The sequence below is a fragment of the Mycolicibacterium chengduense genome (assembly GCF_033741155.1).
Classification (GTDB): domain Bacteria; phylum Actinomycetota; class Actinomycetes; order Mycobacteriales; family Mycobacteriaceae; genus Mycobacterium.
This window is the reverse complement of record NZ_JAWQNH010000003.1, coordinates 230,056-287,224: the sequence shown is the minus strand read 5'-3', so window position 1 is coordinate 287,224 and position 57,169 is coordinate 230,056. Positions and strand designations below refer to the sequence as shown.

Annotated in this window: 54 protein-coding genes and 1 pseudogene (2 of these 55 running past the window's edge); 22 read left to right on the top strand and 33 right to left on the bottom strand. The window is 68.9% G+C overall.

The features are described from left to right. On the bottom strand, positions 1–2,019 hold the 5' portion of the coding sequence (locus tag SBI67_RS11745) for a bifunctional nitrate reductase/sulfite reductase flavoprotein subunit alpha (protein WP_318980735.1). It extends 1,992 nt beyond the left edge of the window; 2,019 of the gene's 4,011 nt are visible here — the first part of the coding sequence; its start codon is at positions 2,017–2,019; its stop codon lies off the left edge, out of view. Between the two features lie 109 nt (positions 2,020–2,128). Then, entirely contained in the window at positions 2,129–3,559 is a 1,431-nt protein-coding gene (locus tag SBI67_RS11740) for a nitrate/nitrite transporter (RefSeq protein ID WP_318980734.1), read from the bottom strand. A gap of 193 nt (positions 3,560–3,752) precedes the next feature. On the opposite strand from SBI67_RS11740, the gene SBI67_RS11735 reads away from it, so the two are divergent. The 4 genes from SBI67_RS11735 to SBI67_RS11720 all read left to right on the top strand — a co-directional run bounded on the left by SBI67_RS11735 (position 3,753) and on the right by SBI67_RS11720 (position 8,439). Then, complete coding sequence (locus tag SBI67_RS11735) at positions 3,753–4,109, top strand: molybdopterin oxidoreductase (RefSeq protein WP_266047863.1); 357 nt, start codon at positions 3,753–3,755, stop codon at positions 4,107–4,109. Next, on the top strand, positions 4,106–6,574 hold the full coding sequence (nirB, locus tag SBI67_RS11730) for a nitrite reductase large subunit NirB (protein WP_318980733.1): 2,469 nt from the start codon (positions 4,106–4,108) through the stop codon (positions 6,572–6,574). The genes SBI67_RS11735 and nirB overlap by 4 nt, the downstream gene beginning before the upstream one ends. A 28-nt stretch (positions 6,575–6,602) precedes the next feature. Next, positions 6,603–6,899: a Rieske (2Fe-2S) protein gene (locus tag SBI67_RS11725; protein WP_318980732.1), complete on the top strand. Its 297-nt coding sequence runs from the start codon at positions 6,603–6,605 to the stop codon at positions 6,897–6,899. A 94-nt stretch (positions 6,900–6,993) separates the two neighbouring features. Continuing rightward, positions 6,994–8,439 (top strand): DUF222 domain-containing protein, encoded by a 1,446-nt coding sequence (locus SBI67_RS11720; RefSeq protein WP_318980731.1) that lies wholly within the window; start codon positions 6,994–6,996, stop codon positions 8,437–8,439. Positions 8,440–8,496: 57 nt separating this feature from the next. Here the strand turns inward: SBI67_RS11720 and lgt are convergent, their stop codons facing one another. From lgt to SBI67_RS11690, 6 genes and pseudogenes are all read right to left on the bottom strand, one after another. Beyond that, a complete protein-coding gene (lgt, locus tag SBI67_RS11715; RefSeq protein WP_318980730.1) occupies positions 8,497–10,287 on the bottom strand; it encodes a prolipoprotein diacylglyceryl transferase in 1,791 nt (596 codons plus the stop codon). Continuing rightward, entirely contained in the window at positions 10,284–11,072 is a 789-nt protein-coding gene (gene trpA / locus SBI67_RS11710) for a tryptophan synthase subunit alpha (RefSeq protein WP_318980729.1), read from the bottom strand. The genes lgt and trpA overlap by 4 nt, the downstream gene beginning before the upstream one ends. After that, entirely contained in the window at positions 11,069–12,328 is a 1,260-nt protein-coding gene (gene trpB / locus SBI67_RS11705; protein WP_318980728.1) for a tryptophan synthase subunit beta, read from the bottom strand. The genes trpA and trpB overlap by 4 nt, the downstream gene beginning before the upstream one ends. Continuing rightward, positions 12,329–13,147: an indole-3-glycerol phosphate synthase TrpC gene (gene trpC, locus SBI67_RS11700; RefSeq protein WP_318980727.1), complete on the bottom strand. Its 819-nt coding sequence runs from the start codon at positions 13,145–13,147 to the stop codon at positions 12,329–12,331. It abuts the gene before it with no gap. Between the two features lie 80 nt (positions 13,148–13,227). Then, positions 13,228–13,827: a TIGR02234 family membrane protein gene (locus SBI67_RS11695; protein WP_318980726.1), complete on the bottom strand. Its 600-nt coding sequence runs from the start codon at positions 13,825–13,827 to the stop codon at positions 13,228–13,230. 107 nt (positions 13,828–13,934) lie between these two features. Next, positions 13,935–15,485: pseudogene (locus tag SBI67_RS11690) on the bottom strand (anthranilate synthase component I); the annotation flags it as partial. 80 nt (positions 15,486–15,565) lie between these two features. On the opposite strand from SBI67_RS11690, the gene SBI67_RS11685 reads away from it, so the two are divergent. After that, entirely contained in the window at positions 15,566–16,030 is a 465-nt protein-coding gene (locus SBI67_RS11685; RefSeq protein WP_318980725.1) for a peroxiredoxin, read from the top strand. Here the strand turns inward: SBI67_RS11685 and SBI67_RS11680 are convergent. Further along, positions 16,017–17,654, bottom strand: coding sequence for a 2-isopropylmalate synthase (locus SBI67_RS11680; RefSeq protein WP_413232482.1), 1,638 nt, complete (start codon positions 17,652–17,654; stop codon positions 16,017–16,019). The two genes, SBI67_RS11685 and SBI67_RS11680, sit on opposite strands and share 14 nt — an antisense overlap. Before the next feature lie 190 nt (positions 17,655–17,844). Between SBI67_RS11680 and SBI67_RS11675 the strand changes: the two genes are divergently transcribed. Next, positions 17,845–18,534, top strand: coding sequence for a FadR/GntR family transcriptional regulator (locus SBI67_RS11675; protein ID WP_318980723.1), 690 nt, complete (start codon positions 17,845–17,847; stop codon positions 18,532–18,534). Beyond that, the gene (locus SBI67_RS11670) at positions 18,531–19,328 is read left to right on the top strand and encodes an ABC transporter ATP-binding protein (RefSeq protein ID WP_318980722.1); all 798 of its coding nucleotides are present in this window, start codon (positions 18,531–18,533) and stop codon (positions 19,326–19,328) included. The genes SBI67_RS11675 and SBI67_RS11670 overlap by 4 nt, the downstream gene beginning before the upstream one ends. 3 nt (positions 19,329–19,331) lie before the next feature. Here the strand turns inward: SBI67_RS11670 and SBI67_RS11665 are convergent, their stop codons facing one another. The 3 genes from SBI67_RS11665 to SBI67_RS11655 all read right to left on the bottom strand — a co-directional run bounded on the left by SBI67_RS11665 (position 19,332) and on the right by SBI67_RS11655 (position 22,299). Further along, the gene (locus SBI67_RS11665; protein ID WP_318980721.1) at positions 19,332–19,556 is read right to left on the bottom strand and encodes a hypothetical protein; all 225 of its coding nucleotides are present in this window, start codon (positions 19,554–19,556) and stop codon (positions 19,332–19,334) included. A gap of 132 nt (positions 19,557–19,688) precedes the next feature. Then, entirely contained in the window at positions 19,689–20,687 is a 999-nt protein-coding gene (locus tag SBI67_RS11660) for a hypothetical protein (protein WP_318980720.1), read from the bottom strand. Continuing rightward, entirely contained in the window at positions 20,677–22,299 is a 1,623-nt protein-coding gene (locus tag SBI67_RS11655; RefSeq protein WP_318980719.1) for an N-6 DNA methylase, read from the bottom strand. Before SBI67_RS11655 ends, SBI67_RS11660 begins: the two co-directional genes overlap by 11 nt. Positions 22,300–22,386: 87 nt before the next feature. Here SBI67_RS11655 and SBI67_RS11650 point away from each other — a divergent pair, with 87 nt between their 5' ends. Then, complete coding sequence (locus tag SBI67_RS11650; RefSeq protein ID WP_024454018.1) at positions 22,387–22,629, top strand: hypothetical protein; 243 nt, start codon at positions 22,387–22,389, stop codon at positions 22,627–22,629. 1 nt (position 22,630) lies between these two features. On the opposite strand, the gene hisI is transcribed toward SBI67_RS11650, so the two are convergent. Genes hisI through hisD form a run of 8 tightly spaced genes read right to left on the bottom strand, consistent with a single transcriptional unit; the run spans position 22,631 to position 28,982 of the window. After that, complete coding sequence (gene hisI / locus SBI67_RS11645) at positions 22,631–22,978, bottom strand: phosphoribosyl-AMP cyclohydrolase (RefSeq protein WP_266047877.1); 348 nt, start codon at positions 22,976–22,978, stop codon at positions 22,631–22,633. A gap of 28 nt (positions 22,979–23,006) precedes the next feature. Continuing rightward, positions 23,007–23,786, bottom strand: a complete 780-nt coding sequence (gene hisF / locus SBI67_RS11640; protein WP_318980718.1) for an imidazole glycerol phosphate synthase subunit HisF — start codon at positions 23,784–23,786, stop codon at positions 23,007–23,009. Beyond that, on the bottom strand, positions 23,783–24,595 hold the full coding sequence (locus tag SBI67_RS11635) for an inositol monophosphatase family protein (RefSeq protein ID WP_318980717.1): 813 nt from the start codon (positions 24,593–24,595) through the stop codon (positions 23,783–23,785). Before SBI67_RS11635 ends, hisF begins: the two co-directional genes overlap by 4 nt. A 5-nt stretch (positions 24,596–24,600) precedes the next feature. Then, positions 24,601–25,335: a bifunctional 1-(5-phosphoribosyl)-5-((5-phosphoribosylamino)methylideneamino)imidazole-4-carboxamide isomerase/phosphoribosylanthranilate isomerase PriA gene (priA, locus tag SBI67_RS11630; protein ID WP_318980716.1), complete on the bottom strand. Its 735-nt coding sequence runs from the start codon at positions 25,333–25,335 to the stop codon at positions 24,601–24,603. Then, entirely contained in the window at positions 25,332–25,952 is a 621-nt protein-coding gene (hisH, locus tag SBI67_RS11625) for an imidazole glycerol phosphate synthase subunit HisH (protein ID WP_318980715.1), read from the bottom strand. The genes priA and hisH overlap by 4 nt, the downstream gene beginning before the upstream one ends. Continuing rightward, positions 25,949–26,569, bottom strand: a complete 621-nt coding sequence (gene hisB, locus SBI67_RS11620) for an imidazoleglycerol-phosphate dehydratase HisB (protein WP_318980714.1) — start codon at positions 26,567–26,569, stop codon at positions 25,949–25,951. The genes hisH and hisB overlap by 4 nt, the downstream gene beginning before the upstream one ends. Further along, positions 26,566–27,684 carry a histidinol-phosphate transaminase gene (locus SBI67_RS11615; protein ID WP_318980713.1) on the bottom strand — a complete coding sequence of 373 codons (1,119 nt, stop codon included), beginning with the start codon at positions 27,682–27,684 and terminating at the stop codon, positions 26,566–26,568. Before SBI67_RS11615 ends, hisB begins: the two co-directional genes overlap by 4 nt. Further along, on the bottom strand, positions 27,684–28,982 hold the full coding sequence (gene hisD, locus SBI67_RS11610; protein WP_318981312.1) for a histidinol dehydrogenase: 1,299 nt from the start codon (positions 28,980–28,982) through the stop codon (positions 27,684–27,686). The genes SBI67_RS11615 and hisD overlap by 1 nt, the downstream gene beginning before the upstream one ends. 75 nt (positions 28,983–29,057) lie before the next feature. Between hisD and SBI67_RS11605 the strand changes: the two genes are divergently transcribed. Genes SBI67_RS11605 through SBI67_RS11595 form a run of 3 tightly spaced genes read left to right on the top strand, consistent with a single transcriptional unit; the run spans position 29,058 to position 30,767 of the window. Further along, on the top strand, positions 29,058–29,480 hold the full coding sequence (locus SBI67_RS11605) for a nitroreductase family deazaflavin-dependent oxidoreductase (RefSeq protein WP_318980712.1): 423 nt from the start codon (positions 29,058–29,060) through the stop codon (positions 29,478–29,480). 33 nt (positions 29,481–29,513) lie between these two features. Further along, a complete protein-coding gene (locus SBI67_RS11600) occupies positions 29,514–30,155 on the top strand; it encodes a LysE family transporter (RefSeq protein ID WP_318980711.1) in 642 nt (213 codons plus the stop codon). Positions 30,156–30,197: 42 nt separating this feature from the next. Continuing rightward, positions 30,198–30,767 (top strand): TetR/AcrR family transcriptional regulator, encoded by a 570-nt coding sequence (locus SBI67_RS11595; RefSeq protein WP_318980710.1) that lies wholly within the window; start codon positions 30,198–30,200, stop codon positions 30,765–30,767. On the opposite strand, the gene nadC is transcribed toward SBI67_RS11595, so the two are convergent. From nadC to nadA, 3 genes are read right to left on the bottom strand one after another with little or no spacing between them, the layout of a single operon-like run. Next, positions 30,764–31,621: a carboxylating nicotinate-nucleotide diphosphorylase gene (nadC, locus tag SBI67_RS11590; protein ID WP_318980709.1), complete on the bottom strand. Its 858-nt coding sequence runs from the start codon at positions 31,619–31,621 to the stop codon at positions 30,764–30,766. The genes SBI67_RS11595 and nadC overlap by 4 nt on opposite strands. Next, a complete protein-coding gene (locus tag SBI67_RS11585; protein ID WP_318980708.1) occupies positions 31,618–33,213 on the bottom strand; it encodes an L-aspartate oxidase in 1,596 nt (531 codons plus the stop codon). The genes nadC and SBI67_RS11585 overlap by 4 nt, the downstream gene beginning before the upstream one ends. After that, positions 33,210–34,271 carry a quinolinate synthase NadA gene (gene nadA / locus SBI67_RS11580; protein ID WP_318980707.1) on the bottom strand — a complete coding sequence of 354 codons (1,062 nt, stop codon included), beginning with the start codon at positions 34,269–34,271 and terminating at the stop codon, positions 33,210–33,212. Before nadA ends, SBI67_RS11585 begins: the two co-directional genes overlap by 4 nt. Positions 34,272–34,341: 70 nt before the next feature. Between nadA and SBI67_RS11575 the strand changes: the two genes are divergently transcribed. The 3 genes from SBI67_RS11575 (at position 34,342) to SBI67_RS11565 (ending at position 38,329) form a co-directional block, all read left to right on the top strand. Beyond that, positions 34,342–35,034 carry an NUDIX hydrolase gene (locus SBI67_RS11575; RefSeq protein WP_318980706.1) on the top strand — a complete coding sequence of 231 codons (693 nt, stop codon included), beginning with the start codon at positions 34,342–34,344 and terminating at the stop codon, positions 35,032–35,034. 43 nt (positions 35,035–35,077) lie between these two features. Further along, positions 35,078–36,430 carry a lipase family protein gene (locus tag SBI67_RS11570; protein WP_318980705.1) on the top strand — a complete coding sequence of 451 codons (1,353 nt, stop codon included), beginning with the start codon at positions 35,078–35,080 and terminating at the stop codon, positions 36,428–36,430. Positions 36,431–36,571: 141 nt separating this feature from the next. Continuing rightward, entirely contained in the window at positions 36,572–38,329 is a 1,758-nt protein-coding gene (locus SBI67_RS11565) for a hypothetical protein (RefSeq protein WP_318980704.1), read from the top strand. 19 nt (positions 38,330–38,348) lie between these two features. On the opposite strand, the gene SBI67_RS11560 is transcribed toward SBI67_RS11565, so the two are convergent. From SBI67_RS11560 to bioB, 5 genes are all read right to left on the bottom strand, one after another. Continuing rightward, a complete protein-coding gene (locus tag SBI67_RS11560) occupies positions 38,349–39,260 on the bottom strand; it encodes an ATP-grasp fold amidoligase family protein (protein WP_318980703.1) in 912 nt (303 codons plus the stop codon). 4 nt (positions 39,261–39,264) lie between these two features. Continuing rightward, a complete protein-coding gene (locus SBI67_RS11555) occupies positions 39,265–40,203 on the bottom strand; it encodes a methionyl-tRNA formyltransferase (protein ID WP_318980702.1) in 939 nt (312 codons plus the stop codon). A gap of 97 nt (positions 40,204–40,300) precedes the next feature. Next, the gene (locus tag SBI67_RS11550) at positions 40,301–40,903 is read right to left on the bottom strand and encodes a DUF2567 domain-containing protein (RefSeq protein ID WP_413232460.1); all 603 of its coding nucleotides are present in this window, start codon (positions 40,901–40,903) and stop codon (positions 40,301–40,303) included. Between the two features lie 44 nt (positions 40,904–40,947). Beyond that, complete coding sequence (gene bsaP, locus SBI67_RS11545; RefSeq protein WP_318980700.1) at positions 40,948–41,184, bottom strand: biotin synthase auxiliary protein BsaP; 237 nt, start codon at positions 41,182–41,184, stop codon at positions 40,948–40,950. A 12-nt stretch (positions 41,185–41,196) separates the two neighbouring features. Beyond that, entirely contained in the window at positions 41,197–42,192 is a 996-nt protein-coding gene (gene bioB, locus SBI67_RS11540) for a biotin synthase BioB (RefSeq protein WP_318980699.1), read from the bottom strand. Positions 42,193–42,261: 69 nt separating this feature from the next. Here bioB and SBI67_RS11535 point away from each other — a divergent pair, with 69 nt between their 5' ends. The 3 genes from SBI67_RS11535 (at position 42,262) to SBI67_RS11525 (ending at position 43,744) form a co-directional block, all read left to right on the top strand. Then, on the top strand, positions 42,262–42,888 hold the full coding sequence (locus SBI67_RS11535) for a TetR/AcrR family transcriptional regulator C-terminal domain-containing protein (RefSeq protein ID WP_318980698.1): 627 nt from the start codon (positions 42,262–42,264) through the stop codon (positions 42,886–42,888). A gap of 87 nt (positions 42,889–42,975) precedes the next feature. Continuing rightward, positions 42,976–43,440, top strand: coding sequence for a hypothetical protein (locus SBI67_RS11530; RefSeq protein ID WP_318980697.1), 465 nt, complete (start codon positions 42,976–42,978; stop codon positions 43,438–43,440). Next, positions 43,433–43,744, top strand: coding sequence for a transcriptional regulator (locus SBI67_RS11525; RefSeq protein ID WP_318980696.1), 312 nt, complete (start codon positions 43,433–43,435; stop codon positions 43,742–43,744). The genes SBI67_RS11530 and SBI67_RS11525 overlap by 8 nt, the downstream gene beginning before the upstream one ends. Here SBI67_RS11525 and SBI67_RS11520 read toward each other — a convergent pair. The 4 genes from SBI67_RS11520 to SBI67_RS11505 are packed head-to-tail and all read right to left on the bottom strand — an operon-like array spanning position 43,737 to position 47,411. Beyond that, positions 43,737–44,255 carry a 2'-5' RNA ligase family protein gene (locus SBI67_RS11520; protein ID WP_318980695.1) on the bottom strand — a complete coding sequence of 173 codons (519 nt, stop codon included), beginning with the start codon at positions 44,253–44,255 and terminating at the stop codon, positions 43,737–43,739. The two genes, SBI67_RS11525 and SBI67_RS11520, sit on opposite strands and share 8 nt — an antisense overlap. Positions 44,256–44,257: 2 nt before the next feature. Then, entirely contained in the window at positions 44,258–44,929 is a 672-nt protein-coding gene (gene bioD, locus SBI67_RS11515; protein ID WP_318980694.1) for a dethiobiotin synthase, read from the bottom strand. A gap of 7 nt (positions 44,930–44,936) precedes the next feature. Beyond that, positions 44,937–46,082, bottom strand: coding sequence for an 8-amino-7-oxononanoate synthase (locus SBI67_RS11510; RefSeq protein ID WP_318980693.1), 1,146 nt, complete (start codon positions 46,080–46,082; stop codon positions 44,937–44,939). A gap of 36 nt (positions 46,083–46,118) precedes the next feature. Continuing rightward, the gene (locus tag SBI67_RS11505) at positions 46,119–47,411 is read right to left on the bottom strand and encodes an adenosylmethionine--8-amino-7-oxononanoate transaminase (protein ID WP_318980692.1); all 1,293 of its coding nucleotides are present in this window, start codon (positions 47,409–47,411) and stop codon (positions 46,119–46,121) included. Positions 47,412–47,503: 92 nt separating this feature from the next. On the opposite strand from SBI67_RS11505, the gene SBI67_RS11500 reads away from it, so the two are divergent. From SBI67_RS11500 to treZ, 4 genes are read left to right on the top strand one after another with little or no spacing between them, the layout of a single operon-like run. Then, the gene (locus SBI67_RS11500) at positions 47,504–49,642 is read left to right on the top strand and encodes an acetyltransferase SucT (RefSeq protein WP_413232459.1); all 2,139 of its coding nucleotides are present in this window, start codon (positions 47,504–47,506) and stop codon (positions 49,640–49,642) included. A gap of 1 nt (position 49,643) precedes the next feature. Beyond that, positions 49,644–51,773 (top strand): glycogen debranching protein GlgX, encoded by a 2,130-nt coding sequence (glgX, locus tag SBI67_RS11495; RefSeq protein WP_318980691.1) that lies wholly within the window; start codon positions 49,644–49,646, stop codon positions 51,771–51,773. 44 nt (positions 51,774–51,817) lie between these two features. Beyond that, positions 51,818–54,049 carry a malto-oligosyltrehalose synthase gene (treY, locus tag SBI67_RS11490; RefSeq protein ID WP_413232481.1) on the top strand — a complete coding sequence of 744 codons (2,232 nt, stop codon included), beginning with the start codon at positions 51,818–51,820 and terminating at the stop codon, positions 54,047–54,049. Further along, entirely contained in the window at positions 54,046–55,770 is a 1,725-nt protein-coding gene (treZ, locus tag SBI67_RS11485; protein WP_318980689.1) for a malto-oligosyltrehalose trehalohydrolase, read from the top strand. The genes treY and treZ overlap by 4 nt, the downstream gene beginning before the upstream one ends. Here the strand turns inward: treZ and ilvA are convergent. Continuing rightward, positions 55,767–57,059 (bottom strand): threonine ammonia-lyase IlvA, encoded by a 1,293-nt coding sequence (gene ilvA / locus SBI67_RS11480; protein ID WP_318980688.1) that lies wholly within the window; start codon positions 57,057–57,059, stop codon positions 55,767–55,769. The genes treZ and ilvA overlap by 4 nt on opposite strands. A gap of 100 nt (positions 57,060–57,159) precedes the next feature. Here ilvA and SBI67_RS11475 point away from each other — a divergent pair, with 100 nt between their 5' ends. Further along, positions 57,160–57,169: the 5' portion of a hypothetical protein gene (locus tag SBI67_RS11475; RefSeq protein ID WP_318980687.1), read on the top strand. 182 nt of this gene lie beyond the right edge of the window; 10 of the gene's 192 nt are visible here — the first part of the coding sequence; its start codon is at positions 57,160–57,162; the stop codon falls past the right edge of the window.

The following is a 57,169-nucleotide window of genomic DNA, read 5'->3' as shown; positions in this document are numbered from 1 at the left end:
CCGGTCGGTGATGACCGGCGGCAGCACGGCCCGACCGCGTCGCGAGGTCAGCTCCACCTCGCAACGCTCGGTGATGCCGTGCGCGGCGGCGTCCTCGGGGTGGATCTCGACGAACGGTGCGCCGTTGAGTTTGTTCAGCTTGGCCACCCGCCCGGTCTTGGTCATGGTGTGCCACTGGTGCTGCAACCTTCCGGTGTTGAGCACCATCGGATAGTCCGCATCGGGCAGTTCTCGCGCATCCATGTGCGGCCGCGCGAGGAAAACCGCCTTGCGCGACGGCGTGGCGAAGGCCAGTCGGGGCCGGTGCCCGTCCTCGTCGACGAACAGTGTCTGGGACACCCCGTCATTGAGGTACCGGATGGGGTGACGGTCACCCGCGTCCTCCGGTGGGCAGGGCCACTGCAGCGGTGTCTCGCGCAACCGGTCGTAGCTGGCGCCGCGCAAGTCATACCCGGTACGCGGATTGGCGAACCGGCGGATCTCGTCGAAGATGTCCGAGCTGGACTTGTAGTTGAAATCGTCGCCGAAGCCCAGGTGCTCGGCCACCCCGCAGATCAGTTCCCAGTCCGGGCGCGCGTCCCCCAGCGGCGGGATCGACTGTTGTAGCAGGGTCAGGTTGCGCTCGGAGTTGATCATCACCGCATCGGACTCGGCCCACAACGTGGCAGGCAGCACGATATCGGCATATCGGTTGGTCGCCGTGTCGTGGTAGGCATCCTGGGCGATGACGAGTTCGCAGGCCTGTAGGCCGGCGATCACCGTCGTGCGGTTGGGCACCGATGCAACGGGATTCGTGCAGATGATCCAGCAGGCCTTGATCTCTCCGGCGGCCGCCTGTTCGAACATCGCGACCGTCCCGGGTCCCACGTCGGTGCGGATGGTGCCGCGGTCCAGCCCCCACTCGTCCTCACAGAACGCGCGGTCGTCGGCCGAGAGCACCGACCGCTGACCGGGCAATCCCGGTCCCATATAACCCATTTCGCGGCCACCCATGGCATTGGGCTGGCCGGTCAGCGACATCGGACCGCTGCCGAGCCGGCAGATGGCACCGGTCGCCAGGTGCAGATTGCAGATGGCGTTGGTGTTCCAGGTGCCGTGGGTGCTCTGGTTCAGGCCCATGGTCCAGCACGTCATCCAGTCGCCGGCCTCGGCGATCATCGTTGCCGCGGTGCGGATATCGCCCTCGGCGATGCCGGTGATGGCGCTGACCCGCTCGGGGGTGTAGTCGGCGAGGAAGGCCGGCATGGCCTCCCACCCCTGCGTGTGCTCGGCGATGAATTCCCGGTCGATATCCCCGTTCTCGACCAACAGGTGCAGCAAGCCGTTGAGCAGGGCCAGATCCGTGCCCGGTTTGATCGGCAGGTACAGGTCGGCCTTGTCCGCGGTGGCCGTGCGCCGGGGGTCGACGACGATGAGTTTGGCCCCGGCCTTGATGCGGTCGGCCATGCGCAGGAACAGGATCGGGTGGCAGTCGGCCATGTTGGCACCGATCACGAAGAACAGGTCGGCGCGGTCGAAATCGGTGTACGAACCGGGCGGCCCATCCGCGCCCAGCGACTGCTTGTAGCCGGTGCCCGCGCTGGCCATGCACAACCGCGAGTTCGACTCGATGTGCACGGTGCGCAGATACCCCTTGGCGAGTTTGGTCGCCAGGTACTGGGCCTCGATCGACATCTGGCCGGACACGTACAACGCGACCGCGTCGGGACCGTGTTCCTCGACAATGGCGCGCAGCCGGCGTCCCGCTTCGGCGACGGCCTCGTCGACCGGGGTGCTGACCGGCTCGGCGCCCCGTTCCGAACGGACCAGCGCGGTGGCCAGCCTGCCGTCGGTGGCGGCCATCAACTCGGCGTGCGTGGCCCCCTTGGTGCACAACCGGCCGTAATTGGTCGGGTGCAGCTTGTCGCCGCTGACCTGTGCGATGACCGGCAACCCACTGATCGGGTCGGCCTTGGTGGTGACCTCGATGCCGCAGCCGACCCCGCAATACGAGCACGCGGTCCGCGTTTTCACCGACATGGTGACATCGTGTTCTGCCACTGTTCCGGTTCCTTTGAGGCGACGTTAGCGCGAGGAAAACTCGACCTCACGGCGCGGTTGACGCGCGGTGAGGCCGAGTTCTTCCTGGTCAAGCCGTGGCGACGGGCTCCGGAAGGTCGTCGCTGACCTTTTCGGTGGCCGGTGCGATGCGCAGGAAGACAAACCACGTGACGACCGCGCAGACGACGTAGAACCCGAGGAACACCCAGAAGGCGTTGGTCGCCGACTTCGCGTCGCTCACGTACGAGGCCCGCAGCACGATGTTGATGAACACGCCGCCCAGGGCGCCGACGGCACCGGCGAAGCCGATCAGCGCGCCCGACATCCGGCGCGACCAGGACGCCTTCTCCTCGCGGCTCCACTCGTCGTGGTCGGCTGCCTTGGCCTCGAAGATGGACGGGATCATCTTGTAGGTCGAACCGTTGCCCAGGCCGGACAGGATGAACAGCAGGATGAAGCCGACGACGTAGGCGGTCATCTGGCCACCAGTGGGCGCACCCTTCATTGCGTCGTCGAGCATGCCTGCGGTCACCAGGATGCCGGCCGCGAACATCATCGCGACGAAGACGTAGAGCGTGATCTTGCCGCCCCCGATGCGGTCGGCGAGCTTACCGCCGAACGGCCGCGAGATGGAACCCAGCAGCGGGCCCAGGAACGAGATCTGCGCGGCGTGCAGCGAGGCCTGGGCCGCGGTGGAACCGCCGGCGAGGAAGTTGATCTGAAGCACCTGACCGAACGCGAAGCTGAAACCGATGAACGACCCGAAGGTACCGATGTACAGGAAGCTCATCACCCAGGAGTGCTTGAACCTCATGGCCTCGATCATCGCGCCCATGTTGGACTTCTGGTTGCGCAGATTGTCCATGAACAGGGCTGCGCCGACGGCAGCCAGTCCGATCAGCACAAGATAGATGGCACAGACGATTTCGGGTGCGGTGTTGCTGACGGTGGCGATCACCAGCAGGCCGAGCAGCTGGATGACGGGAACGCCGATGTTACCGCCGCCGGCGTTCAATCCCAGCGCCCAGCCCTTGAGCCGCTGCGGATAGAAGGCGTTGATGTTGGTCATCGACGAGGCGAAGTTTCCGCCTCCCAATCCGGCGAAGGCGGCGATCACCAGGAACTGGGTGTAGGTGGTGCCCGGGCTCTTCATCGCCCACCACGTGAGCAGCGTCGGGATGAGCAGCAAGAGCGCGCTGACCACCGTCCAGTTGCGACCGCCGAACCGCGCCGGGGCCACCGTGTAGGGAATGCGCATGAAGGCGCCGACCAGCGTCGGGACGGCCACCAGATAGAACTTGCCTGCCGCGTCGATGTGGTACACGTTCTGGGGCATGAACAGCACCATCACCGACCAGATGGACCACACCGAGAAGCCGACGTGTTCGGCGAAGACCGACCAGATCAGGTTGCGGTTCGCAATGTTCTTTCCGGGGGTTCTGCCGCCGGTGCCCTCCCAGGCCTCGACGTCCTCGGCGTCCCAGTGCTCGATGTCACGGTCGCGGGTCAGAATGGTCACGGAGGTCCCTCCCAGGTGTGGATCGGTTGTCCAGAAAATTAGGCCCGCGCGATTCCGCACCGATTGCACCACCGTGTCGGGTTTGTCAACACCTACTCACACGGCCGGCAGTACCCGTCGTGCGCAACGGTATTCATCGGCGTTGCACCGGGGAAACGATTAGGAAACATTTGGGCCCTAGCTTCGCTGAAGCATGAGCGATGGCAGTGCACCACGTTTCTTGCAGGGCGCCTTCGCATTCGAGGGAGTCGGTCTGGACAAACCGGTTCTGTTGCACCCGTCGTTGCGGTACGTGGTGCCGCCGGGCTCCGTCACCCAGCCGGTGTACTTCCGAGGCGGGAACTCGACCGACGAGTTGGTCACGGTCGTGCTGTTCCGGGACGGCCAGCCGATGCGCTTCTTCCCCATCGGCGCCAAGGGAGCCACCCATGTGGCGCTCCGGGTGGTCGAGGATCTGCTCGCTGACACCGTGTTGGAACTCCACGTCGCGGCGCCGGCCGGCGTGTCCGGCACCGTCGTCGTCGATTTCGGTGTGGTGGAGATCCCGTGAAGCGCCGTCTGGTCGTCGTCGGTAATGGGATGGCCGGGGTCCGGGCGATCGAGGAGATCCTGGCCCGCGGCGGCGGCGAGTCGTTCGACATCACCGTGTTCGGTGACGAGCCCTACGGCAACTACAACAGGATTCTGCTGTCGAATGTGCTTGCCGGCAGCGATGACTCGGCCGAGATCTATCTCAACGCGCTGGACTGGTACGCCGACAACGCCATCGACCTGCGGGCCGGGGTACGGATCGTGCGGTTGGACACGTATGCCCGGCTGGTGCACGCCGACGACGGCACCACCATGCGCTATGACGCCTTGATCCTGGCCACCGGAAGCCGGTCGTTCTTTCCCCCGATGACGGGCCTGTGGGCCGATGACAAGACACTGACCGACGGCGTGTTCGGCTTTCGCACCCTCGACGATTGCATGGGGATGATCTCGGAGGCGGCCAACCGGACCAAAGCCGTGGTGATCGGTGGCGGGCTGCTCGGGCTGGAAGCCGCACGGGGACTGCAGAATCGCGGACTCACTGTCGACGTGGTGCATGCCGGGCCCACCCTGATGAACGCGCAGCTCGACGACGCGGCGGGCGCCATCCTGCGCCGGTCCGTCGAGGGCATCGGCATCACCGTGCACACCGACAAGCGCACGACCGAGGTGCTGCTCGGCGAGGACGGCAAGCTGGCCGGGATCGTGTTCTCCGACGGCAGCACCGTGCACTGCGACATGGTGGTCATCGCCGCGGGCATCCGGCCCAATGTCGGCCTGGCGCAACGGGCCGGGCTCACGGTGGAACGGGCCATCGTCGTCGACGACCATATGCGCTCTGTCGACGACGATCGCGTCTATGTCGTCGGCGAATGTGCGCAGCACCGCGGTCAGGTGTACGGGCTGGTGGCGCCGTTGTGGGAACAGGCCACTGTGCTGGCCGACCATCTCACCGGCACCGATACGACCGCGGCCTATCGGGGTTCGCGCACCGCGACCAAACTCAAGGTGGCCGGTGTCGACGTGGCGTCGATGGGTATCAAGACCCCCGAGCTGCCCGATGACGAGTTCGTGCAGTACTCCGAACCGCGGCACGGCGTCTACAAGACCATCGTCATCCGCGACGGCAAACTGGTGGGCGCCACGCTGGTCGGCGATGTGTCCAAGGTGTCGTTCCTGACGCAGGCCTTCGACAGTGGGTTGCCGCTGCCCGACGAGCGCGTCTCGCTGATGTTCGATATCGGCACACCCGCAGTGGCCGTTGGTGTTTCAGAGCTGTCCGATGATGCGCAGGTGTGCAACTGCAATGGGGTGTCCAAGGGTGCCTTGGTGGCCTGTGTGCGCTCAGGTGAGACCACGGTGTCGGGCGTGATGGCCAAGACCAAGGCGGGCAAGGGCTGCGGTTCGTGCAAGGAGCTCGTCGGGCAGGTCGTCGAGTGGGCGGCCGGCGGTGCCGTCACCGAGGATCCGTCGGCCTCCTGGTACGTGCCGGGAGTGCCGTATGACAAGCCATCCTTGATGGCCTTGATCCGGGACCTGCAGCTGCATTCGGTGTCATCGGTCTTCGCCGCCCTGGCCCCGGACGGGCGCGTCGACGCGGGGTCCAAGATGGCGCTGGCCTCGCTGTTGGAGATGATGTGGGCCGACGAGTTCGTCGACGAGCGGGACGCCCGGTTCATCAACGACCGGGTACACGCCAACATCCAACGGGATGGCACCTTCTCGGTGGTGCCGCAGATGAAGGGCGGGGTGACCAGCTCCGAACAGTTGCGCAAGATCGCCGATGTGGCCGACAAGTATGCGATCCCGATGATCAAGTGCACCGGAGGTCAGCGCATCGACCTGTTGGGCGTCCGCAAGGAGGATCTGCCCGCGGTGTGGGCCGATCTGGGCATGCCGTCGGGTTATGCCTATGGCAAGAGTTTCCGCACCGTGAAAACCTGTGTGGGAAGCGACTTCTGCCGTTATGGCCTCGGCGACTCGACCGCCCTGGGCATCGCGTTGGAGGAGCGCTATCAGGGGCTGGCCAGTCCGGCGAAGATGAAGCTGGCAGTGACCGGGTGTCCCCGCAACTGTGCCGAGGCGCTGTGCAAGGACCTCGGTGTGGTAGCGGTCGACGGCGGCCGCTGGGAGATCTACGTCGGCGGTGCGGCCGGCGCCCATATCCGCAAGGGCGATCTGCTTGCGGTGGTCGACGATCCGGCCACGGTGGTGACGCTGACCGGGCGCTTCCTGCAGTATTACCGGGAGGACGCCAACTGGCTCGAGCGCACCTACGCCTGGGTCCCGCGGGTGGGGATCGAGCACATCCGCGCGGTGGTGGTCGACGATGTGCATGGCTGGGCCGAGGGGCTGGATGCGCGGATGCAGAGATCCATTGACGCGTACCGGGATCCGTGGCTGGACGGGCAGAAGCCGGTGAGCGAGGGCCAGTTCCGTTCGGCGCTGCCGTTGCTGCCGCTCCCCCAGGTTCCGGTGCGATGAGCGCCTGCGCGAAGAGCCGAGGGCTGCGATGAGTTACTTGGGGCCGGTCTCCCAGGTGCCCGTCGGCGAGGGCCGCACGTTCGCCGTCGACGACGCCCAGATCGCGGTGTTCCGGCTGCGCGACGGATCGCTGCGCGCGGTGGACGCGGTGTGCCCCCACAAGGGCGGACCACTGGCCGACGGTCTGGTGGACGACCGGGTGGTGGTGTGTCCGTTGCACGGTTCGACCTTCGACCTGTGCACGGGTGCCGAGGCCGGCGGCGGCGATCCGGTACGCAGTTATGAGGTCGCCGAGGTGGACGGGCAGATCCGGATCACTCTTTGAGCGTCAGCACAAGACCGAAAACTGTTGTTGTGGATAGTTTTTGACGCTGTGGATAACTCCCGACGCCGTCACCCCCACTCGATAGAATTCGAACATGCTTGCGAAGTCGGTGGCTGATCGGGAAGTGGTGCTGGCCGCTTTCGATGCCGTCGACGCTGCCACCGAACAGCTCGCCGGCATGGACTTCACGTCCTTCTCGGTTGCCGAGCTACTGGAGCTCCAATCGCGCCGGGAACGGCAGGCCCGGATCGCCGCGTCTGCCGACCACCGCATCCTGGCTGCACTGCAGAACCAGGCCACCGCGCAGGAGATGGGCGGCAAATCCTGGCCGGACATCCTGGCCTTACGCCTGGGCATCAGCCAGGCCCAGGCCAGGGCCAGAGTGAAGGATGCCGAGCACCTCGGACCGCGCCATGTGATCGGTGGTGACGTCCTGGAGCCACTACTGCCGGCGTGTGCCGAGGCGCTGGCAGCCGGGGCGATCACACTCGAGCACGCGGGCCACATCCGCGACGTGCTGCGCAAATCAGAGCGCCACACCACCGCCACCGACCGCGCGGAGTGGGAACGCACCCTGGTGGGCGTCGCGGCCGCGAACCCGCCCGAGACGGTCAAGGACGTCGGCGCCCAGATGCTGTACCTACTCGACCAGGACGGGTCCGGTCCGGACCTGGCCGCTCATCAACCGGGTCTGCGGCTGGGACCTCAGGACGCCGACGGGCTGCATCGCCTGTCCGGCCATGTCGACGCCGAGGCCGCCGCGTACTTCAAAGCCATCGAATCCGTCTGGGCGGCAACCGGTATCAACAACCCCGCCGATACCGAACCCCTCCCCAATCCCAGCCCCAACCCGCTCGACCCCGACGCGCCGCCGGAGGTGGACGCCGAACAACGTCAGGCCGAAGCCGCCGAACACGATACCCGCACCCCGGCCCGTCGCAGCCACGATGCGTTCAAAACCATCTGCCGGGAAATTCTGATGTCCAGGCGGCTCGGCCAACACAACGGGTTGCCGGTCACCGTGGTCGTCTCGACGACGTTGGCCGAACTGGAGGATGGCGCCGGAGTCGCCCGCAGCAGCAGCGGAGTCAGGATTCCCATCCCCGACCTCATCCGGTTGGCCGCCCACGCCCACCATTATCTGCTGGTGTTCAAGCACCACACCGCCGAGCCGCTCTATCTCGGCCGCACGAAACGCCTGGCCTCGAAGGCTCAACGTCTGGTCGCGATCGCCAGGGACCGCGGGTGCACGCGCCCCGGCTGCTTCGCCCCCGCCGACCGCTGCCAGGCGAACCACGCCGGGCTCGACTGGTCCGCCGGTGGTGAAACCAACGCCGACACGATCGTGCTCGGCTGTGGCCCCGACAACCGACTGGCCTACCAATCCGGATGGACCACCACCATCGACCCCACCACCGGCCGCGCCCAATGGCACCCGCCGGCACTGCTGGACACCGGCCAAGACCGCACCAACCACCACTTCCACCCCGAAGAACTGCTCCGCAGATCGGATGGGAACGTCGGAGGCGACGACCCGTAATCGGTTGTTAGCCTTGGCTGTGCAGGTGACGTGGCTCCATGTGGTGCCACGGATGCCTCAGCCGTTGTTGCGGCGCCACCAGCGGGGGGTGCGGCGTGGCGGTTCGACGGCCGCAGGTTGTGGCGCGGCGGGCTCCGGCTTGTCGTCGACGGGTTGTTCGGCCGGGGAATCACCTTCCGAGGCTTCGGCTTCGGCCGCTGGGGCTTCGGTCGCTGGGGCTTCGGTCGCTGGGGCACTGTCCTCGACGGCCGGTTCGACTTCGTCGGCGGTGTCGTCCTCGCCGTCGTCGTCGGTGTCGTCCTCGCCGTCGTCGTCGGTGTCCTGGTCGTCGGCGGTCTCGTGCTCAGCTGCCAGGGACTCCGCGGCCGCCTCCAGCTCGTGGCCGATGTCGAACAGCTCGGCTTCCTCGTCGGCAGGCTCCTCGGGCTGGTCCTGCGCCTCGGGCTCGACGTGCTCTACCTCGAGCTCTTCGCCAGCGTCGGCATCGTCCGCCTCCGCGGGCTCGGCTTCGGCCTCGGGTTCTGGCTCAGCCGGAGTCTGCGCCTCTTCGACGGTTTCCTCGGACGCGGACTCCACCTCGTCCACAGCCTCGTCCGCGACCTCAACCTCGGCCTCGCGTTCGGCAGCCAACGACTCCGCGGCCGCCTCGAGCTCGTGGCCGACGTCGAACAGCTCGTCATCCTCCTCAGCCTTTTCGGCCGGCTCGTCAACCGGCGCTTCGGCCACCTCGAGGGTGTCGGCATCGACGGGCTCTTCGGCCACCGCGAGGGTGTCGGCATCGACGGGCTCTTCGGCCTCGTCCGCGGCCTCGGCCTCCTCCGCCACCTCTTCGGCTACATCGTCGGTATCGCCCACCGCGGCAGCATCTTCATCCTCGGCCTCGCCGGCGACGGTCGCGGCGGCCACCACCCCGGTGGTCGCACCGACGGTCGCGAGCTCCTTGGCCAGGATGTCGTCTACCGGGGACTCCTCATCCGCATCCTGCTTGCCGCGCAACGTCTCCGGGGCTTCCCTGCCCTTCGGGGCGACCATGATGTACACCACCGCCGCGACGAAGACGAACGTCGAGGTGAAGGTGTTCACCCGGATGCCATCGACGGGCATGGACGCCGGGTCGCTGCGCATCAATTCGACCCAGAACCGGCCCACGCAATATCCGGCCACGTACAGCGCGAACAATCGCCCGTGCCCCATGTTGAACCGCTTGTCGATCCACAACAGCAGCGCGAAGATCAACAGGTTCCACAACAACTCGTACAGGAACGTCGGGTGCACCACCGCGACGAGCTGCCCGTCGGACACGCCGTTGAGCGTGTTCAGGGCACCGCTGGCGTCGCGCCGCTCGTAGATCTCCAAGCCCCACGGCACCGTGGTCTCTCGGCCGTACAACTCCTGGTTGAAGTAGTTGCCCAACCGCCCGATCGCCTGAGCCAGGATGATCCCCGGCGCAATGGCATCACCGAACGCGGGCAACGGAATATCGCGCATCCGGCAGGCGATCCACGCGCCGACGGCGCCGAGCGCCACCGCGCCCCAAATGCCCAGGCCGCCATCCCAGATCCGGAACGCCGCACCCAAGCCGGCGCCGCCGTCACCGAAGTACGTCTTCCAGTCGGTCATCACGTGGTACAGCCGGCCGCCGACGAGCCCGAACGGCACCGCCAGCAAGGCAATGTCGTAGATGACACCCGGCTCACCGCCGCGGGCCACCCACCGGCGGTCGCCGATGATCAACGCCGCGACGATGCCGGAGATGATGCACAGTGCATACGCCCGAATCGGCACCGGGCCGATATGCCACACGCCCTGCGCCGGACTCGGGATATAAGCCAGGATCGTCTCGGTCATGCAGGAATCCCCTGCCGCACACCCTCGGACAGCTCCGCGGTCAGTGCCCGCAGCGCGGGGACACCGGCATCGAGCGCGGACACCAGCGCCGATCCCACGATCACACCGTCGGCATAGGCACCGATCTCGGCGGCCTGCTCCCGCGAGCGCACACCGAGGCCGACCCCGACCGGAATGTCGGAGACTTCCCTGATCCGCTGCACCAATTCCGGAGCAGCATTGGACACCGCGTCACGGGCACCGGTCACACCCATCGTCGACGCGGCGTAGACGAACCCACGCGACGCCTGCACCGTCGCGGCCAGCCGCTCCGGGGTGGACGACGGCGCCACCAGGAAGATGCGGTCCAGATCGTGCTGCTCGGAGGCCGCCAGCCAGTCCCCCGCCTCGTCCGGGATCAGGTCCGGGGTGATCAATCCCGCCCCACCGGCCGCCGCCAGGTCGCGCGCGAAAGCGTCCACGCCCCAACGCATCACCGGATTCCAATACGTCATCACCACGGCACGCCCACCGGCGTTGCTGATCGCCTCGACGGCCCGCAGCGCGTCACGCACCCGTACGCCACCGGCCAGCGCGACCTCGGTCGCTCTGGCGATGGTCGGCCCGTCCATTCCCGGATCCGAGTACGCGACACCCACTTCGACGATGTCACAACCGGATTCGACAAGCGCCACCATCGCTTCGATGGACGTGTCCACATCGGGATAGCCGGTCGGGAGGTAGCCGATCAGTGCGGAACGCCCCTCTGCGTGACACGTGTCGAACAAGGGACCCAATCGGCTCACGCGTCACCGTCCATCAGACCGAACCATTTCGCCGCGGTTTCGACGTCCTTGTCCCCGCGACCGGACAGGTTGACCACGATCACCGACGACGGGCCGAGCTCCACACCGAGTTTCAGCGCACCGGCCACCGCGTGGGCGGACTCGATGGCCGGGATGATCCCCTCGGTCCGACTGAGCAGCGCGAAAGCGTCCATCGCCTCGGTGTCGGTGATCGGCCGGTACTCGGCTCGGCCCACGTCCTTGAGCAGGGCATGCTCGGGACCGACCCCTGGATAGTCCAAACCAGCTGAGATCGAATGGGATTCGATGGTCTGCCCGTCCTCGTCCTGCAACAGGTAGGAGAACGAGCCCTGGAAGGCTCCCGGTGACCCACCGGTGAAGGTCGCGGCATGCCGGCCCGTCTCCACCCCGTCACCGGCGGCTTCGAAACCGATCAGACGCACGCCGGGATCGTCGATGAAGGCGTGGAACACCCCGATCGCGTTGGATCCGCCGCCCACACACGCGGTCACCGCATCGGGCAGCCGGCCGGCCTGTTCCAGGATCTGCGCCCGGGTCTCCATTCCGATGATGCGCTGGAAATCGCGAACCATGAGCGGAAACGGGTGCGGCCCGGCTGCGGTACCGAAGCAGTAGTAGGTGTCGTCGGCATTGGTCACCCAATCCCGGAACGCCTCGTTGATCGCATCCTTGAGGGTCTTCGAGCCGGATTCCACCGAGATCACCTGCGCCCCCAGCAGCCGTATCCGGGCCACGTTGAGCGCCTGGCGCGCGGTGTCCACCGCGCCCATGTAGATGACGCAGTCCAGACCCAGCAGCGCACAGGCGGTGGCGGTCGCCACCCCGTGCTGACCGGCGCCGGTCTCGGCGATGACGCGGGTCTTGCCCATCTGCTTGGCCAGCAACGCCTGCCCGAGCACGTTGTTGATCTTGTGCGAACCGGTGTGGTTGAGGTCCTCGCGTTTGAGGAACAGCCGCGCACCGCCGGCGTGCTCGGCAAGGCGGGCCGCCTCGTACAGCGGCGACGGGCGGCCGGTGTAGTGCCGCTGCAGCCGGTCGAGTTCGTCGAGGAAGGCCTGATCGCGCCGCACCTTGTCATAGGCGGCGGTCACCTCTTCGACGACGGCCATCAAGGCCTCGGGGATCAGACGGCCACCGTAGGCGCCGAAATGGCCCTTCGCGTCGGGGTCATGGCTGGTGGGTTCGGCCACCGCCGCGCTCATGCGGGGCAGTTCCTGGTCTGCGATATTCGTCATCTACCGGGCAGGCTTGGGGCAGGACGGATGGGTACCGGCGGTCACCAGGTCGGCCACAGCGCTGCGCGGGTCACCACTGGTGACCAGGCCCTCGCCGACCAGCACGGCATCGGCACCGGCGCCGGCATAGGCCAGCAGGTCCGCGGTGCCGCGCACACCGGATTCGGCGACCCGGATGATGCTGCTGGGCAGCCCGGGGGCGATCCGCGCGAAGCAGTCACGGTCGACCTCGAGCGTCTTGAGGTCGCGGGCGTTGACGCCGATCAGCGTGGCGCCGGCCTGCAGGGCACGGTCGGCCTCTTCCTCGGTGTGCACCTCGACCAACGCCGTCATCCCCAGCGACTCGGTGCGGTCCAGCATGGACACCAACGCGTCCTGCTCCAGGGCCGCCACGATGAGCAGCAGCATGTCGGCGCCGTGCGCGCGCGCCTCGTGGATCTGATACGGCCCGACGATGAAATCCTTGCGCAACACCGGAATCGACACCGCAGCGCGGACCGCGTCGAGGTCGTCGAGCGAGCCGTGGAACCGACGCTGCTCGGTCAGCACACTGATGACCCGCGCACCGCCGTCCTGGTAGGCCCTGGCCAGTTCGGCCGGGTCCGCGATGGACGCCAGTTCACCCCGCGACGGGCTGGCCCGCTTAACCTCCGCGATGACGCCGATGCCCGGCTCCCGCAATGCCGCCATCACGTCCAGCGGCGGCGGCGCGTCCTTGGCCCGCTGTTTGATGTCGGCGAACGGAACCGCGGCTTCACGGGCGGCAACGTCGGCGCGAACTCCTTCGATGATGGAGTCGAGCACGGTCCCCGAACTCATGAGCCCTCGTCCTTCTCCGTCGGCCGGGACGCTCCCGGATTGGTATGCCTAGAGGTTAGTCGCCTGCACCACACCGTCGGTCACCGACCCTTCGTGTCAGAACCCGCATCCGGATCCGTTGGGTCCGACCCCTCGTCGAGCGCATCCCAGATCATCCGCTCCGACATCCCGTCCGCTGCGCTTTCTCTGTTCACTGCGTCCCGGCGGGCGGCCGGTGCGACGTACTTCGTGCCGCGCGCGGTGGCGGCGGACCGGATCAACAGCACCGCGGCCGCCAGCGTCAGCACCGCCGCGGCCACGGTGATCCCGGCCCCCACGTACTGACGCGACGAACCCACCAGCGCGGCGACCGGGACCTGCGCCAGGTCGGCGCCGCGTACCGCGATATCGCGGACCACCCACAAGCTGATGCCCAGGTAGGCCAGTGCAGCACTGCAGACCGCCACCAGCACCGCCAGCAGGCGCAGCGCCCAGCCGCGTACGGCCAGCGCCGCCACCGCCGCGGCCAGCAGCACCAGCGCCAGCGGCACCAGCGCCGTCGACCACTGGGCACCCGTTAGGGTCGAGGTCTTCGGCTGCCCGAGGCCGTCGAACGACTGCACCTGCACCCAGGTCAGCCGCGAGGCACCCCACAGTGCCAGCGCGGCCAGCGCCAGCAGGGCCTGCGCGATCCGGATCACGGGGTTTGCTCCGGCGGGCAGGAGCGAAGCGACCCGGGGATCTGCTCCGGCGGGCAGGAGCAAAGCGACCCGGGGATCTGCTCCGGCGGGCAGGAGCGAAGCGACCCGGGGATCTGCAGCGTCTCGGCGGCGGCCACAGCGGCCAGCACCGCTTTGGCCTTGTTGGCGGACTCGTTGTATTCGTAGGGCCCGTTCGAGTCGGCCACCACGCCGCCGCCGGCCTGAACGTAGGCGGTGCCGTCGCGCATCAGCGCGGTGCGGATGGCGATGGCGAAGTCGGCGTTGCCGGCGAAGTCCAGGTAGCCGAGCACCCCGCCGTACAGCCCGCGCCGGGTCAGTTCGACCTCCTCGATCAGCTCCATGGCCCGCACCTTCGGTGCCCCGGACAGCGTGCCGGCCGGGAAGCAGGCGGTCACCGCGTCCAGGGCGGTGCGGCCCTCGGCCAGCTGCCCGGTCACGGTCGAGACCAAGTGCATGACGTGGCTGTAGCGCTCGATATGGCTGTAGTCCTCGACCCGCACGGTGCCGGGCTCGCACACCCGGCCCAGGTCGTTGCGGCCCAGATCGACGAGCATGAGGTGCTCGGCGCGTTCCTTGTCGTCGGCCAGCAGCTCCTTCTCCAGCAGGACGTCCTCCTCCTCGGTGGCGCCGCGCCACCGAGTGCCTGCGATCGGATGGGTGGTGGCCTTGCCGTCCTGCACCGTGACCAGGGCCTCGGGGCTGGACCCGACGATCGAGAAGTCCAGGCCGCCTTCGGCGTCCGGCGCGTTGAACAGATACATGTAGGGGCTGGGATTGGTCACCCGCAGCATCCGGTACACGTCGATCGGGTCGGCGGTGGTGGTCATCTCGAACCGTTGCGAGGGCACCACCTGGAAGGCCTCGCCGGCTTCGATGTCCCCGACGAGCTTGTCGACGATGGCGGTGTACTCGGCGACGGTGCGCTGCGCCCGGTGCTGCGGTGCGGGGCGGGCGAAGGTGGCGACCGACGAGTGCAGCGGCTCCCCCAGCGCAGCCGTCATGACGTCGAGGCGAGCCACTGCGTCGTCGTAGGCCCAGTCGACCCGTTCGTCGGTGCCGTTCCAGTTCACCGCGTTGGCGATCAGCGTGATGGTGCCCTCGTGGTGGTCCACCGCGGCGATGTCGGTGGCCAGCAGCAGCAGCATGTCCGGCAGGTGCAGATCGTCGACGGTGAGCTCGGGCAGTCGCTCCAGCCGGCGCACCAGGTCGTAGGCGAAGAAGCCGATCAGCCCCGAGGACAGCGGCGGCAGGCCCGGCACCGGCGCGGTGGCCAGCAGGTCCAGCGTGGCGCGCAGCGCACGCAGCGGGTCACCGCCGGACGGGGCGCCCTGTGGGGTGCTGCCCAGCCACACCGCCTCGCCGTCACGCACCGTCAGCGCCGAGGGCGCACCGGCCCCGATGAAAGACCAGCGCGACCACGACCGCCCGTTCTCCGCCGACTCCAGCAGGAAGGTGCCAGGGCGGTTCGCGGCCAGCTTCCGGTACGCCGACAGCGGGGTCTCGCTGTCGGCGAGCACCTTGCGGGTCACCGGGACCACCCGGTGCTCGGCCGCCAGCGCCCGGAAATCCTCGCGTGAGGTGGTTGATGCCAGTGATCCGGCGGGCTGGAGCGGAGCGACCGGGGAATGTTCTTGCACGGGGCAATCCTCCCAGACGGACCACAGTGACCTCGGCGTGCATATCTGCCTAGCGGCCCATCCAAGTAGCGTGATGAGTCATGACTGCCTTGAACACGGGTGACACCGTCGCGGAGTTCGAACTGCCCGACCAGACGGGCACCGTGCGCAGCTTGTCCGGTTTGTTGGCCGACGGACCGGTGGTGCTGTTCTTCTACCCGGCGGCGATGACGCCGGGCTGCACCAAGGAAGCCTGCCACTTCCGCGATCTGGCCGCCGAATTCGCCGCCGTCGGCGCGACCCGGGTGGGCATCAGCGCCGACCCCGTGCACAAGCAAGCCACCTTCGCCGACCAGCAGAACTTCGACTACCCGCTGCTGTCGGATTCCGAGGGCGTGGTGGCCACTCAGTTCGGGGTCAAGCGTGGCCTGCTCGGCAAGCTGATGCCGGTCAAGCGGACCACGTTCGTCATCGACACCGACCGCACCATCCTCGCGGTGATTGCCAGCGAGTTCAGCATGGACACCCATGCCGACAAGGCGCTGGAGACGCTCAGGTCGCGTTGACCGCCCGCAGCACCGCGGCCATCGACGCTCCCAGCACCGAATCGCTGCGCCCGCACGCCCACCCCGTGCGGTGCTCCAGATAGCTGACCGCGGTCGCGCCGACGGACTGCTGGGTGAGGCCGAGGATCTCGACCGGATGCCCGATGTCGGCCAGCGCGCGGGTCAGCGCGTCCAGTGGCCCGCCCTCGCGGTGGGTGCTGGTGTGACTGCGCCCGTCGACGACGAGGGTGATCTCGGTGGCCCCGGCACTGCCGGTGTGCCAGTCCTTCAGCTGCACCGGCCCGCTCGAGTCCAGATAGGTCGCCTCGAAGAGGTCGTAGAGCTCGGCGGCGGTGACCTCGGCGCCGCTGTCGTCCGTACGGTTCTGGACGTGGCGGGCGAAGTCGATCTGCAGCCGCCGCGGGAGGTCCAACCCGTACTCGGTGTGCAGCAGATAGGCGATGCCACCCTTGCCGGATTGCGAATTCACCCGGATCACCGCGTCGTAGCTGCGACCGATATCGGCCGGGTCGATCGGCAGATACGGCACCCGCCAATCGATCTCGCGTTCGGACCGGCCAGCGGCCAGCGCCCTGGCTCGGTGTTCGGCCAGACCCTTCTTGATGGCGTCCTGGTGGGTGCCGGAGAAGGCGGTGTGCACCAAGTCCCCCACGTAGGGATGGCGTTCGTGGATCGGCATGCGGGTGCAGTGGGCGACAGTCCGCGCGATCGTGTCGATATCGGAGAAGTCGATCGCCGGATCGATGCCTTGGGCGTACAGGTTCAGCGCCAGGGTGGCGATGTCGACATTGCCGGTGCGCTCCCCGTTGCCGAACACGCAGCCCTCCACCCGCTGCGCGCCGGCCAGCACCGCCAGTTCGGCACACGCGATACCGGTGCCCCGGTCGTTGTGCGGGTGCACCGACAGGATGACGCTGTCCCGGCGGGCGATGTTGCGGTGCATGTATTCGATCTGGTCGGCGTAGACATTCGGGGTGGCGACCTCGACAGTGGCGGGCAGGTTGAGGATCACCGGGCGCTCCGGTGTGGCCTGCCACAGCCCGGTCACGGCGTCGCAGATGTCCAGCACGTAATCGGGTTCGGTGAGGTTGAACACCTCCGGGGAGAACTCGAACCGCACATTCGGCAGCTCGCCGGCCAACTCGAGCACATCGCGCCCGCCGGCCAGGATCAGCTCGCGCAGCTCGGCGCGGTCCTTGCCCAGCACGGTGTCCCGCCACACCGGTGCGGTGGCGGTGTACATGTGGATGACCACGTCGTTGGTGATGCCGTGCACCGATGCCACGGTGCGCTCGATCAGGTCGCGCCGCGCCGGGGTGAACACCACGATGGTGACATCGGGTGCAGCGATATCGGTTTCGGCGATGAGCCGGACGAAGTCATAGTCGGTCTGTGAGGCGGACGGATAGCCGACCTCGATTTCCTTGTACCCCATGGTGACCAGCAGTTCGAAGAACCGGCGTTTGCGGGCCGGGTCCATCGGCTCGGCCAGTGCCTGGTTTCCGTCGCGCAGGTCGACGGGCACCCACAGCGGTGCCGCGGTGAGCCGCGCGTCGGGCCAATGTCGTTGTCGCAGAGGTACGTCCACGCGGTCGTAGATATCGGCGTAGCGGTGCCACGGCATCGGTGACGGTTGTTGACGGTTCCAGTGCATGGGTCTCTCCATCCGGTCGAGGAAGGTTTTCGACCGGCGCGACGAGGGCCCCACGGCAGGGGGCCGGTCGTTCAGGCCCTGCCGAGGCGGCGAAGGAGGAGCTGGTGCGTCATGGTGGTTACACTGTACACAACTCCTCAGACAAGTAGAGAGGTTTGTGGTGACGTCGCAGATTCGCCAGGTCCAGCGCCACCCGCTGGCCGCCCAATCGGCACAGCTGCTGCTGGCGCGCATCCGCGCCGGTGAGTGGCCGCTGGGGCACCGGCTGCCCGGCGAGACGACGCTGGCGGCCCAACTCGGGGTGGGTCGTTCCACGCTGCGCGAGGCGATCCGCGAGCTGGTCGGGAAGGGCGTGCTGGAAAGTCGCCAGGGCGCAGGCGTTTTCGTCACCGCCACCGACGTCACCGAGGACTGGGACACCGTGCTGCGGCGCACCACGATCGCCGCCGTCGTCGAGGCCCGCATCGCCATAGAGGCCGAGGCCGCCGCGCTGGCCGCCACCCGGCGCACACCGGCCGATCTGCGCGAGATCCGGCGCACCCTGGCCGCCCGCGGCGTACCGGCGCAATCGGTACCCGAGCACGTCGACACCGATATGGCGTTCCACCGCGCCGTCATCGCCGCCGCGCACAACGAGGTGCTGCTGCAGCTGTTCGACGCGTTCCTGCCCCGGCTGCGCCCCGCGATGATCGACATGCTCAAGATCGCCCCGGTGCAGTCGGGCTTCTCGGCGGCCGCCGACCACGCCTGCCACCAGGAACTCGCCGAGGCCATCGCGGCCCGCTCCCCCGAGGCTGCCGCCGCCGCCAGCCGTACCCACCTGACCTCTTTGATGGAGTCCTTCACATGACACCGGTGCTCGAGATCGACGACGTCACGTTCCGCCGCGACGGGAAGCAGATCATCGACGGCATATCGCTGACCGTGCAGTCCGGGGAGCACTGGGCCCTGCTCGGCCCGAACGGCGCGGGCAAGAGCACGCTGCTGGGATTCTCTGCGGCCGTGACATTCCCGACCACCGGAACGGTCCGGGTGCTCGGGAATCAGATGGGCAAGACCGATCTGTCGGTCCTGCGCCGTGCCATCGGCCACGTGAATCCGCGGCACCGGCTGCAGTATCCGCTGACCGTGCGCGAGGTGGTGCTCACCGGGATCACCGCCACCATCGACGTCGCGGCCCGCTGGAGCGCGTCCGCCGAGCAGCTGGCGCGCGCCGACGAGTTGATCGACACCGTCGGATTGTCGGCGCGCGCGGGGTCGGTGTGGCCCACCCTGTCCCAGGGTGAACGGGGCCGCACGCTGATCGCGCGCGCCCTGATCGCCGACCCGCGGCTCCTGCTGCTGGACGAGCCGACCACCGGCCTGGACGTGGCCGCTCGCGAGCAGCTACTGGAAACGCTTGACACCCTGGATGTTTCACATCCGGACATGGCGTCGATCCTGGTGACCCACCACCTGGAGGAGCTGCCCACCTCGACCACCCATGCCTTGCTCATCGCGCACGGGCGCACCGTCGCGCGCGGCGCGGCCCAGGAGACCGTCACCACCGATCACGTGACGACGGCCTTCGAACACCCGGTCACCGTCGGGTTCGCCGACGGCCGGTGGTCGGCCCGAGCCAAGGCGAGTTCGAAGGTGCTCTAGCGGTCAGTGATGGCCGGCGTCGCCGCTGTGGTCACCGGTGCCGGAGTTGTCGGGCGGGTGGTTGCCCGGATTGGGCGGCACGTTGCACTGACCGTCGATCACGATCTGGCCCGCCTCGCAGACGATCGTGTCGTCGGCCGTGGCCGTCGCACTCGTCGCGACAAGCGCCGACGCACACAGGAAGCCCACAGCAAATATACGGGAAAAGCCCGTAGGTCCGGTCATCATCGTTCGCCCCTTCTTGACGTAGGCGGCAATATTAGCGCTCACCGGTATTGTGCAACCGAGTTTCGGCACTATTGACGTGAGCTGACCGGATCGCCGCCGCGAGGGTGGCGTACCGATTCAGCAAACATCTGATCAGGCCTCGCGACGACGTCGCCTGGCCTCGCGGTGCCTCGTCACCGGCGTGGTGTCCAGCACCCGGTTGACCATGGTCGCCAGAAACCGCGCCGGCGCCAGCGCGGGCGGGACGGTGTCGTGGCGAATGGTGATGTCCGGCAGTGCCGCCAGCGCCGCGTCCACCGCGGCGGTCTCGACGTCGACGATCTCGAAAAGCGCGTCCGGATCTGCCTTTTCCAGGCTGTCGACCTCATCCTCGGCGGGCGGGACGGCATCGCTGTCGTAGTCGATCATGATGAGCGCGACGGCATGGTAGGCGTCGTCTTCGGTGCCCAGCTTGGCGAGCAGGTCGATCAGCCATTCGGCCTTGTCCGGTTCGGTGGTCAGGATGGTGGAACGCAAGCCGTAGACGAAACCCAGAGCGGCCAGCGGGTGCCGCAGCCGCAGATTCTTCGCATCGCCGTAGCTCTCCTCGACCCGGTTGGCGGCGTTCTTCCCGAAACTGGAATCCATCCGCTTGGTGCTGATCAGCAGTTCCGGTCCGGTATCCCAGTCCGACATCACGATGTCGACCTGCTTCATGTAGTGCTTGCCGAGCACGCTGGCGCTGGACCCGGCCACCCCCTTCATCGAGCGTTGCAGCCGGTGCTCGATGAGCTGACGTTCCTTGATGGGCAGCGCCTCGAGCAGGTTGGCGATGGCGCTGGGCATGATGCGCGGCTCGGTGGCCCGCGGCCACACCGCATTCGGGTCGAACCCGGCGCGGCGCAGCTCATAGGACAGCCAGACGTCCAGGGCCAGCGCAGGTACGCCCGTGGTGGACGGCGCGTCCAGATACAGCGGTACGCCGAGCAGGCGGCGCAGCACCCGGAAGTCGGGCTGGTACACCAGGTTGTCCTCGACGCGTCGCCACGGGTTGGGGTGCTGGCCCTGGGGCGCGGCATCGGCGACGATGCGGTCGAAGATGGCCCACGCGGTGGCCTTCGCGGACGGTTTTGCGGCTGGCTCAGCGGGCACGCCGCGACCTTACCGCCCGCCGGGACGCCAGTGAATCACGCGCTGCCCGAATCGAATCCATGTCACCGAGGCCGAGCGCGGTGTCCACGGCGTGCACGGCGTCGAGCAACCGGCCCCGAGACAGCAGGCCCGCCACGGTGCGCCGGACCGCCCGCAGCTCACCGGCGCGGGTGTCGATCAGCTCGGCCGAGGGCACCAGCCACCGGTCCGCCTCGCGCGGTTCGAGCTTGAGGATCCCGCCGCCGTACGAGCGGCCGACGATCTCGGCGTGCAGCACCGTGGCCGAATTGAGTGCCGCCAGCGGGAGCAGATCCTGACCGAGGGTGGCCAGTCCGTCGTGCAGATACACGCCGTGCACCGAGTTGAGGTGATGCGCCCCGGCACGATTGGTGACCAGCCGGGGCGTGTCGGCGTTCATACAGGTGAGCAACAGATGCGCGGGCGGCAGCAACGGCACCGCGAACCACGGGGTGCGCACCCGGCACTTGTAGGCCAGGTGGACCCCGGCCGCGTGGCCGGCGGCGATATAACGCTGGGCGGCCGTCGATCCGGCGCCGGCCGGCCGGAACAGGTGGACCGCCTTGCCGTCCTGGCCCAGCCGGGTCAGTTGCGCGGTGGTGAGGGTGAGCCCGCGCAGATGCGCACTCCCCGGCGGGGACAACGGCAGCAGATCGGCCGGTCGCAGGCCCAGTTCCCGCACCCGCGCCGGGGACAGCGCGAAAAAGCCGTTGTTCCCGGTCACCATGCCCAGCGTGGTGTCGCCCCACCGGTCCAGCGTGACGAACCGGCCGCTGTCGGCCAGTGCGTGCAGTTGCCCCACCGGCGCCGCGCCGACCAGCCCGCTGACCCATTTGTCCGAAGGATCGGTTGGCGCCCAATGGCGTTGGGCCAGTTCGGACGTCAATGATTGGGCGTTACGGGCCCGGTGGATGACGGCGTGTCCGGACGGCCCGCCCCCGAAACCGTCGGCCAGCAGCAGCACCACATCGGCCTCGGCCCCGGGAAACACCTGCTCGTCGAACATCACCAGTTCCACGGTCGCGAACCTGTCGAAGAGGAACTGGCGCACCGGCGCCGCGTAGTTCACGCTCAGCAGCTCGGCGGGTAGCACCAGTGCCATCCGGCCCCCCGGTTGCAGGAACAGCGCGGCGTGCACCGTGAAGGCCGCCCAGCTCGACGCGAGGCCGGACAGGCTGACCCCGGCCTGCAGGGCCGCCCGCCGGGACTGGGCCCGGGCCTGGCCCCGGAAGTCCTGATACCGGATATAGGGCGGATTGCCGATGACCGCGGTATAGGACGGCTGCGGGTCCACGGCGAAGAAGTCGGCGGTGCGGATGCGTGCGGTGGCGCCGGCCTCGGCGACGCGCGCGCGGGCAGCCCGGGCGCTGGCCGGGTGGATCTCCACCCCGTCGAGCACCGGGGCGTCGGCGCCCAGGTCGGCCAGCCGGCAAGCCGCGGCGACCAGGAAGGCTGCCTCCCCGGCCGACGGTTCGAACACCCGGTCGCCGGGCGCCCGTACCGCCCACTGCGCCAGATAGCGGGTGATCTCCGGCGGGGTGAAGAATGCCCCGCGCGCTTTGCGGGCCCCTGCGGAATCGATCACGCTGGTCATTCTGTCCGACGACACCGACAAGTCGGCGCAAGACAGCGCCGAGGGTCACTTCCCCACCAATCGCTTCGATTGGCTAAGCTTTCAGTCATGTCGAAGTCAGTCTTGGCCACCGTGGTGGCTGCCGGCGCAATCCTCGGATCCGCACTCGGCATGGGCACGGCGGCCGCCGAGCCGCCCGTCGATGCCGGCGGTCCCGCCCTGGAGGCACCGGCCAACGCACCCAAGAAGCCCGCCGAGTCGTGGCAGGGTCACCCGATGGTCTGGTGGGACTGGGGTTCGGGCGGGCACTGGGGTGTCTGGGTCAACGGACAGTTCCTGCCGTTCTCCTGAGTCAGGCCTCGGGCGCCAGCAGTTGATCGGCGTCGAAGCAGCTGTGATCGCCGGTGTGGCAGGCGCCACCCACCTGGTCGACTTCGAGCAGGACGGTGTCGCCGTCGCAGTCCAGCCGCACCGAGCGCACATGCTGGGTGTGCCCGGACGTGGCGCCCTTGATCCACTGCTGCCCCCGGGACCGTGAGAAGTACGTTGCCTCACGGGTTTCCAGCGTGCGGGCCAACGCGTCGTCATCCATCCACGCCACCATCAGCACATCACCGGTGCCGTGCTCCTGGACCACGGCGGTGAACAGCCCGTCGGCGTTGCGCTTGAGGCGGGTGGCGATGTCGGGGTCGAGACTCATCGGTGTTGTCTGCTCTTCGCGCAAGCGCTCATCGCACAATAATCCCTTCGGCCGCCATGGCTTCCTTCACCTGACCGATGGTCAGCTCCCGGAAATGGAACACGCTGGCCGCCAACACCGCATCCGCGCCTGCCGCGACGGCGGGCGCGAAATGGTCCACTGCCCCGGCGCCACCACTGGCGATCACCGGCACCGTAACGGCCGCCCGCACCGCGCGCAGCATGTCCAGGTCGAAACCGGCCTTGGTGCCGTCGGCGTCCATGGAGTTCAGCAGGATCTCCCCCACGCCCAGTTCGGCTCCGCGGCGGGCCCATTCGACCGCGTCGATACCGGTGCCGCGGCGGCCGCCGTGCGTGGTGACTTCCCACCCCGACGGTGTGGGTGCCGATCCGGCCGGGACGGTGCGAGCGTCCACGCTGAGCACGATGCACTGCGAACCGAACTGGCGGGCCAGCTCGGCAAGCAATTCGGGGCGGGCGATGGCGGCGGTGTTCACCGACACCTTGTCCGCGCCGGCCCGCAACAGGGTGTCCACGTCCTCGACCGAGCGCACCCCGCCGCCGACGGTGAGCGGGATGAACACCTGCTCGGCGGTGCGCCGCACCACCTCGAGCATGGTGGACCGGCCCGACGACGACGCGGTGACGTCCAGGAAGGTCAGCTCGTCGGCGCCCTCAGCGTCATAGGCCGCCGCCAACTCGACGGGATCGCCGGCATCCCTGAGGTTTTCGAAGTTGACGCCCTTGACCACGCGGCCGGCGTCGACGTCCAGGCACGGGATGACCCGGGTGGCGACATCACTGGTCACAGGTGGTCCTCCGGGCTACCGGCCGCAGCGACGATCTCCAACATGCGCTCATGCACGCCGGGCGCGGCGGCCAGCGCGGACTTCGACTCCGCGGTCCACGGTGCACCGGCGAGGTCGGTGACGATACCGCCGGCAGCCCGCACCAGCGCCACCCCGGCGGCGTGATCCCAGATGTGATGACCGAAACTGATGGCCGCACCCAGGATTCCGCTGGCCACGTAGGCCAGGTCGACACCGGTGGCGCCGTGCATGCGCACCCGGGAGCACTCGCGGCTCAGGTTGGCCAGCACCGCGGCTCGGTACCGCCCGGGAAAGCGGCCGCGTGAGTCGATGTTGAAGGTCTGGATTCCGACGATGGAGTCGGCCAGGGTCGACGTGTCGAGCGTAGGCAGGGCCACGCCGCTGTCGCGTACCGGACCGCCATCGGTTGCGGTGTAGCGCTGTCCCATGAACGGCAGCCAGGTCAACCCGGCGATCGGTGCACCGTTGCGCAACAAGCCCAGCAGGATGGCCGCCATCGGGGAGCCGGCCGCGTAGTTGAAGGTGCCGTCGATCGGGTCGAGCACCCAGACCAGCTCGGAGTCGATCGGTTCACCACCGAATTCCTCACCGTGCGCACCGATTCCGGTCTGCTCCCGCAGCGCGGCCACCACCTGCCGTTCGATGGCCAGGTCGATCTCGGTGGCGAAATCGTTGCCCTTCTTCCGGACGGCGGAGTCAGCACGGTGGCCCGCGATGAACTGCGCCGACGCCGCATCGAGAATATCGGCCGCGGTGGCGACCAGCGCGTCCAGCCGGATGGGGTCCATGGTCGTTATCCGCTGACCGCGGCCAGCGCCTCGGGCAGGGTGAAACGTCCCGCGTAGAGCGCCTTGCCGACGATCGCGCCCTCCACGCCGCGGCCGGTGAGGGTGGCAATCGCCGTTAGGTCCGCGACGCTGGACACCCCACCGGATGCGATCACCGGTGCACCGCTGCGTTCGGCGACCTCGCCGAGCAGGTCCAGGTTGGGGCCGGTCAGCGTGCCGTCCTTGGTGACGTCGGTGACGACGTAGCGCGAGCAGCCCTCGCGCTCAAGCCGTTCCAGCACCTCCCACAGGTCGCCGCCGTCGGTTTCCCAGCCGCGGCCACGCAACCGGTGTTGTCCGTCCACGATCTGCACGTCGAGCCCCACGGCCACCTTGTCGCCGTGCTCGGCGATGGCGGCCGCGCACCAGGACGGGTTCTCCAGCGCCGCGGTGCCGATGTTGACCCGCGCGCAGCCGGTGGCCAGCGCGGCCCGCAGCGATTCGTCATCGCGGATGCCGCCGGACAGTTCCACCGCGACATCGAGTTTGCCGACCACCTCGGCCAGCAGTTCGCGGTTGGAACCGCGACCGAACGCGGCATCGAGGTCCACCAGGTGGATCCACTCGGCACCGTCACGCTGCCAGGCAAGGGCGGCGTCCAGCGCCGAGCCGTAGTCGGTTTCGCTGCCCGCCTTACCCTGCACCAGGCGCACCGCTTTGCCCTCGACCACGTCGACGGCCGGCAAAAGAATCAAACTCACAGTCCCTCAACCCAATTCGCTAGCAGCGCCGCGCCGGCGTCACCGCTTTTCTCCGGATGAAATTGTGTCGCCGACAACGGGCCGTCCTCGACGGCCGCGATGAACGGCACATGGTGTGTCGCCCAGGTGACCAGGGCCTCTGGCCGGCCCTGCCACTGCTGCGCGGCGTACGAGTGCACGAAATAGAACCGGGTGTCGGCGTCCAGGCCCCGGAACAAGGTACTGCCTGCGGGCGCGTCGACCACATTCCAGCCCATGTGCGGGATGACCGGGGCACCCAGCCGCGTCACCGCGCCGGGCCACTGGCCGCAGCCGGTGGACTCCACGCCGAATTCGACACCGCGGGCAAACAGGATCTGCATGCCCACGCAGACACCGAGCACCGGCCGGCCCGCCGCCACCCGCTTCGCGATGATCTCTTCGCCGCCGATACCGCGCAGTCCGACCATGCAGGCCTCGAACGCACCGACGCCGGGCACCAGCAGCCCGTCGGCGTTCGCGGCCGCGGCCGGATCACTGGTCACCTCGACCTCGGCGCCCGTGCGTTGCACCGCACGCTGGGCCGAGCGCAGGTTGCCGGACCCGTAGTCCAGCACCACCACTCTTTTGGACGTCACAGACTGCCCTTGGTCGACGGCACCCCGGTGACCCGCGGGTCGAACTCCACGGCTTGGCGCAGGGCGCGGGCCACCGCCTTGTACTCCGCCTCGGTGATGTGGTGCGGATCCCGCCCGTAGAGCGTGCGCACATGCAGGGCGATGCGGGCGTTGAAGGCCAGCGACTCGAACACGTGCCGGTTGATCACGGTGTGATACGGCGCGCTGGGCCCGGCACCCGATCCGGAAATCGTGAAGGACACCATGAAATCCGGTTCGCCGGTGTGCACGAAGTACGGGCGGCCGGACAGGTCCACGGCGGCGTGCGCCAGCGTCTCGTCCATCGGGATGAACGCATCGCCGAAACGGCGGATGCCCTTCTTGTCCCCCAGCGCCTGGCCGAGGGCCTGGCCGAGCACGATCGCGGTGTCCTCGACGGTGTGGTGACCCTCGATCTCGATATCACCCTTGGCGTGCACCGTCAGATCGAAGCTGGCGTGGCTGCCCAGCGCCGTGAGCATGTGGTCGAAGAACGGAACCCCGGTGCTGATATCGGTTCTGCCCGAGCCGTCGAGGTCGACCTCGACGACGATGTCGGACTCCTTGGTCTTACGTTCGACCCTGGCGCGGCGGCTCATGAGGCTCCTTGTGCGGGAAAGACGGATTCGGCGATCTCGGCGCTGACGTCGAGCAGGGCGTCGTTCTCCTCGGCCAGGCCGATGGTGGCGCGCAGGAAGCCGGGGATGCCGACATCCCGGATCAGCACGCCGGCGTCCAGGTAGCGCTGCCACACCGCGGGCGCGTCGGCGAACTCGCCGTAGAGCACGAAGTTGGCATCGCTGGGGATGACCCGGAACCCCATCTCTGACAGGGCCTTCGATACCCGGTTACGCTCGGCGATGAGCAGCGCCACGCTGCCAAGCGTGTCGTCGGCGTGGCGCAGGGCGGCGCGCGCGGCGGCCTGGGTCAGCGAGGAGAGGTGGTACGGCAGCCGGACCAGGAGCAGGGCCTCGATGACAGCCGGATCGGCGACCAGATAGCCCAGCCGGCCACCGGCGAACGCGAACGCCTTGCTCATCGTGCGGGTGACGATCAGTTTGGCCGGGTACTCGGCGATCAGACCGATGGCGCTGGGCTGCGAGGAGAACTCGCCGTACGCCTCGTCGACGATCACCACCCCGGGTGCCACCTCGAGCAACTGCCGCAGCTCGTCGACGGTGATGCTCTGACCCGACGGGTTGTTCGGGCTGGCCAGGAACACCACATCGGGCTGGTGTTCCTTGACGGCGGCGACCGCCACGGCGGTGTCCAGACCGAAGTCCTCGGCCCTGGCCGCCTGCAGCCATTCGGTCTGGGTGCCGTCGGAAATGATCGGATGCATCGAATAGGACGGGACGAAGCCCATGGCGGTGCGGCCCGGCCCACCGAACGCCTGCAGCAGCTGCTGCAGGATCTCGTTGGAACCGTTTGCCGCCCAGACGTTCTCGGTGGCAACCGGGACACCAGTCTGGGCGCTCAGGTAGGCCGCCAGGTCGGCACGCAGGGTGACCGCATCCCGGTCGGGATAGCGGTGCAGGTCCGATGCGGCATCGCGCACCGATGCCGCGACATCGTCGACGAGCGCCTGGCTCGGCGGGTGCGGGTTCTCGTTGGTGTTGAGCCGCACCGGCACCGGCAACTGCGGCGCGCCGTAGGGACTCTTGCCGCGCAGGCTGTCCCGCAGCGGAAGATCGTCAAGAGATATGCGGGACACTAGCGTTCGAACCTCCGTCGTACCGCTTCGCCGTGTGCGGGCAGATTCTCCGCCTGCGACAGTGTGATCACATGGCCTGACACGTCTTTGAGCGCGGCCTCGTCGTACTCGACGACGTGGATGCCACGCAGGAAGGTCTGCACCGACAAGCCGCTGGAGTGCCGTGCGCAGCCCGCGGTGGGCAGCACGTGATTGGAACCCGCGCAGTAATCCCCCAGACTGACCGGTGACCAGGCACCGACGAAAATGGCTCCCGCCGAACGGATCCGGCCGGCCACGGCGGACGCGTCGTCGGTCTGGATCTCCAGATGCTCGGCGGCGTAGGCGTTCACCACCTGCACGCCGGCCTCGATATCGTCGACCAGGACGATCGCCGACTGGGTACCGGTGAGCGCGGCGGTCACCCGCTCGCGGTGCACCGTGGTGGCGAGCTGGGCGGCGACCTCGATATCGGTGGCGTCGGCCAGCGCCGCGCTGTCGGTGACCAGCACGCTGGCGGCCATCTCGTCGTGCTCGGCCTGGCTGATCAGATCGGCGGCAACGTGTACGGGATCGGCGGTGTGGTCGGCCAGGATGGCGATCTCGGTGGGTCCGGCCTCGGCGTCGATACCGACCTGGGACCGGCAGATGCGCTTGGCGGCGGTCACGTAGATGTTGCCGGGTCCGGTGATCATGTCCACCGGAGGGTGATCGGCGTCCCCGTACGCCAGCAGCGCCACCGCCTGCGCACCACCGACGGCCCACACCTCGTCCACGCCCAGCAGCGCCGCGGCGGCCAGGATGGTCGGGTGCGGCCGCCCGCCGAACTCCTTCTGCGGCGGGCTGGCGATCACCAGCGACTCCACCCCGGCGGTCTGCGCGGGCACCACGTTCATCACCACGCTCGACGGGTAGACGGCGTTGCCGCCGGGCACGTACAACCCGACCCGCTCCACCGGAACCCAGCGTTCGGTGACCGTCGCCCCCGGGGCCAGCGTGGTGGTGGTGTCGGCGCGGCGCTGGTCGGCGTGTACCGCGCGGGTCCGTTCGATGGCCACCTCCAGGGCGGCGCGGACGTCGACGGGCAGCGCGGCCAGCGCCTCGGTCAGTGCGGCGACCGGTACCCGCACGGTGTCGGGCCGGACCCCGTCGAACCTCTCGCCGTACTCCAGGGCGGCCTGCGCACCGCGTTCGGCGACATCGGCGACGACGGGGCGCACCGTGGGCAGCACGGCGTCGACGTCGACACCACCGCGCGGCAGGACGCCGCGCAGCCGGGCCGTCGACAGCGTGGTGCCCCGCAGATCGATGCGGGCCATGACGGGTTGCGGTGCGCTCACCCGACTATTGTCCCAGAGCAGGCCAAATCGTATTCACGAGCCATGGGAGACGCCATGTCCGCTGCACAATCACGGCACGAGCATCCGAACAATGCGCCCGGGGTGCCGATGATCTTCCCGCCCTGGCTGGAGAACTTCCAGATCAAGTACGTCAACCCGGTGATCGCGCCGCTGGCCAAGCGGCTGCCGGGGTTCACCGTCGTCAAGCACCGCGGACGCAAGTCGGGCACGCCGTACGAGACGACCGTCACCAGCTTCCGCAAGGGCAACACCTTGGCGATCGGGCTGATGCACGGCAAGACCAACTGGGTGAAGAACGTGCTGGCCGCCGGTGAGGCCGACGTACACCTGTTCAGCGGTGACATCCACATCACCAACCCCCGGGTGCTGCCCGCCGGCACCGACGACCCGTCGCTGCCGCGGATGGCCCGGCTGGTGGCCCGCCGGTCGGGCGTCTTCGTCGCCGATATCGACTGAAATCGGGTTGACCGGGGCTGCCACACTTGTCGCATGACATGGCAAGTGTGGCTGGCATTCCTGGGTGCCGTGATCGCGATCAGCGTGTCCCCCGGCGCGGGCGCTGTGCAGTCGATGGCGACCGGGATGACGCACGGCCTGCGCCGCGGGTACTGGAGCATCTTCGGTCTGGAGATCGGGCTGATGCTGCAGCTGGCCCTGGTCGCCGCCGGGCTCGGTGCGGTGGTCACCCGGTCGGTCATCGCGTTCACCGTGATCAAGTGGATCGGCGTCGGTTACCTGGCCTACCTGGCCGTCAAGCAATGGCGCACGGCCACCACCGATCTGCGCGAGACCGTCGGCAAGGTCGGCCACCACGGCGGCGGCCGGATCGCCCTGGTGACCCGCGGCTTCCTGGTGAATGCGACCAACCCGAAGGGCCTGGTGTTCTTCCTGGCGGTGCTGCCGCAGTTCGTGGTGCCGACCGCACCGCTGCTGCCGCAATACCTGGCGATCGGCGCCACGATGATCGTCGTGGACTGTGTGGTGATGGGGCTCTACACCGGCCTGGCCGTGCGATTGGTGGACTGGCTGCACACCCCGCGCCAACAGACGATCCTGAACCGCGTGTTCTCCGGCCTGTTCGCCACCGCGGCCGTCGTGCTGTCGTTCGTGCGCCGGGGCGTGCCGGCCTGATACTTGAGCGGTCGTTCCGGTATCGCCGGTAGCATCGCAGCCGTGCCCCGACCCGACCGCAGCCGTGCCGCCCTGCTCGACACCGCGGCGCAACTGTTCCGGCGGCAGGGGTACGCGGCCACCGGTGTCAACCAGATCCTCGACATCGCCCACGTGAAGGCCGGCTCGCTGTACCACCACTTCCCCGACGGCAAGGCCGAACTGGCGGCCGCCGTGGTCGACACGGTGGGTGGCGGGATCGGCGCACTGCTGCGACAGCTGCTCGAGGCCGACGAACCCGCCGCCGACATCGTGGACCGCTGGGTGGACCTGATGGCCGCCAACCTGAGTGCCGACGAACGCGACGGCTGCCCCATCGAACCGATCGCCACCGAGTCGGTGACCGCCAGCCCGGTGGTACGGGCCGCGTCCGCGCGGGTGTTCGGCGACTGGATCGGCGCGGTCACCGACCGGTTGCGCGCCGACGGCTGGGAACCGGCGCCCGCGGACGAGACGGCGCGCGCCGTCGTCGCGTTGATCGAGGGCGCCCTGCTGCTGTCCCGGGTGGCCGGCGAACCCAGCACGTTGCGGGCGGCCAAGGCCGCGGCGCGCACCCTGCTCGAACGCGGTTAGGTGTCCAGCCCGATGTCGAGCACCCGTACCGAATGGGTGAGCGCGCCGACGGCGAGGTAGTCCACGCCGGTAGCCGCGTAACCGGCCGCCGTCTCCAGCGAAAGCCCACCCGAGGATTCCAATTGCGTTGCCGGCGAACGGCTGTCGCGGCGCTGCACGGCGATCTGGGTCTGCCACACCGGGAAGTTGTCCAGCAGTACCAACTCCACACCGGCGCCCAGCACATCGTCGAGCTGCTCCAGCGAGTCGACCTCGACCTCACACGGCAGATCCGGCGCGGCGGCGCGCACCGCATTCAGCGCGGCCACCACCGAACCGGCCGCCGCGACATGGTTGTCCTTGATCAGGGCCGCATCACCCAGGCCCATCCGGTGGTTCACGCCGCCGCCGACGCGCACGGCGTACTTCTGCAGCGCGCGCAACCCGGGCAGCGTCTTGCGGGTATCCCTGATCTTGGCGCGGGTGCCCTCGACGGCGTCCACCCAGTGCGCGGTGGCGGTGGCGATCCCGGACAAGTGGCACACCAGGTTCAGCATGGTGCGCTCGGCGGTGAGCAGACCTCGTGCGGGGGCATGCACGGTCAGCAGGGCCTGCCCGGCTGCCAGTCGCGCGCCGTCCTCGACCCGGTCGACGACGGTGTAACCGTCGGGACCGAGCACCTCGTCGAGCACCAGCAGGGCGATATCGACACCGGCGGCCACCCCGGGTTCCCGGGTGGCCATCGACGCCGTCGTCACCGCATCGGCGGGCACGGTGGCCTCGGTCGTGACATCAGGGCCGTAGCGCAGGTCCTCGTCGAGGCCGCGGGCGATGACGGCGCGGGCCTCGTCGAGTTCGTCGGCCGACGGCTTCACCGGGCACCTCCCGACACGGCGGCGGGCGCCAGGACGGCCGGTGCCCCGGCCGCGTCGAGCCGCACGGTGACGCTCTTGGCTTGCGCCGCATCGGTGTTCGGGTGATCGGCGCGGTGGTGACAGCCGCGGGACTCGGTGCGTTCGGCGGCGGCCACCGCCACCGCCCGGGCGGTCATGGTCAAAGCGACATCCTCGAAATCGGTGCGGTTGGTGACGACCCGCGTCCCCGCGCTGTTCAGCTCGGCGGTCAGCCGGGCCAGACCGTCGGCGTCGCGGACCACGGCGGCATCCCGGCTCATCGCCCGTTGCAGCGCACCGCGGTCCAGTGCGGGCTGCCCGGCGACCTCCGGCACCCTGGCCAGGACGGGACCAGCGGCCAGGGCGTGGGCGGCGGCCGCCCGGCCGGCCCGGCCACCGACGACGAGGCCTTCCAGCAGGCTGTTGGACGCCAGCCGGTTGGCACCGTGCATCCCGGTGCGGGCGACCTCGCCGGCGGCGAACAATCCCGGAAGTTCGGTACGGCCGTGCACATCGGTGGTGACGCCCCCGCAGCTGTAATGCGCGCCGGGGACCACCGGGATGGGCTGGCGGGCCGGGTCGATCCCGGCTGCCAGGCATGCCGCGGTGACGGTCGGAAACCGGTGGGCCACATCGGGTATCGCGGTGGCATCGAGGTAGACGCACGGGTCGCCGGTCTCGCGCAGCCGCGCGTCGATGGCGGCGGCCACCACGTCGCGCGGCGCCAGGTCACCCATCGGATGCACGCCCGCGGTCACGGGACGACCCCTGCCGTCCCGCAGCACCGCCCCCTCGCCGCGGATCGCCTCGGTGATCAACGGTCGGCGGCCGCCGGCCGCACCGGTGTACAGCATCGTCGGGTGGAACTGGACGAACTCGAGGTCGGTGACGGTGCAGCCAGCCTGCAGCGCCAGCGCCACCCCGTCACCGGTCGACCCGTCCGGGTTGGTGGTCGCGGAGTAGAGATGCCCGAGGCCACCGGTGGCCAGGATGACCGCCGGCGCATGCACCAGACCGGGTCCGTCCGGGCTGTGCACCAGCACACCGGTCACCTGGTCGGCGTCCCGGCAGATCTGCAGTGCCACGTGATTACGCCGGATGTCCAGATGGGCGGCGGCATGGTCGAGCGCACGCTGCACCTCGGCGCCGGTCGCGTCGCCGCCGGCGTGGATGATCCGCCGGCGGGTGTGCCCACCCTCGCGGGTCAGCGACCAGTGGCCGGGGCTGGACTCGTCGAACCGGGCGCCGTCGGCCACCAGGTCGGCGACGGCCCGGTAGCCGTCGGCGACGATGGAGCGCACCGCATCGGCGTCGCACAGCCCCCCACCGGCGGCCAGCGTGTCGGCGACGTGTGCCTGCACCGAGTCCTGGTCCTCGCGGAAGGCCTCGGGCAGCACCACGGCGATGCCGCCCTGGGCATAGAACGTCGCCGTTTCGGCAACCTTGCTCAGCACCACCACTTTTCGGCCGGCTCGCACGGCGGCCAGCGCGGCGACCAGCCCGGCCGCCCCGGTGCCGATGACGACGACGTCAGCGCGTTGTTGCCAGTGGGTGGCGCCGCCGCACGCGGTCATTCCCCGCCGCCGGGCTGCCCGATCTCGATCATGCGCTGCACGCTGCGCTGCGCCAGCTTCGCCGTCTCGAGATCGACGTGCACCTCGTCGGCGCCTTCGACCAGGCAACGCAGCAGCGCGGCAGGGGTGATCATCTTCATGTACGTGCACGAGGCCCGGTCGTTGACTGCCAGGAAGTCGATGTCCGGTGCCGCGCGGCGCAATTGGTGCAGCATGCCGATCTCGGTGGCAACCAGCACCTGCCGGGCGTCCGTCGCCCGGGCGGCGTCCAGCATGCCGCCGGTGGACAGGATCTTGACCCGATCCTCGGGCACCGCACCCTCACCGGCCAGGTACAGCGCCGAGGTGGCGCAGCCGCATTCGGGGTGCACGAACAGCTCGGCGTCCGGGTGGCTGCGGGCCTGGGCGGCCAGCTCGTCCCCGTTGATCCCGGCGTGCACGTGGCATTCACCGGCCCAGATGTGCAGGTTCTTGCGGCCGGTGACCCGGCGCACGTGGGCGCCGAGGAACTGGTCCGGGCAGAACAGCACGGTGCGGTCCTCGGGAATCGAGGCGACCACCTCGACCGCGTTGGACGAGGTACAGCAGATGTCGGTGAGCGCCTTCACCGCAGCGGTGGTGTTGACGTAGGAGACGACGACGGCGTCGGGGAACTCGGCCTTCCAGGCCCGCAGTTCGTCGGCGGTGATCGAGTCCGCCAGCGAGCACCCGGCGCGCTGGTCCGGGATGAGCACCGTCTTCTCCGGTGAGAGGATCTTGGCGGTCTCGGCCATGAAATGCACACCGCAGAACACGATGGTGTCCTCGGGCGCGGCGGCGGCGATACGGGACAGTGCCAGCGAGTCTCCGACATGGTCGGCCACGTCCTGGATCTCGGGCAGCTGATAGTTGTGCGCCAGTACCGTCGCATTGCGCAGATCGGCGAGCCTGCGGATCTCCGCGGCCCACTGCGCGTCGGCGGCGACGCCCCCGTAGCCGCCGGGACCGTCGACGATGCGCGACGCCAGCACGCTGGCGTGCCCCCCCGTCCGTGCCCCAGTGCGATCCAGGACCGTCATGGCCGTCTCCTTCGGTGAAGCCTGTGAAGCCAGGTTGGTGAAGCCAGGTTTTCGACTTACAATCGAAAACATGTCACATACTAGCACCGGGCACGAAGTGCTGGCCGTCGTGTTCCAGGTGCGCCAGCTGTCGACAAAGAAACCCCAGCTCAGCGTGTTGCTGTGGGAGCGGGCGATGGAACCGCAGCGCGGCGCCTGGTCGCTACCCGGCGGCCGGCTCCGACACGACGAGGACATGACCAGTTCGGTTCGTCGTCAACTGGCCGAGAAGGTCGACCTGCGCGAATTGGCCCACCTGGAGCAGCTCGCCGTGTTCTCCGACCCGGGCCGGGTGCCGGGACCGCGCACCATCGCGTCGACCTTCCTGGGACTGGTCCCCTCTCCGGCCACCCCGGAACTGCCGCCGGACACCCGCTGGCATCCCGTCTCGGCGTTGCCCCCGATGGCCTTCGACCACGGGCCGATGGTCACCAACGCGCACGCCAGGCTGATCGCCAAACTGTCCTACACCAACATCGGATTTGCCTTGGCCCCGAAGGAATTCGCCTTGTCCACGCTGCGAGACATCTACAGCGCCGCGCTCGGGCACCCGGTCGACGCCACCAACCTGCAGCGCGTCCTGGAACGCCGGAACGTCATCACCAGGACCGGTACCACGGCCCGGTCCGGCCGCAGCGGCGGACGTCCCGCGGCGCTGTACCGGTTCACCGAGTCCCGCTACCGAGTCACCGACGAATTTGCCGCTTTGCGCCCGCCCGGGTGAGTCGGACTGGATTCTTAGACCATTCTTAAGTAAGAATGCCGGGATGGACTTGGGCAGTGCGGCTACCGCGACCGGCGCCGAGTGGATCGGTTGCGCGCCGCACGAGGCACTCGACCGGGGCGCCCGTCCCCAGCTGCCCCACGACGACCCGTTCTACGACGCACCGACCGGATTCCAGCACGCCGAGCCCGGCACCGTATTGCGCAGCCGCGACGTGGAGGTCGCCTTCCTCGGTCTGATCCCACAACGGGTGCGCGCTGTGCAACTGCTGTACCGGACCACCGATATGAAGGGCAGGCCGGAGGCCGCCGCCACCACCGTGCTGCTGCCTGCCGACCGGGAACTGACCGGCGCGGCGCCGCTGATCTCCTATCAGTGCGCCATCGACGCCATCACCTCCCGGTGCTTCCCGTCCTATGCCCTGCGCCGCCGCGCCGTGGCCCCAGGCGCCGTACCGCAGTTCGAGCTGCTGCTCATCGCCGCCGCGATCGCCGAGGGGTGGGCGGTGTCGGTGCCCGACCACGAGGGCCGTACCGGCAGTTGGGGCACCCCGTACGAGCCGGGCTACCGCATCCTCGACGGCCTGCGGGCCGCGCTGGGCTCCGAACGCCTCGACCTGTCCCCCGACGCGCCGATCGGTCTGTGGGGGTACTCGGGTGGCGGTTTGGCAACGGCCTGGGCGGCCGAGATGAGCGGCAGCTACGCATCCGAGCTGAATATCGTCGGGGCCGTCCTCGGTTCGCCCGTCGGCGATCTGGGCCACACCTTCCGCCGGCTCAACGGCACCTTCGCCTCGGCATTGCCGGCGCTGGTGGTCGCGGCGCTGGCCGACGTCTATCCCGAGTTGCGCCGCATCATCGACGAGCACGCCAATGCCGAAGGGCACGAACTGCTCGAACGGCTGCACCATATGACCACCGTGGAGGCGGTGCTGCGGCTGATGCGCACCGATATGGGCGACCTGCTGGACCAGCCGCTGGAACATGTCCTGGCCACCCCGGAGGTCCGGCACGTCTTCGACGAGATCAAGCTCGGCGCCGCCGTGCCCACCCCGCCGGTGCTGATCATCCAAGCCGTGCACGACGAGATCATCTCGGTCGGCGGTATCGACGAACTGGCCGACACCTACGCCTCGGGCGGGGCCAGCGTGACCTATCACCGAGACATGCTCAGCGAACACCTGCTACTGCACCCGATGTCCGCCCCGATGGCGCTGCGCTGGCTTTCCGACCGATTCGCCTGCCGGCCTCTCGATGCCAATATCCGGCGCACCAAGTGGCCCACCCTGCTCAACCCGTCGACCTACCGGGGTATGGCCAGACTCGCGGTCATCACCGCCAAAGTTCTTACCGGACAACGTATTCGGCACCTTCCGCTGTCGGTTTTCGACCGCTGACGCCCGGCGCCCGTCGCCGGGCGTAGCTGTGAACTCCTCTCAGCAACCGTCTGCGAAATGCCTGCGAAATTGCTGTGCGACCGGCACTATGTCGAAGGCATCCGCCGGACGACGGTGGTCGAGCAAACAGGGAGTCAACCGATGACAGGCAGACTGACGGGAATCACCGCGAAAGCGGCCGCGACCGCCGTGGCCGGGGCGATGGCCCTGGCGGGCACCGCGGCGATCGCGGTCCAGCAGGCCGAGCCGGCACCGGCCCCACGCGCCGCCCAGTCGCTGTCGCCGTCGTCGTCTCCCCTCGCCCGGCTGGCCACCCCGACCACATTGCTGGCCGCCGCCACCCAGACCTTTGCCGCCGAGCCGGGCGCCATCCCCCCGATCAGCCTGCCGGTCGGGAACGACACCACGCTGGTGCTGTTCCCGTTGGCGGTGCCGGGCTCCGGATCGGCAACCCCCGCGGCCGATGGCGGCTCGCCCGATGGGCAAACCGCCCGCTCGGCGCCGGACGCCGGTAACCCGCTGACCACCCGGCACGCCGCGCTCGGCGCCGCCACCGGGGTGGCTCCCGCTGGCGCGGCGACCCTGGCTACCACGGTCAGCCTCGCCGACCTGCCCGGCGCGATCGCCGGGGTGCTCGGCGAGATCGGCGGCAACATCCCGATCGTCGCCGTTTTCGTCCGCAACGGCACCGCGGCCAACCCGGACGCCGGTTTGCTGATCGGCAACGGCTACAACGTGACCGCCGAGGGCGTCAACGGCGGGCGCGGCGGTCTGCTGCTGGGCAACGGTGGCAGCGGTGGGCTGTACGGCAACGGCGGCACGAGCGGGCTGATCGGCAACGGTGGTGCCGGTGGCGCCGGTGGCGGCGACGGCGGGGCGGCCGGGCTGTTGATCGGCAACGGTGGCCGTGGCGGCGACGGCGCCGGACTGAATCCGAATGGCGGAAACGGCGGGCGCGGTGGCTTGCTGGGCGACGGTGGCCGCGGCGGCGACGGCGACAACACGGTCGGCCTGGAGAACGCCGGCAACGGCGGCGACGGCGGAGCCGGCGGCCTGATCGCGGGTAACGGTGGCCGCGGCGGCGACGGTGCAGACGCCACCGGTCTCAATGCGGTCGGTGGAAACGGCGGAAATGGCGGTACCGCAGGCACTCTCGGTGCCGGTGGCAGCGGCGGCAGCGGCGGTGACGCGCAGGGCGTCAGCGGCGCCGGTGCCAGCACCGCCACCGGTGGGCGCGGAGGCGATGGGGCGCAGTCGCTGTACGCACCGGGCACCGGTGGCCGCGGGGGCGACGCCTACACACCGCAATCGGACTCGGCGGACGACACGGCCACCGGCGGTGCCGGTGGGCGCGGCGGCGTGGTCGAGATCGGCGTGGCCGGCGCCGGCGGCGCGGGCGGCAACGGATCCGCCGGTGCGGGTCAAGGGACCGGCGGCACCGGCGGCGCCGGTGGCGACAACGCCATCGCCGGTAACGGCGGGCGCGGCGGCACCGGCGGTTCGGGCACATCGAGCACCGGCGCCGGCACCGGCGGCACCGGTGGTGGCGGCGGGACCAGCGGCATCGTCGGCGGTGGTGGCCGCGGCGGTAACGGCGGCAGCGGTACCCACACGTCGGCCGGCGGCACGTCGGCAGGTGGACAGGGCGGCGCGGGCGGCAACGGCCGCGGTGTCCTCACCCCCGGTGGACGCGGCGGCAACGGCGGTAACGGCATCTCCGACACCGGCTCGGCCACCGGGGCCGGTGGATCCGGCGGGCCCGGCGGCAAGGGCAACCTCGGCGGGACCGGTGGCCGCGGCGGCAACGGCGGGTCTGCCGGCGGCAGCGGCGGCCAGGGCGGTAGCCCAGGCGGCGGCAGCGGCAGCCAGGGTGGCAGCCCCGGCGGGTCGTCGGTCTAGCGTTCGCGCGGCAGCCCGGTCACGGTTGGCCGGGCTGCACCTGCGCCAGTGTCGGCAGGTTCCAGACCGCCCCTTGCTCGCGGTCGAAGCTCATCGGCTGGTAGCGCAGCAGGCCGCTGCCGGGGTACGGGGTGTACTCGCCGAACCACACGTCACCGTCGACGGCGTACAGGTCGACGCGGACGAAATCCCAATCCGCGCCGAGGGTTCTGGCGATGTGCAGCATCGTGTCCAGCTCGGCGGGCCGCGGCTCGTCGGCGACGGGCTGGATCCGCCACCGCACCGGCAGTCGGCGCCAGTCGGCGTCCAGGAAGGTGGCCGTCTGCAAACCGGCGAACCGGCCGCGGTTCACCTGGATCAGCTCGACGCGGCCCTCGAAGACGAAGAACTTGTAGTCGACGGGCGCCTGACCGTCCGGGGTGGGGATCTTCTCCTCCAACAGCAGCCGCGGGCGAGCCTGGCTGTAGCCCCACTCGCCGAGTTCCAGCGGCGTGTCATCGAACCAGCGCGCGGTCTGCGCCAGCACGGCGGCCAGATCGGTGTGCGGGCCCGGGCCGAACAATGCCCGCCCGCTGCTGTGGTTGGGCTTGAGCACCCACGGTGGCAACTCGCCGAGCTCGGGGGCATCACGCAGATCGGTGCCCGACCAGTAGGTGGCCGGGATGCGCAGATCGGTGCCGGGGTAGGCCTCGCGCGCCATCTCCTTCATCCACATCTTGTCGCAGGCCTTGACGATCCGATCACGCCGGTCGTTGAACAGCCGCCAATTCACCTTCTCGTTGAAGGTCTTCGGGTCGGTGAAGTTGCCCGGCCTGCGGATCAGCATGAGGTAGAGCGCATGACGCAGCAGCGGTAGCGGTAACGCCTCGATCATCCGGCGGCGCGGGGACCGCAGCCACGTCGGCGTCTCCTTGTAGGTCAGTAACGGCATGAGCTCACGCCTGGCTGGTGAGATAACCGCCGCGCCGGAAGAACTTGTCTCCGCTGTGCTCGGCACCGTCGGCGGAACGAACCTTGGTGATGACCAATCCGCAATTGCCGCCCAGGTAGGCCTCGGGGCCGCACACCACGGCGCCGCCGTCCTCCTGCACCACCACCCGGCCCGGGGTGCCGCCGTATCGGATCTCGGACACCTTGGCTTCCAGGATCTCGATCCGCTCACCGCGGTAGAAGGCGAACGGGCGGGGGTAGGGCTCCGACAGAGCCCGCACCAACCGCTCGAGTGCATCGGCGGGCCAGGTCCAGTCGATCAGGCTGTCGCGCTCGGAACGCTTGTGGAAGTACGTCCGTTCGGCTTTGTTCTGCGGCCGCCATTGCGCGGTCCCGGATTCCAGCGCGGTGAGCGCTTCCTTCAGCGCGCCGGGAATCAGGGCGATACCACGCTCGACGAGTTCGGTTCCGGTATCGGTGGGGCCGATCGGCAGCGCGTGCTGCACCAGGATGTCGCCGGTGTCGAGGTCCTTATCCATCCGGTGGATCGTCAGCCCGATCTGCGACTCGCCACTGATCAACGCCCACAACACCGGCGAGAACCCGGTGCCCTTCGGCAACAGCGAGTCGTGCAGGTTCAGCGTCCCGTGTGGCGGCAGCTCGTAGAGTTCCGGCGGCATCCAGGTGTACCAGCTGTTCACCACGATCACGTCGGGATCGGCCCGCTTGACCAGATCGATGGTCTGGTTGTCGACCCGCTCGGTGAGGTGCACGGGGATACCGAGTTCCGTGGCGAGGTCCTCGACCGAATCGGAGAAGATGCCCTTGTAGGCGTCGTCGCTCGCCGGATGGGTGACCGCCAAAGGGATCTCGTGCCCGAGATCGACCAACGCCTGGAGCGTCTGCACTCCCCACGTCTGAAAACCGAACGACACGATGCGCATTACCAAACCCTCACTCAGATATCTTTCGTGGCTGCAATTTGCTGGAGATCAGCTATGAGCCTGTCGAATGTATCTGCGGCCGCGCGCTTTGTGGGGGCTACGTTTGCGGAGGTTGCGAAGACTGCGCCGGTTGCGGGATCTGCGGCCTCCCGGGATAGTCCACCGGCGGCCAGGCGCCGAGGTCGTCACGCGGGGTGGACAGCGCGGTGAACGTGTAGACCAGCGCCGCCACAGCCGCGGGTAGCACGATGGTCGCAGCGATCTGTAATGCGCCGTGGCCGAAGAAGACCGCGGGTGCCTCGGTCACATAGTGGATGCGGTGCTCCGGGGTGACCGGTGCCGCGCCGATGTCGATGACGCCGTAGCGCCACCGCACCAGCACCGCACCGATGCCCGCGGCGGCGCCCGCCGCGCCGGCGACACCCAGGGTCAGTGCGACCAGCAGCACGGGCCCGCGGTGCGCGCGCCACTGCCACACCAGCACCGCGGCCACCACCGCCAGCCCGCAGAGCATGCCGACCAGGAGGTACTCGCCGAGGAAGAAGTTGTCGGACTCGTTGCCCAGGTAGGCCGTGGTCCGGTTACCGCTCTTGGTCAGTGCGATCACGCCGTGGATCGGCGGTGCCAGCCAAGCCCAGAGCGCGCCGATCAGCAGGCCGCTGCACGCCACCCCGAGGACGACACGTAGCGCCGCCAACATCCGCGAAACACTAGGGGGCGCAACAATATCCGCGTCAACGACGGTCATCGCCTGGTGTCCAGATCCTTGGAATCGACCTGGCCATGGCGTGAGCATTTGGCCCACCAGCCGTCGGGACGGACCTGCACGATCATCCGGCGCCCGCAGTCGGCGCAGAACCGGGGCGGCTCCAGACCGAGCTGCGCAGCGGTCGCGACGGTGCTGCCGGCCGGGCCCCCGGTGTAGACGTTGTAGACCCCGGCCCCGACGGGCGCGGGCAAGACCGGAACTTCGTCTGTCATCACCACCCGTTTCTACAGGGTGGCGTTGAGGGCCTTGATCGGCATCTGCAGATCGTCGAGCAGTTCGAGGTCGGACTCGGCCGGCCGGCCCAGCGTCGTGAGGTAGTTGCCGACGATGACGGCGTTGATCCCGCCGAGAATGCCCTGCTTGGCGCCGAGGTCACCGAGGGTGATCTCGCGGCCGCCGGCGAACCGCAGCATGGTGCGCGGCAAGGCCAGCCGGAAAGCGGCGACGGCCCGCAGGGCGTCGGCGGCGGGCAGCACCTCGAGGTCGCCGAACGGGGTGCCCGGGCGCGGGTTGAGGAAGTTCAGCGGAACCTCGTGCGGGTTCAGCTCGGCCAGGTTGGCGGCGAACTCGGCACGCTGCTCCAGCGTCTCGCCCATGCCGAGGATGCCGCCGCAGCAGACCTCCATGCCGGCCTCACGCACCATCTCCAGCGTGCTCCAGCGCTCCTCCCAGGAGTGCGTGGTGACGACGTTCGGGAAGTACGACTGGGAGGTCTCCAGGTTGTGGTTGTAGCGGTGCACGCCCATCTCTTTGAGACGGTCCACCTGCTCCTGGTTGAGCATGCCCAGTGAGCAGGCGATCTGGATGTCGACCTCGTTGCGGATGGCTTCGATACCCGCGGCCACCTGGGCCAGCAGCCGCTCGTCGGGGCCACGCACCGCGGCCACGATGCAGAATTCGGTGGCGCCGGTCTTCGCGGTCTGCTTGGCCGCCTCGACCAGGCTCGGGATGTCCAGCCAGGCGCTGCGCACCGGCGAGGCGAACAGACCGGACTGCGAACAGAAGTGGCAGTCCTCGGGGCAGCCGCCGGTCTTGAGGCTGATGATGCCCTCGACCTCGACCTCCGGGCCGCACCACTTCATCCGGACTTCGTGGGCCAGGGCCAGCAGCTCGTCGAGTTGGTCGTCGGGCAGCTGCAGCACCTGCAGGGTCTGATCCTGGTCGAGGCCGACGCCGCGTTCGAGTACCTGCTCGCGTGCTTGAACCAGAATGTCGCTCACCCGTACGTCTCCCTAAACAGTCCGACAACCCCTAGCTGACTTGAACACCGTTCAGGTTAGAGTAACGGTGTGCAGCTGCACAAACATGACGTCGTCGATGCCGCGACGGCCATCCTGGACAACTTCGGGATGGCCGACCTCACCATGCGCCGGTTAGCGCGCGAACTCACCGTCAGCCCGGGCGCGCTGTACTGGCATTTCGCCAACAAGCAAGAGCTCCTGGGGGCGGTCGCCGATCGGATCCTGGAACCGGCGCTGGACCGGTCCGTGGCGACGGGCTGGCGCGAGCGGATCACCAGCCAATGCCACCGGCTGCGCGATGCACTGCTGTCGCACACCGACGGCGCCGAGCTGGTGTCGGCCAGCTTCGCGGCCGGGCAATCGGCCGCGATGACCGAGATCGTTGCTCGGCTGGCCGCGGCCGCCGAGGCTGCCGGGGTCACCGGCGCCGATGCCGAACTCGGGGCCCGTACCGTCGTCTACTACGTGCTCGGATTCACCGTCGACGAGCAATCCCGGCTGCAGTGGGATGCCGCGGGCGCCACCCTGCCCGACGGCCAGTCCGTGCTGACCGCCGAGCCGTCCCGCCGGTTCGCCTTCGGCCTCACCGTCGTCGTCGACGGGCTTGCCGCACAAGGCGGTTCGGAACTACGGCATGCCCTCGGCGACGATGTCGCGCAAGGCCACCACGGCTGACGGCTCCCCCGGCACTGCCAGACGGGCTTGACTTTCCAGATCGGAAAGTGAAGCCTTCTTTCCATGTCGGAAAGTGGGGAGGCGCGCATGGACGAGGTCACGCCCGAGGGGGCCCGCAACGCACTCGAGGCGGCCGAACACGCGCGGCGGCGGGTGGCCGCCGAAATCGGCCTCCCGCGCCGATATTGGTGGGCGATGGCCGCAGCGTGGGTGGCACTCGGGGTGCTCGGCGACGTCGGCCCGCGCTGGCTGGCGACCATCGCCACGATGACGTTCGCGATCGGACATGCCACGGTGGCCACCCGGCTGCTCAGTGGCCGGCACCGGTCGGACCGGGTGCAGGTCAGTGCCGCCACCGCGGGTCGGCGCATACCGCTGGTGGTGATCGGAATCCTGCTGAGCCTGGTCCTGGTCACCATCGCGGCCGGTTTCGCACTGCACGCCGACGGCATCCGGCATGCCGGAACGTGGGCCGCCATCCTGGCCGCAGCGGTGGTCGGGTTCGGCGGTCCGGAGATCCTGCGGGTCACCCGCCGGTGGGCACATGCCTGACTCCGCGCGGTTCGACGAGGTGATCCACCCCAGCACCCGGCTCACCTTGGTGGCCACCCTGGATGCCGCCGACTGGGCCGAATTCGGTTATCTGAAAGACCATCTCGGGCTGTCCGACTCGGCCCTGTCCAAACAGCTCGCCGTTCTGGAGAGCGCCGGATACCTACACACCGAACGCCGGCTCGAGGGCAGCAGGCACAAGCTGCGGGCCCGGCTCACCGACGCCGGGCGCCGCGCCTATCGCGGTCACATCGCCGCGCTGAACGACATCGTGGCCGGGCGCCTGCGGGAACCGCTCAGCTGAGCGCATATTCGGTCTTGGTGTCGCCGTCCCACCGTCGCAGCCGCACGAACGTCGCGTCCAGATCATCGCCCGCCAGCGGCAGCGCCCGCTCCAGTTGCGCGGCGCGCAACCTGCGGGCCATGGTGACGTGCGGGGTCCAGCTGCCGGGACAGGCATGCGGAAAAGGACCAGAAGTCATGTGCGGCAGACAGATTCGGTGGACACGTGCCTGCAGTTCGAGCAACTCCGCTGACGCCACGACCAGACGCGCCAGCACGAACGGGTCATGTCCGAACAGGACAGGGGCGCCGATCCGGCACGGCAGCGGCAGCATCGTCGCCGCTATCGCGGTGAGCTCGGCGTCCACTGCGTCGGAGATGGCGGCCGCCACCGCCACCGTGACGTGCGGACGGTTGCTCGGCCCGCGGTGGGCCGCCTGACTGCGGATACCCACCTCGGTGAGCGCATCCCAGCGGTCACGGATCCTGCGGTCGGTGTCGACGTCCAGGAGCAGTTCCACCGAATGGGCCATGGCTACCGCAGGCTCGTGATCCAGCCCGGGTCGAACGCGGCGGCGCTGATCGCGGCGAAATCACCGGTGTGTGCGGCACCGGCCGGCAGCACGGCGCGCACGGGCGCCAGCCGGGCCAGTGCCTCCCGATTACCCTGCTCGGCTACCCCGGGATCGGCCGGCCAGCTCCCGATGACCAATCCTGCACACGGGATACCGCGAGCGGCAAGAGATTCCAGAGTCAGCGCGGTGTGGTTCAGCGTGCCCAGTCCGGGGGCGACCACCAGCAACACCGGGGCGTCGAGGTCGGCGGCGAGATCACGCAAGGTCACCCCGCCCGAACCCAGTTCGACGAGCAGCCCGCCGGCACCCTCGACCAGGGTCAGCCGGCCAGGGGCGTCGACCGCCCGGACCGAGGCCACCAATTCGTCTCTGGTGGGCAACGGCAATCCGGCCCGCAGCGCCGCGGCCACCGGCGCCAGCGGTTCGGGATAACGCCAGCCGCCGTGCAGCGCGGTGACCCCGGCCAGCCGGCCGACCTCGCCCAGGTCGTCATCGCCATCGGCGGTCCCGGTCTGCACCGGCTTGCACACCGCCACGTCCAGCCCGGCCTGCCGGGCGGCGGCGGCCAGCGCCGCGGTGGTCACCGTCTTGCCGACCCCGGTGTCGGTGCCGGTCACCAGCAGTAGGCTCACCGCGACCTCATCGAGCCGAGGCCAGCACGTCGGTCAGCACCTCGCGGGCCAACTGCATCTCGTCGATGGTGAGCGAGGCCCGCGCCGTCAGCCGCAGCCGCGACGTGCCGGCGGGCACGCTCGGCGGCCGGAAGCAGCCGACCCGCACACCGCGGTCCAGGCAGGCTGCGGCGGCGGCGACGGCCACCTCGGGCTCACCGAGGATCACCGACACCACCGCCGATGTGGGGTCTTCGGGCACGTCGCACAACCGGGCCAGTTCGGTGGCGCGAGCCATCACCGCGGCCGCTCGCTGCGGCTCGGCGATCAGCACCCGCAGCGCGGCCAGGGCGGCGCCGACGGCGGCCGGCGCCAAGCCGGTGTCGAAGATGAACGTGCGCGCGGTATCGATCAGGTGCGCCCGCACCGGCTCGGGTCCCAGCACCACCCCGCCCTGGGAGCCGAGTGCCTTGGACAGCGTGGTCGTCATCACCACATCGGGGGCGCCGGCCAGCCCGGTCTCGAACAGCAGACCCTGGCCACCGGTGCCGCGCACGCCGACCCCGTGCGCCTCGTCGACCAACAGCAGCGCACCGTGGCGGCGACACACGTCGTGCAGCTCGCGCAGCGGGGCCAGCACGCCATCGGCGGAGAACACCGACTCGGTGACCACGACGGCCCGCTGCTCGGTCCGCCGGGCCAGCGCCGCCTCGACGGCGGCCACGTCGCGGTGCGGCGTCACGGCGACCCTGGCGCGGGACAGCCGGCAGGCGTCCACCAGCGACGCATGGGACAACGCGTCGGAGACGATCAGCGAACCGGGGCCCGACAATGCCACCAGGGCACCGAGGTTGGCGGTGTAGCCCGAGGAGAACACCAGCGCCGACTCGGCCCCGGTGAAGCCGGCCAGTTCGGTCTCGAACTCCTCGTGCAGCTCGGTGTTGCCGGTGACCAGACGCGATCCACCGGCACCGGCTCCCCAGGTACGCAACGCCTGCACGCCGCCGTCGAGGACGGCTGGGTGCTGAGACAACCCGAGATAGTCGTTGGAGGCCAGATCCAGCTCGGCACCGACCGGCGGCCGCACCCGCAGCGTGCGGCGCAGCCCCGCGGCGCGGCGCTGCTGCTCGACATCGGCCAGCCAGGCCAGCGGCGAAAGACCGGTGCGGGTCACGGTGCGACCACCTCCTGAACGGTGTTCAATTCCCGCTCAGACTAGCGCACGCGCCACCGCCACCATCGCCGCACCGATCTGGGCGATCTCGTCCGGGGTGCAGATGAACGGCGGCATGGCGTAGATCAGCCGGCCGAACGGGCGCAGCCACACCCCGTGCCGCAACGCCGTCTCGGTGGCCACCGCCATGTCCACCGGCTCGGCCATCTCGATCACCCCGATGGCCCCCAACACCCGGACATCAGCCACCCCCGGCAGTGCCCGCGCCGGTTCCAGCCCGGCGCGCAGACCGGCCTCGATCGCGCGGACCTGCGTCGGCCAGTCACTGCTCAGCAGCAGCTGCACCGAGGCCACCGACACCGCGCACGCCAGCGCGTTGGCCATGAACGTCGGGCCGTGCATCAACGTCCCCGGCTCACCGGTGCTGATGGTGTGTGCCACCTCCGCCGTACACAGGGTGGCGGCCAGGGTGACGTAGCCGCCGGTGAGCGCCTTGCCCACGCACATGATGTCCGGGGTGACCCCGGCGTGGTCGGCGGCGAACAGCGCACCGGTGCGCCCGAAACCGGTCGCGATCTCGTCGAAGATCAGCAGCACACCGTGCCGGTCACAGGCCGCGCGCAGGTCGGTCAGATACCGGGCATCGTGGAAGCGCATGCCGCCTGCGCCCTGCACCACGGGTTCGACGATGACGGCGGCGAGCTCGTCGGCGTGCTCGGCCAGCTGGGCCTCGAATGCCGCGCTGTAGGCAAGGTCGTAGTCAGCGGGTACCCGCGGGGCGAACACCTGCGGGGTGAGCACGTCGGTCCACAGGTCGTGCATGCCGCCGTCGGGGTCGCACACGCTCATCGGGGTGAACGTGTCCCCGTGATAGCCGCCGCGCCAGGTCATCAGCCGGTGTTTGGCCGGGCGACCCCGGCTGCGCCAGTACTGCAGGGCCATCTTGGCGGCCACTTCGACGGCCACCGAGCCGGAATCGCTGAAGAACACCGTCTCCAGCCCGGTCGGGGTGATCTCGACCAGCAGCTGGGCCAGCCGGGCCGCGGGTTCGTGGGTGAGCCCGCCGAACATGACGTGGTTCATGGTCGCCAGCTGGGCGGTGATGGCCGCGTCGAGCACCGGATGCCCGTGCCCGTGCACCGCCGTCCACCAGGAGCTCATCGCGTCCAGCGCCTGGATCTGGGCGCCGTCGTGCACCAGCGTCAGCCAGGCCCCCTTGGCGCCGACGGCGACCACGGGCGGCAGCGCCCCGGCGCCGATGGTGCTGTAGGGGTGCCACACATGCGCGGCATCGATGGCGCTGATCTCGTCGGGTGTCAACGCGGGCATGGGATCCGACATTATCGCTTTGCTCACAGGTGACGCGGCGGAGCCCGTGACCTGAGGTATCCAGGGTTCTTGGGTAGATTGAGTCACCGACCATGAAGAGCCCAACCACCAACCGGACCATCTCCGGTGCCGCCGACAGCGCCGAGATGGGTACCCGCACATCGGGTTTCTATCGGCACGACCTGGATGGTTTGCGTGGCGTGGCGATCGCTCTGGTGGCGGTGTTCCACGTCTGGTTCGGGCGGGTTTCCGGTGGTGTGGACGTCTTCCTCGCCCTGTCCGGCTTCTTCTTCGGCGGCCGGCTGCTGCGCATGGCGCTACGCCCGGGCGCGGCGCTGCGGCCGATACCCGAGATCGTCCGGCTGGTGCGACGCCTGCTGCCGGCACTGGTGGTGGTGCTGGCCGCCGCGGCAGTGCTGACCATCCTGGTGCAGCCGGAAACCCGCTGGGAGACGTTTGCTGATCAGAGCCTGGCCAGCCTGGGCTACTTCCAGAACTGGGAGCTGGCCGACAGCGCATCCAACTATCTGCGCGCCGGTGAGGCCGTCAGCCCGTTGCAGCACATCTGGTCGATGTCGGTGCAGGGCCAGTTCTATATCGCCTTCCTGGCGCTGGTCTTCGGGTTCGCCTATCTGCTGCGCAACCGGCTGGGCCGGCATCTGCGGGCCGCGTTCGTCATCGTCATCGCCGCGTTGGCCGTCGCCTCGTTCGTATACGCGATCATCGCGCACAACGGTGATCAGGCCACCGCGTACTACAACAGCTTCGCCCGGGGCTGGGAGTTGCTCGCCGGCGTGCTGGCCGGTGCCCTGGTGCCGCGGGTGCACTGGCCGATGTGGCTGCGCACGGCGATCGCCACGGTCGCACTGGCCGCGATCATCGGCTGCGGCGCCCTCATCGACGGCGTCCGCGAATTCCCCGGCCCGTGGGCCCTGGTGCCCGTCGGCGCCACCGTGCTGTTCATCCTCTCGGCGGCCAACCGTGGTGACGTGCCGCTGCCCGCACCCAACCGGTTGCTGGCCACCAAGCCGTTCGTGTCGCTGGGGTCCATGGCATACGCGCTCTACCTGTGGCACTGGCCCCTGCTGATCTTCTGGCTGGCTTACAGCGGTGACGCACACGCCGGGCTGCTGGACGGTTCAGTCGTGCTGCTGGTGTCCGGGGTGCTGGCCTGGCTGACCACCCGGTACGTGGAGACGCCGCTGCGCTACCGGGCGCCGGCGGCCCGCACCGCCCCCGTCCTGCCGTGGCGCGCCCGGCTGCGCCGCCCGACCATCGCACTGGGCTCGGTGGTCACCCTGCTGGGCGTGGCGCTGACCGCGACATCGTTCACCTGGCGGGAACACGTCACGGTGCAGCGGGCCAGCGGTAAGGAACTCTCCGGCCTGTCCTCGCGCGACTATCCCGGGGCGCGGGCGCTGATCAACCATGCCAAGGTGCCCAAACTGCCCATGCGGCCGACGGTGCTGGAAGCCAAGAACGACCTGCCGGAGACCACCGACGACGGTTGCATCTCCGACTTCGACAACGTCGACATCCTCAACTGCACCTACGGAGACAAGGACGCCACCCGGACCATCGCGCTGGCCGGCGGGTCACACGCCGAACACTGGATCACCGCGCTGGACCTGCTCGGCCGGCTGCACCATTTCAAGATCGTCACCTACCTGAAGATGGGTTGTCCGCTGACCACCGAGGAGAACCCCCTCGTCATGGGCGACAACCGGCCCTACCCCAACTGCCGGGAGTGGAACCAGAAGGTGATGCCCAAACTGCTCGCCGACCATCCCGACTACGTGTTCACCACCTCGACCCGGCCCTGGAACATCAAGGACGGTGACGTGATGCCCGGGTTCTACATCGGCATCTGGCAACAGTTCGCCGACGCCGGGATCAACGTGTTGGCGATGCGCGATACCCCGTGGCTGGTCCGCGACGGCAAACCGTATTTCGCCGCCGACTGCCTGGCCGACGGTGGCGACGCCATCTCCTGCGGCATGAAGCGCTCTGCGGTACTGTCCGACCACAACCCCACCCTGGATTTCGTAGGAAGGTTTCCCAACCTCAAGCCACTCGACATGAGCGACGCGGTGTGCCGACCAGACGTATGTCGAGTTGTGGAGGGAAATGTGTTGATGTATCACGACTCTCACCACCTTTCGACCACCTACATGCGCACCATGACGAACGAGTTGGGACGCCAGATCGCGGCCGCAACGGGGTGGTGGTGACATGGTGAACGCGGTGTGGCCGGGAACCGCCTACCCGCTGGGCGCCACCTATGACGGTGCGGGCACCAACTTCTCGCTGTTCTCCGAGGTGGCCGAGAAGGTGGACCTGTGCCTGATCGCCAAGAACGGCACCGAGGAACGCATCCCGCTCGAGGAAGTCGACGGGTATGTGTGGCACGCCTACCTGCCCACCGTCAACCCCGGTCAGCGTTACGGCTTCCGGGTGCACGGCCCGTGGGATCCGGCCGCCGGCCACCGCTGCGATCCCAGCAAGCTGCTGCTGGACCCCTACGGCAAGTCCTTTCACGGTGACTTCGACTTCAGCCAGGCACTGTTCTCCTACGACCTGAGCGCCGAGGACCCGGGTGTCCCCGGACCGCCGCCCGGTGTGGACTCGCTGGGGCACACGATGACCAGCGTGGTGATCAACCCGTTCTTCAACTGGGGATCCGATCGCGCGCCCAACACGCCGTATCACGACACGGTCATCTACGAGGCGCACGTCAAGGGAATGACGCAACGGCATCCCGGCATCCCCGAGGAGCAGCGGGGCACCTACGCCGGACTGGCGCACCCGGCGATCATCGACCACCTCAAATCGCTGAACGTCACCGCCATCGAACTCATGCCGGTGCACCAATTCCTGCACGATCACCGGCTGCTCGACCTCGGTCTGCGAAACTACTGGGGCTACAACACGTTCGGGTTCCTGGCACCGCACTACCAGTACGCAGCCAACCAGCATGCCGGCGGCGCCGTCGCGGAGTTCAAGGCCATGGTGCGGTCGTTCCACGAAGCCGGCATCGAGGTCATCCTCGACGTCGTCTACAACCACACGGCCGAGGGCAATCACCTCGGGCCCACCATCAACTTCCGCGGCATCGACAACGCCGCCTACTACCGGCTGCTCGACGGTCAGCCGCAGTACTACAAGGATTTCACCGGCACCGGCAACAGCCTCAACGCGCGGCACCCGCACACGCTGCAGCTGATCATGGACTCGCTGCGGTACTGGGTGATCGACATGCACGTGGACGGTTTCCGGTTCGATCTGGCCTCCACCCTGGCCCGTGAGTTCTACGACGTCGACCGGCTGAGTGCGTTCTTCGACCTGGTGCAGCAGGATCCGGTGATCAGCCAGGTGAAACTGATCGCCGAACCGTGGGATATCGGCGAGGGCGGCTACCAAGTCGGCAACTTCCCAGGTTTATGGACCGAGTGGAACGGGAAGTATCGCGACACTGTGCGCGATTACTGGCGGGGCGAGCCCGCGACCCTGGGTGAGTTCGCCTCGCGACTGACCGGTTCCTCTGACCTCTACGAGGCGACCGGCCGGCGTCCGAGCGCGAGCATCAACTTCGTCACCTGCCACGACGGCTTCACGTTGAACGATCTGGTGTCCTACAACGAGAAGCACAACGAGGCCAACGGTGAGGACAATCGCGACGGTGAGAGCCATAACCGGTCGTGGAACTGCGGGGTCGAGGGTCCCACCGACGACCCAGACATCCTGGAACTGCGGCACCGGCAGATGCGCAACATCCTCGGCACGTTGATGGTCTCCCAGGGCACACCGATGATCAGCCACGGCGACGAGATCGGCCGCACCCAGGGCGGCAACAACAACGCCTACTGCCAGGACTCCGAGATCTCCTGGGTGGACTGGTCGATGTGTGAGACCAACGCCGACCTGCTGAACTTCACCCGTAAAGTGGTGGCGCTGCGCAAGGACCACCCGGTGTTTCGCCGGCGCCGATTCTTCGCGGGCACCCCGATCCGCACCGCCGAACAGGAACGCGATATCGCCTGGCTCACGCCGGCCGGGACCGAGATGACTCCGGAGGACTGGGGCTCGGGCTTCGGCAAGAGCATCGCGGTCTTCCTCAACGGCGATGCCATTCCGGAACCCAACGCCCGCGGCGAACGGGTCACCGACGACTCATTCCTGTTGTGCTTCAACGCCCATGACGAGGTGTTGGACTTCGTCCTACCGGTCGAGGCCTACGCCGAACAATGGGCCGCGGTGCTGGACACGGCAGACCCGGAGGGCACCAACGACCTTGTCGCCACGGCGGGAGAGAAGATCTCGCTGCGGCCCCGATCCCTGCTGGTGTTGCAGAAAACAAGCTGAACGGACGGAACGTGACCCCTGTCCTGTCGACGTATCGCCTTCAGATGCGTGGCGATTCGTTCACCTTCGCCGATGCCGAGAACCTGCTCGACTACCTGGCCGACCTCGGCGTGTCCCACGTGTACCTGTCCCCCATCCTGACCGCGGCGGCCGGGTCGACCCACGGCTACGACGTCACCGATCCGACGACGGTCTCCGCGGCACTTGGCGGACCCGAAGGGCTGCAGCGGCTTTCGGCCGCCGCGAAGGCGCGCGGGCTCGGCCTGATCGTCGATATCGTGCCCAACCACGTCGGGGTGGACGATCCCACGCAGAACGCGTGGTGGTGGGATGTGCTGACGCACGGCCGAGATTCGGCGTACGCGAGCTTCTTCGACATCGACTGGGAGCTGGATCCGGACGGCCGGGTGGTGCTGCCGGTCCTGGGCTCCGACGACGATATCGACGATCTGGTGGTGGACGGGCAGACGCTGCGCCTGGGCGACCGTACCTGGCCGATCGCTGCGGGCACCGGCGTCGGCGGGCCCGCCGACGTGTACGCGCGCCAGCACTACCGCCTGATCGGTTGGCGCAACAACGTCTGCGGGTACCGGCGGTTCTTCTCCATCACCTCGCTGGCGGGCCTGCGCCAGGAAGACCCCGACGTGTTCGCGGCCACGCACACCGAGGTGCGACGCTGGTTCGCCGACGGTCTCGTCGACGGCCTGCGCATCGACCACCCGGACGGGCTGACCGACCCGGCCGGCTATCTGGACCGGCTGCGGGCGCTGGTCGGGCCGGCTGCCTGGATCGTCATCGAGAAGATCCTGGCCCCCGACGAGCCGCTGGACACCACGCTGCCGGTCGACGGCGGCACCGGTTACGACGCACTGCGTGAGGTCGGCGGGGTGTTCGTTGACCCCACCGGCGAAGCCGATCTCAGCGCCCTGTACCACCGCGATGTCGCCGAGGCCAGCGCGCAGCTCAAGACGACCGCCGCGACCACCACCCTGGCCAGCGAGTCGGCACGGCTGCGGCGCACCATCGTCGCCGAGACGGGCACCGACCATCCGCTGCTGGCCGAGGCGGTCACCGCGCTGCTCGCCCACGTCGGGGTGTACCGGTTCGACTATCCCGGCCTGGCCGCGGTGGGGCCCATCGCGATCGCCGAAACTGCCGCCGCCCGAACCGAACTGGCGGCGCCGCTGCAGCTGGTCGCGACGGCGCTGGCCGCCGGCGGCGAAGCCGCCAAACGGCTGCAGCAACTATGCGGCGCGGTGACGGCCAAGTCGGTGGAGGACTGCCTGTTCTATCGGGACGCCCGCCTGGTGTCACTGAACGAGGTGGGTGGCGAGCCCGACCGATTCGGTGTCACCGCGGCCGAGTTCCACCTGCGCTCGGCGACCAGGGCACGGCTGTGGCCGCGCGCCATGGTGACCACCTCGACCCACGACACCAAGCGCAGCGAAGACGTGCGGGCCAGGATCGGGGTGCTGTCCCAGATTCCGGCGTTGTGGGCCGACCGGGTGCGCCGGTGGTCGAATATCGTGCTGGCCCCCGACGAGGACACCGCACTTTTCTTGTGGCAGAACGTTTTCGGAGTGTGGCCGGTCGACGGTGAGGTTTCCGACGAGCTGCGCGCCCGGCTGCACAGCTACGCCGAGAAGGCGATCCGGGAGGCCGGCACGCACACCGCGTGGAACGATCCGGACAGCGACTTCGAGTCGGCCGTGCACGCCTGGCTGGACGCCATCATCGACGGACCGGTTGCCACCGAGCTGACCGCACTGGTGGCGCAGGTGCACCCACACGCGGCCGGCGATGCACTGGGCCAGAAGCTGCTGGCCCTGACGGTGCCCGGCATCCCCGACGTCTATCAGGGCACCGAATTGCCCGACGACAGCCTCGTCGACCCGGACAACCGTCGCCTCGTCGACTATTCGGCGCGCCGGGCCGCACTGGCGGCCGGCAGCGATCCCAAGATCCGAGTGGTCGCCGCGGCGCTGCGGCTGCGCCGCGACAAACCGGACACCTTCCTGTCCGGCGGGTATCACCCGCTGTTGGCGTCCGGCTCCGCGGCCGAGCATGTGGTGGCGTTCGGACGCGGGTCCGACGTGGTGGTGGCGGTGGCGCGCTGGACGGTCCGGCTGAACGAAACGGGTTGGGAGGACACCACCGTGGACTTACCCGAGGGGTTGTGGGCGGACCGGTTGTCCGGGCGTACGTTCGCCGGCACGGTTGCGGCCGGTGAGCTGTTCGAGCAGTCGCCCGTGGCCCTGCTGGAGCGGCTGCCATGACGTCGTTCGCAGTGTGGGCCCCGCGTCCGGAGCTGGTGCGCCTGGACGTGGACGGGACGCTGTATCCGATGACCCGAGGTTCCGACGATTGGTGGCGCGCCGACGTGCCCGCGGCGCCCGGTGCCCGGTATGGCTTCGTGCTCGACGACGACGAGACGGTGCTGCCCGACCCGCGCTCGGCTCGCCAACCCGACGGGGTGCATGCCCGTTCTGCGTTGTGGGAGCCGCAGGCCGCGCCCGCGCCGTGGGCCGGCCGGTCCGTCGAGGGGGCGGTGATCTACGAGCTGCACCTGGGTACCTTCACCCCCGGCGGCACCTTCGACTCGGCCGTCGAGAAACTCGACTACCTCGTGGATCTGGGCGTCGATTTCGTCGAGGTGATGCCGGTCAACGCGTTCAGCGGCACGCACGGCTGGGGTTACGACGGCGTGCTGTGGTATGCCGTGCACGAACCCTACGGTGGACCGGATGCCTTGCTGCGTTTCGTGGACGCCTGCCACGCCAGAGGGCTGGGCGTACTGATCGACGCGGTGTTCAATCACCTCGGACCGTCCGGGAACTACCTGCCCCGGTTCGGGCCGTACCTGTCCCGCGGCAGCAACCCGTGGGGCGAGTCGATCAACATCGCCGACGCCGACGCCGACGAAGTCCGCCGCTACATCCTGGACTGTGCGTTGCGCTGGATGCGTGATTTCGGGGCGGACGGCCTACGCCTGGATGCGGTGCATGCCCTGGTGGATACCACCGCCATTCACATCCTGGAGGAACTGTCCACCGAAACCCAAGCCCTGGCAACCGAACTGGGACGGCCGCTGTCCTTGGTCGCAGAGAGCGACCTCAACGATCCGCGGCTGATCACCCCGGTCGACCACGGTGGCCTCGGGATGACAGCCCAGTGGGACGACGACATCCACCACGCCATCCACACCGCGGTGTCGGGTGAACGGCAAGGCTATTACGGCGATTTTGGATCGCTGGCCACCCTGGCGCAGACGTTGACGCACGGCTATTTCCACGCAGGCACCTATTCGTCGTTCCGGCACCGCCGGCACGGCCGCCCGCTGGACACCACCACCATTCCGGCGACCCGACTGTTGGCGTATACCCTCACCCACGACCAGGTCGGCAACCGGGCCGTCGGGGACCGCCCCTCGCAGAACCTGACGTTCGGTCAGCTTGCGGTGAAAGCGGCTCTGGCCCTTGGCTCCCCGTACACCGCCATGCTGTTCATGGGCGAAGAGTGGGGATCGTCCAGCCCCTTCCAGTTCTTCACCTCGCACCCGGAGCCGGAATTGGGACGTGCCACCGCGGAGGGCCGCAAGGCCGAGTTCGCCGCACACGGCTGGGATGCAGACGAGATTCCCGATCCCCAGGATCCGGCCACGTTCGAGCGGTCGAAGCTGGACTGGTCCGAGGTGGACAGCGGCGAACACGCCCGGCTGCTGGCCGTCTACCGGGGCCTGATCAGCCTGCGCCGCAACGAATCCGATTTCGCCGATCCGTGGCTGCCGCATCTGCGCGTCGACTACGACGAGGACAGCCGTTGGATCGTCATGTACCGCGGCGCCTTCGCGGTGGCCTGCAATCTGGGCGTCGACGCGGTGACGGTCCCGGTGACCGGGACCGTCGTGCTGGCGTCCGACGATCCGACGCCCGACGGGTCGGTCACCCGATTGCCCGGGCACTCGTTCGCGGTGCTGCGCACGCGCGAATCCGCCTAGGTCAGATAGCGGTAGGTCGGTGACCCCGGCTCCAGGAGTTCCACATGGCATTCCGAGCCGCGCATGCGCGCCATCAGGCCCTCCAGATCCGACGCCGACCCCATTTCGATGCCGACCAGAGCTTCACCGGTCTCCCGGTTGTTGCGTTTGACGTACTCGAACAAGGTGATGTCGTCGTTGGGTCCGAGCACACCGTCGAGGAAGCGGCGCAGGGCGCCCGGCTCCTGCGGGAAATCGACCAGGAAGTAGTGCTTCAAGCCCAGATGCACCAGAGAGCGCTCCAGCACCTCGCCGTAGCGGGACACGTCGTTGTTGCCGCCCGAGATGATGCATACCACCGTCGAGCCGGGCTCGATATCGGTCTCGCGCAGCGCGGCCACCGACAACGCGCCGGCGGGCTCGGCGATGATCCCCTCGTTCTGGTAGAGGTCCAGCATGGCGGTGCACACCGCGCCCTCGTCGACAGCGGTGATCGACACCATGTCCCCGGCAGCGGCCAGCGCCGCGTAGGTGTTGACACCGGCCCTGGCCACCGCCGCCCCGTCGACGAACTGGTCGACATCCTCGAGGGTCACGGGGCCGCCCGCGGCCAGCGCGGCCATCATGGACGCCGCGCCTGCCGGTTCCACGCCGAGCACCGCCGTGCCCGCGGTGCGTTCCGACAGGTAGGTGGTGATACCCGAGACGCACCCTCCCCCGCCGACCGGCACGATGACCAGATCGGGTTCGGTGGGCAGTTGCTCGAGGATCTCGACGGCGATGGTGCCCTGCCCGGCGATCGTCCGTGGATCGTCGTACGGCGGCACCAGCGTGGCGCCGGTCCTGGCGACATCCTCCAGGGCCGCTTCGGCCGCCATGTCGTAGGTTTTGCCGCCGACGATGACCTCGATGAACTCGCGTCCGTGATAGCGGATCCGGTCCCGCTTCTGCTTGGGGGTCTTCGCCGGCACGTACACCCGCCCGTGCACGCCCATCGAACGGCAGGCCAGGGCGAATCCCTGGGCATGGTTGCCTGCCGAGGAGCACACCACCCCGGCCGCCAACTCCGCCGGGGACAGCTGCATGAGCAGGTTGTAGGCACCGCGCAGCTTGTAGGACCGGACGGTCTGCAGGTCCTCCCGTTTGAGGTAGACCTGCGCGCCGGTCAGCGCCGACAGCCGTTCGCTGAACTGCAGCGGGCTGGCGGCGACCACGCTGGAAATTCGCTGAGCGGCCTCGTCGATATCGGCAGCGCCGACCGGTGAGGTCAGCTGCGTCCTTCGGGGATCCTGGCTCAGTTCGGCAGACACCGCTTCATGGTGCCACCATCGGTTCGCACGACGAAAAAAGTGGGCGCCGCGATCCGAGTTTCGGTTGTCCGAACTCTGGGTTACGCGCTATCGTTGCACTATGACCACGC

Coding starts and splice junctions, on each gene's coding strand:
- SBI67_RS11555 (WP_318980702.1), bottom strand. CDS start 40,203: ATGCGCATCGTGTCGTTCGGTTTTCAGACGTGGGGAGTGCAGACGCTC.
- treY (WP_413232481.1), top strand. CDS start 51,818: ATGCGTGGCGATTCGTTCACCTTCGCCGATGCCGAGAACCTGCTCGAC.
- SBI67_RS11655 (WP_318980719.1), bottom strand. CDS start 22,299: ATGACCAGCGTGATCGATTCCGCAGGGGCCCGCAAAGCGCGCGGGGCA.
- hisB (WP_318980714.1), bottom strand. CDS start 26,569: ATGAGCCGCCGCGCCAGGGTCGAACGTAAGACCAAGGAGTCCGACATC.
- SBI67_RS11500 (WP_413232459.1), top strand. CDS start 47,504: ATGAAGAGCCCAACCACCAACCGGACCATCTCCGGTGCCGCCGACAGC.
- SBI67_RS11530 (WP_318980697.1), top strand. CDS start 42,976: ATGGACGAGGTCACGCCCGAGGGGGCCCGCAACGCACTCGAGGCGGCC.
- trpB (WP_318980728.1), bottom strand. CDS start 12,328: ATGACGAATATCGCAGACCAGGAACTGCCCCGCATGAGCGCGGCGGTG.
- SBI67_RS11585 (WP_318980708.1), bottom strand. CDS start 33,213: ATGACCGCGTGCGGCGGCGCCACCCACTGGCAACAACGCGCTGACGTC.
- hisI (WP_266047877.1), bottom strand. CDS start 22,978: ATGAGTCTCGACCCCGACATCGCCACCCGCCTCAAGCGCAACGCCGAC.
- SBI67_RS11605 (WP_318980712.1), top strand. CDS start 29,058: ATGTCCGCTGCACAATCACGGCACGAGCATCCGAACAATGCGCCCGGG.
- SBI67_RS11560 (WP_318980703.1), bottom strand. CDS start 39,260: ATGCCGTTACTGACCTACAAGGAGACGCCGACGTGGCTGCGGTCCCCG.
- treZ (WP_318980689.1), top strand. CDS start 54,046: ATGACGTCGTTCGCAGTGTGGGCCCCGCGTCCGGAGCTGGTGCGCCTG.
- SBI67_RS11635 (WP_318980717.1), bottom strand. CDS start 24,595: ATGGACCCCATCCGGCTGGACGCGCTGGTCGCCACCGCGGCCGATATT.
- SBI67_RS11670 (WP_318980722.1), top strand. CDS start 18,531: ATGACACCGGTGCTCGAGATCGACGACGTCACGTTCCGCCGCGACGGG.
- SBI67_RS11725 (WP_318980732.1), top strand. CDS start 6,603: ATGAGTTACTTGGGGCCGGTCTCCCAGGTGCCCGTCGGCGAGGGCCGC.
- SBI67_RS11525 (WP_318980696.1), top strand. CDS start 43,433: ATGCCTGACTCCGCGCGGTTCGACGAGGTGATCCACCCCAGCACCCGG.
- hisD (WP_318981312.1), bottom strand. CDS start 28,982: ATGGCCCGCATCGATCTGCGGGGCACCACGCTGTCGACGGCCCGGCTG.
- SBI67_RS11575 (WP_318980706.1), top strand. CDS start 34,342: ATGTCACATACTAGCACCGGGCACGAAGTGCTGGCCGTCGTGTTCCAG.
- bsaP (WP_318980700.1), bottom strand. CDS start 41,184: ATGACAGACGAAGTTCCGGTCTTGCCCGCGCCCGTCGGGGCCGGGGTC.
- SBI67_RS11550 (WP_413232460.1), bottom strand. CDS start 40,903: ATGTTGGCGGCGCTACGTGTCGTCCTCGGGGTGGCGTGCAGCGGCCTG.
- glgX (WP_318980691.1), top strand. CDS start 49,644: ATGGTGAACGCGGTGTGGCCGGGAACCGCCTACCCGCTGGGCGCCACC.
- SBI67_RS11505 (WP_318980692.1), bottom strand. CDS start 47,411: ATGCCCGCGTTGACACCCGACGAGATCAGCGCCATCGATGCCGCGCAT.
- lgt (WP_318980730.1), bottom strand. CDS start 10,287: ATGACCGAGACGATCCTGGCTTATATCCCGAGTCCGGCGCAGGGCGTG.
- SBI67_RS11680 (WP_413232482.1), bottom strand. CDS start 17,654: ATGCCGTGGCACCGCTACGCCGATATCTACGACCGCGTGGACGTACCT.
- SBI67_RS11665 (WP_318980721.1), bottom strand. CDS start 19,556: ATGATGACCGGACCTACGGGCTTTTCCCGTATATTTGCTGTGGGCTTC.
- SBI67_RS11520 (WP_318980695.1), bottom strand. CDS start 44,255: ATGGCCCATTCGGTGGAACTGCTCCTGGACGTCGACACCGACCGCAGG.
- trpC (WP_318980727.1), bottom strand. CDS start 13,147: ATGAGTTCGGGGACCGTGCTCGACTCCATCATCGAAGGAGTTCGCGCC.
- SBI67_RS11600 (WP_318980711.1), top strand. CDS start 29,514: ATGACATGGCAAGTGTGGCTGGCATTCCTGGGTGCCGTGATCGCGATC.
- SBI67_RS11735 (WP_266047863.1), top strand. CDS start 3,753: ATGAGCGATGGCAGTGCACCACGTTTCTTGCAGGGCGCCTTCGCATTC.
- nadA (WP_318980707.1), bottom strand. CDS start 34,271: ATGACGGTCCTGGATCGCACTGGGGCACGGACGGGGGGGCACGCCAGC.
- SBI67_RS11685 (WP_318980725.1), top strand. CDS start 15,566: ATGACTGCCTTGAACACGGGTGACACCGTCGCGGAGTTCGAACTGCCC.
- SBI67_RS11720 (WP_318980731.1), top strand. CDS start 6,994: ATGCTTGCGAAGTCGGTGGCTGATCGGGAAGTGGTGCTGGCCGCTTTC.
- SBI67_RS11565 (WP_318980704.1), top strand. CDS start 36,572: ATGACAGGCAGACTGACGGGAATCACCGCGAAAGCGGCCGCGACCGCC.
- SBI67_RS11650 (WP_024454018.1), top strand. CDS start 22,387: ATGTCGAAGTCAGTCTTGGCCACCGTGGTGGCTGCCGGCGCAATCCTC.
- SBI67_RS11570 (WP_318980705.1), top strand. CDS start 35,078: ATGGACTTGGGCAGTGCGGCTACCGCGACCGGCGCCGAGTGGATCGGT.